Raw genomic sequence first — 53,219 nt, forward strand, 5'->3', positions numbered from 1 at the left:
GCGGTGGGCTTCACCGGCTCCCGCGGCGGCGGCACCGCGCTGATGAAGACCGCCCAGTCGCGTCCGCAGCCGATCCCGGTCTACGCCGAGATGAGCTCGATCAACCCGGTGTTCCTGCTGCCCGAGGCGCTGCGCGCCCGCGGCGCCCAGATCGCCGAGGGCTTCGTCGCCTCGCTCAACATGGGCGCCGGGCAGTTCTGCACCAACCCGGGCCTGGTCATCGCGGTCAAGGGCCCCGAGCTCGAGGCCTTCGTCGAGGCCGCGGCCGATGCCGTCAAACAGAGCGCCGCCCAGACCATGCTCACCCCGGGCATCCACGGCGCCTACCAGCAGGGCGTGCAGCGTCTGTCACAGAGCGGCAAGGTCAGGGAAGTCGCCCGCGGCCAGGTGGGCGAGTCGGCCCATCCGTGCCAGGCGGGGCTGTTCGTCACTGCGGCCCGGGATTTCCTCGATGACCCCGAGCTGCAGGAGGAAGTGTTCGGTTCCACCTCGCTGGTGATCGAGTGCCAGGACGAGCAAGAGAGGCGGCGCGTAGCCGGCGAGCTCGAAGGCCAGCTCACCGCCACGCTGCAGATGGACGACGGCGATTTGGACGCGGCGAAAGCCCTGCTGCCGATCCTCGAGCGCAAGGCGGGTCGCATTCTGGCCAACGGCTGGCCGACCGGGGTCGAGGTGTGCCACGCCATGGTGCACGGCGGGCCCTACCCGGCGACCTCCGACAGCCGCACCACCTCGGTAGGCAGCGCGGCGATCTTCCGCTTCCTGCGCCCGGTGTGCTACCAGGCGCTGCCGCAGGGGCTCCTACCCGAGCCGCTCAGGGACGGCAACCCCTGGGGCGTATCGCGCCTGGTCGACGGCAAGCGCGAGACTAATTAGCAGCCTTAGTAACGAAAGCTACAGCCTACTGATACCAAAAGACGGCCCTTGAGCCGTCTTTTGGTCATGCTGGTAGCGAGACAAACGCTTATGTGCCGTTCTGCAAGGACAGGCCAAGACGCTCCTGGTCGTTGATGCCGGCCATGCGGATCAGTGCCAGGGCCTCGTCGAGACTTTCTACCTCCTCAACCCGTACCAGCTCGCTGTCGAGACTAACCGACTTGCCGGTCTTGTCGAAAAGCAGCTGCTCCAGGGTGGCAATGTCCATGCCTTCCTCGAGCTGCAGGGTATCGACGCCGGCGCTGTCCTGGGTGCCGGGCAGATAGATGGTGCCGTTGGAGAAGTCCACGGCGTAGGCGATCACGCCCGGGACAATGAAGAACAGCAGGCCCACACCGTTGGCAATGGCCACTACCGGATCGATGCGGCCATTGATCTGGCCCTTGCGTTCCGGGTGGAAGACGGTACCGCAGCCCACCAGGGCAACCAGGAAAACACCAAGTACCAGACCGCTCAGGGCACGACGTAGTCGGATCCTCATGGACGGAATGCTCCGAAAGGAAAAGAGTTACCGGCATCGCGACGTTGCCGTCCGCGATACCGCCATGGAGAATTGGCGGCAGATTACCATAGCGTCGACTCATACGAACGTTTACATCTCTCACGGAGGAAACCATGAGCAAGGCATCAGCCATGAGCGAGACTGCTCTACATACCTGCCGAGGTCGCGCCATCGAACCGCGGCTGGAGGAGCTGGCCCGTCTACGCATCACCGTTTTCCGTGATTTCCCCTACCTCTACGACGGCGACTTCGAGTACGAGGCCAACTATCTGCGCCGCTATGCGGAGTGCCCCGAGAGCCTGTTCGTGCTGGCTGAGGATGGCGACTCCCTGGTGGGTGCGGCCACCGGCATGCCGCTGGCCGAGGATGTGGAGGAGTTCCGAGCTCCCTTCGAACAGGCCGGCTTCGATATCGGCAGCGTGTTCTACTATGGCGAATCGGTGCTGCTGCCGAGCTATCGCGGCCGCGGCATCGGCAAGGCGTTTCTCGCCGAGCGGGAACGCCACGCGGCCAGCTGCGGCTTTAGTACCGTGGCCTTCTGCGCCGTGGAGCGCCCCGACGACCATCCGCTGAAGCCGGAGGGCTACATACCGCTGCACGGCTTCTGGCGTTCCCAGGGCTACGAGCGTCACCCCGCGCTTGCCACCACCTTCCACTGGAAGGACATCGGCGAGCCCGAGGAGACCGACAAGCCGATGGTGTTCTGGTTGAAGTCCCTTAAGTAACACTGCAGAAACCAGCCAAGCCACGGACGGGGGCGCCGGGGACACGCCCCTTTTGCCGCCGTTCACGGTTGGCCGTACAATGCCCCAAACGCCGCCCGCCGCGGCACGCCTATCACGTAGGAAGGAATCGCCGGACCCATGCGCGCCACCCAACTGTTGATCGCCACCCTCAAGGAAACCCCCGCCGACGCCGAGATCGTCAGCCACCAGCTGATGCTGCGCGCCGGCATGATCCGCCGCCTCACCTCCGGCCTGTACACCTGGCTGCCGGTCGGCCTGCGCACCCTGCGCAAGGTGGAACGTATCGTGCGCGAAGAGATGGATCGCGCCGGGGCCCAGGAGGTACTGATGCCGGCGGTGCAGCCCGCCGAGCTGTGGCAGGAGTCCGGCCGCTGGGTACAGTACGGCCCGGAGCTACTGCGCCTGAAAGATCGACACGAGCGCGACTATTGCGTCGGCCCTACCCACGAAGAGGTGATCACCGACCTGATGCGCCGCGAGCTCTCCAGCTACAAGCAGTTGCCGGCAAATTTCTACCAGATCCAGACCAAGTTTCGCGACGAGATCCGCCCGCGCTTCGGCGTGATGCGCTCGCGCGAGTTCATCATGAAGGATGCTTACTCCTTCCACCTCGACCAGGCTTCCCTGCAGGAGACCTACCAGGCGATGTACGACGCCTATACGCGAATCTTCACGCGCTTGGGCCTCGAATTTCGTCCCGTGCTGGCGGACACCGGTGCCATTGGCGGCACTGACTCACACGAGTTTCACGTATTGGCCGACTCCGGCGAGGATGCCATCGTCTTCTCCACCGAGTCCGACTACGCCGCCAACATCGAGAAGGCCGAAGCACTGCCGGCACCGCCGGGAGGCCACCGTGAACGCGCCGCTCCCAGCGAAGAACTGCGCCTGGTCGATACGCCCGACGCGCGCACCATCGCCGCCCTGGTGGAGCAGCATGACCTGCCCATCGAGAAGACCATCAAGACGCTGATGGTCCGCGCCGCTGAGGGCGGCCTGATCGCCCTGCTGGTGCGCGGCGATCATGAGCTCAACGAAATCAAGGCCGAGAACTTGCCCGAGGTGGCCGAGCCGCTAACCATGGCCACGGAAGAGGAAATCCGCGCCGCGGTGGGCGCCGGCCCCGGCTCGCTGGGCCCGGTGAATCTCGACATGCCTATCATCGTCGACCGCAGCGTGGCGCTGATGAGCGACTTCGGCGCCGGCGCCAACATCGACGGCAAGCACTACTTCGGCATCAACTGGGAGCGCGACGTGGCGCTGCCCAAGGTGGCCGACATCCGCAACGTGGTCGAAGGCGACCCCTCCCCGGACGGCAAGGGCACGCTGGCGATCAAGCGCGGCATCGAGGTCGGCCATGTGTTCCAACTGGGCAAAAAGTACTCCGAGGCAATGAACGCCACGGTGCTCGACGACAACGGCAAGGCGGCACATCCTTGGATGGGCTGCTACGGCATTGGCGTGACCCGTGTGGTAGCCGCCGCCATCGAGCAGAACCACGACGCGGCCGGCATCATCTGGCCCAACGCCATCGCTCCCTTCCAGGTCGCTCTGGTCCCCATGAATGCCCACAAGTCGCAGCGTGTGAGAGAGGAGTCCGAGCGGCTCTACCAGGCGCTGACCGCGGCGGGCATCGACGTGCTGTTGGACGATCGGGATCTGCGCCCCGGGGTGAAGTTCGCCGATCAGGAATTGATCGGCATTCCCCATCGCCTAGTGGTCGGCGACCGCGGGCTGGACAACGGCGAACTGGAGTACAAGGGGCGGCGTGACAGTGAAGCGACCATGGTACCTGCCGAAAGCATCGTCGAGTTCCTGCGCGAGCGGATCGAGGCGTGATCGTCGACTGGCCGCGCTGCTGGTGGGCGCGGCCAGCCTACTCGCCCTACCCTCGGTAGGCGCCGATCCCGTGAACGGAGCATCCGACGCCCAGGAACCTCACTTCCTCGGTGTCCTGCCCGCCGGTTTCCAGCCGCCCTCTTCCCGACGGGTTCAGGTCGAACCCGACATACCGCCTACTCTGCGCCAGACGCTGGACTCCCAGCTAAGCCATCCGCTGTCGCCGGAGGCGATCTGGGCCGCCCGCCAATGGGTGAGCGCAATGGAGCCCCGCCTGACGCGCTTCGTGAACGATGATGTACTGCGCGGCGAGCTGCTTCAACGCATCTACCACGAGGCGCGACTAGCCGGATTGGCACCGGAAGTCGTGTTGGCGGTGATCCAGGTGGAGAGCGCCTTTCGCGCCGACGCCGTCTCCTCGGCCGGCGCGGTGGGTCTGATGCAGATCATGCCATTCTGGATTCGCGAACTGGGCCGCAGCGCCGACGACCTGATGGACCCCTGGCTCAACCTGCGCTACGGCTGCACCATACTGGCTCATTACCTGGCCGTTGAGCGCGGCGACCTTACCCGTGCCCTGGCACGCTACAACGGCAGCCTGGGCGAGACCTGGTACCCCGAACGGGTGATGCGCGCCCTGACGGAACAGTGGTGGGTCGATCGGTAAGGTCGCAGCCCTTCGAGGCGCAATCGAGCCTGGACGGAAAATAAAAATGCCGGCCCAATTGGGCCGGCTACTGGGGGGAAAATCCCCCCTCCCCTGACGACTTGCTGAACAGGTAGGCTCAGTGCTTGCGCTTGCGACGATGGTCGCGAATCACGAAGCCGACCCAACCTGCCATGAAAGCGACCATCATCGCGACGGTTACCAACCCGAAGATTACGGCATCATCCCAGTACATGTGGCTGCTCCCCGTCACTTGATGTGATGGGTTCACTCTAGCGTGGTCGTGCGGGGGGAAAGATGACCTGAATCAAATTTCGCTCCGGCAGCGAAACTAGGCGCGCAGGGATTTGATTCAGGTCAGTTTTTCGAGGAATGGAGCCGAACCGAGCTTATGGAACCTTGCGGTCCTCCACTTGGAAAGGCTCGACGTCGACGGGTAGGGGATGGCCCTTGGCCAGTTCGGCGCGGCCGGCCTCGCGCACGTCGAGTATCTCCACGTCGTAATGCAGCGACATCCCGGCCAGCGGATGGTTGGTGTCGATCCGAACCGAGTCACCGTTCACCTCAAGCACGGTGACGATCTGCGGCCCGTCGTCGCCCGGGGTCTGGAAGCGCATGCCGGGAACCAGCTCCACTTGCGGAAAGGCGCTGCGACTCACCTCCTGAACGAGCGCCTCATCGCGAACGCCATAGGCCTCGTCAGGGGCGAGCGTGATGCCCAGGGTTTCCTGCGTCACGCGCTCCGCCAGGGCAGCTTCCAATTCCGGCAATATATTGTTGTGACCGTGCAGGTACTCCAATGGCTGAGCACGCGCCCGGGAGTCATCAAGCACCTTGCCGCGCTCATCGCTGAGGACATAGTGCAGGGTCACGACCCGCTGCGGGGCGATCTTCATATAGGTCTCCTTGGTTGCGATCGGCTCAGGTACATCGCGAACAGCGTTCAGCGCTCGGGGCGCAGATGCTGCACGGGCATCTCCAGGTGCTGCTGACGATTGAGCAGATTGAGCAGAACGATGGCGCGCTCCTCGCCCTTGTGGCTGGCGAACACGGCTTGCAGATCCTTGAACGGACCTTCCGTGATCTCCACCTTCTCACCGGCGCGGAAGTAGACGTTGACGGAGCTTTCCCGATCTTCGGTGCCCTGCTCGCGCAGTGTCTCGATCAGCGCGTCGTCGACCGGCAGCGGCCGATTGCCGAAGGTGACGATACGCAGCACACCGCGAGTCGAGCGTATCGGTCGCCAGTTGCTGGCGACCCGATCCAGGCGGATGAACAGATAGTGGGGAAACAGCGGCTCGCTTACCCATACCAGCTTGCCACCACGCTTCTTCTGCACGTCGAGAATGGGATGGAAGAGCTCGTAACCCTGATTGCCGAGATGCTCGGCGGCACGAAAGGATTCGCCACCTTTGCATTGGATGACGTACCAGCGTGGCACGCTCTCGTCATCATCGATCGGCTGGGTTTCGCGTTCATTCATGAAGGGCTCCTGATCGGACTATCCTGCTGGCATCCCTGACGGTGCTTTGCCACAATCGGCCGGCCGGTCCCTGCCCCGACTGGCTGTCGCCCCGCCCAGCGGTGGCCATTCTATCATCGTTACCGGGCATCGGGCCGCCCTCTGGCCACCGATCTTCAAGGAGTTGTGCGACGCATGTCCATCCCCTCCGCTCAGCGCAGTTGGCGTGCCGCCCTGGCCGTCTACCTGCGAGCGCCCGTAATTACCATGCTGTTCCTGGGATTCTCGGCCGGGCTGCCGTTCCTGCTGGTATTTTCGACGCTGTCCGCCTGGCTGCGCAGCGCGGGCGTCGAGGTCGCCGCCATCGGCTTCTTCGCGTGGATCGGCATGCTCTATTCGATCAAATTCTTCTGGGCACCGGTGGTGGATCGCCTGGCCCTTCCCGTGCTGACCCGCACGTTCGGCCAACGACGCGGCTGGATGTTGCTGGCCCAGGCCATGATTGCCGGTGGCCTGGTCGGTCTGGCGAGCCTTGAGCCGCAGCAGAACCTGCCCTTGGTAGCCGCCTTCGCGCTGCTGGTGGCGTTCGGCTCGGCCACCCAGGATATCGCCATCGACGCTTTCCGCATCGAATCGGCACCCGACGACATTCAGGCGGCCATGGCTTCCACGTACATCATCGGCTACCGCGGCGGACTGCTGGCCGCCGGTGCCGGCGCGCTCTACGTCGCCTCGTGGCTATCGTGGCAAGCCGCCTACCTGAGCATGGCGCTGCTGGTCGGCATCGGAGCGATCACGGTACTGCTGCGCCCCGAGCCCGAGCGCCTGTCGCTCACCATCCAGTTGATTCACGAACCACGCGTGCGTGCCTTCATCCGTGCCAGCCGCGGCAAGCCGCGCCTGCTGCGCCGCCTGGGGGCCTGGCTCATCGGCGCAGTGGTCTGCCCCTTCACCGACTTCGTCTCGCGCCACCGACTCAAGGCGCTGTGGCTGCTGGTATTCGTGGCGGTCTTTCGCATCAGCGACCTGGCCATGGCTTCGATGGCCAACCCGCTCTATATCGACCTGGGCTTTTCGCTCTCCACGATCGCCAGCGTGACCAACATCTTCGGCATCGCTATGAGCATCGGCGGCGGCATACTCGGCGGCCTGCTGGTGGCACGCTACGGTATCGGTCCGATCCTGGTGCTCGGCGCGGCGGCGGCCACCCTCACCAACCTGCTGTTCGCCGCGCTGGCCCTTGCCGGCCAGAGCCTGCCGATGCTGGTGCTGGCCATCGTCGGCGACAATTTGGCCAATGGCCTCGCCAGCGCAGTCTTCATCGCCTTCATTTCCAGCCTGACCTCACGGGCCTACACCGCCACCCAGTACGCCCTGTTCTCGTCGCTGATGACCCTGCCGGGCAAGTTCCTGAGCGGCTTCGGCGGGCTGGTAGTGGCGACGCAGGGGTACGCCACCTTCTTCGTCATCGCCACGGCACTCGGGTTGCCCGCCATCTTCCTGGCCATCTGGATCAGCCGCGATCGCGAGCTGGTGCCCCGGCCCACGCCGCGTACCGCCTGAGCGGACGGGATAACGCTATCGTTGGTCCAGGTACGTTTGCACCCAGGCCAGCGCACCCGGCGTGGAACGCCACTGGTCACGCATCAGCGTGCGGTACTGCCATGCCTCGGCGCGAGTCCCTGGCTCGGCCACGCCATCAGGGCCCAGCGACACGGCCCGCGTCTGCTCGGCGCACAGCATGGGCAGGGCGTGAGGATTGTGCCGCTCGATCTCACGCAGCACCGCATCGGCTTCATCGACCCGTTCGAGACGGAACAGCGCCAGCGCCCGCCCCATCAGCATGCCCAGCACCGGCCCGTCGTCGCGTCGGGCCTCGGTCATCGCCAGAGCGTCGCGCTCACGCCCTTCGCGTAACAGTTGGTCGAGCACCAGTTCCTGCAGGCCGAGGCTATCCTGATCGTCCAGCGACAGCAGGCGCTCGGCCAGCTGCCGGGAACGCGCACGAGCGCCTCGCTCCATGCCGACCACCAATGCAAGCCCGGTGCGCAACAGTACGGCATTGTCGGCGCTGTCCCACAGGAACGGCCCCTCGCCTTCGCCACGCACACGCTCCAGCCACCGCTCCAGGCGATCGGCGAGCGGTTCGAACAGGCTCGGCGACATCCACGGCAGGCTGCCGAAACGACTGGTCAGGGCCAGGGCTAGCGACTGGACCACGCGTGGCGAGTCGAGCCATTCGGGATGCGCACAGAGTTCGCGCAGCCAGTCGCCGGCCTGCACCCAGGGATCGCCCTTGAGCCCCAGCGCACTCTCGTCGTCTACCTCGACCTCGAAATGCTGTTGCCATGCAGCGAAGAGCGTGTCCTCGCGCGCACTGCTGTGGTATTCCAGTTCGCCCTTCTCCGTGCGCCGCACGTCGAGTCCCGGCGCGGGGGGCAGCTCGGCGAGCAGCGCCTGCAACGCCGCCAGCGGCTCCGCCAGATCCTCCTCGGCATTGAGCAATTGGTCGGCCAGGGTCGCGCCGGGGTTCTCGGCCAGGTCGGCCAGGAATTGCAGTTGATCGGGTTCCAGCTCGCCCTGACGCGCCAGCCGACGGAACCAGAAGCGGGCGCGATCGGCGGCCTCCTGCTCATGCCCCTCGTGAAGTAGCAGCATGGCCTCGATATAGGCCAGGGTGGGCGAATCCGGTAACGCCTGCTGGGCACGCACGAAGGCGGCCCGAGCGCTGTCCAGGTCATCGTTGTCCAGATGCATCAGGCACAAGCGCTCGAGCGCCACGCCGCGCAGGAACATCGGGCCGCGATCGAGCACCTCGTCGAGCAGTTCGGCGCGCTTGCGCGTGAAGCCACGCTCCTGATAGAGGTCGATCAACAGTTCGAAGGCGGGTTCGGCCTGAGCCGGCAGCCGCGACCAGTCGGCGCGCTGGAACAACGATTCGAGAATCTGCTGGGCGCGACCGCGCTGGCCGGTTTCGGCGGCGATCAGCCCGGCCTCGAGCAGCGCCTGTGCCGGAGCATGGCCGCTCTCCAGAGCGGCTTTCAGCGTCGGCCCCTTCCAGTCGCGCAGCGATAACATCCACATCAGGTGATCGGGAACGTCGGCGGGCATGGAGACCGCTCCGCAGCAATGCTTGGTCTTGCGTCCCGAGTCGCACCAGCAAGGCTCGTTGCGCCCGGGTTGCGCCAACGGCTCGCAAGCGAAGCCGGCACGCTCCAGCGGGGTCTGTGACCAGAGCACGGGCGCCAACGCCTGGGCCATGGCCAGGTCGCCGCCCATCAGCTGGGCACCCTCTTCTCGCGCCCAGGCCATGAATTCTGGGTAGCGCTCGTCCTCACGGATGGCTGCCAGGGCTCCCGCGGCAAAGCCCAGCAGCTGTTCCACCCATACTGCCAGCATCGCACTCTCCGCCAGTGAAAAAGGCGAATATTCTAACAGGGAAGCGCGGCTCGATGTCGCCTGCAAGGCGTCATCGACCAGAACAGAAATTTCAGCGCCGCGCCCACGCCAGGAGCGGGCGCGTTCGTGCCTGCAGGTCCAGGCGAGCGCCGAGGCGCACCAGGTTCCAGTAATGTCCGTTCAGGGTACGTGACAACAGCAGGATATCCGCCGGCGGCTGTAGCCGATCCATGGCCGCCCAGACCTTGGGCGCGAGTTCGCGCAACCGACGATGCACCCGAACGTCGGCGAAGTCCTGGATGCCCGGTTCGAACAGCGGCGCCACGGCTTCGACAGCTTCGCGGTACAGCGCCAGCGGCGCGCCCTGCCCCTGGCGCCCCCCCAGCCGCCGCAGCGCATCGTCCATGGCCATGGCATCGCCCGCCAAGGTGGCATCGAGCAAATGCATCAAGGGGCGAAGATGCGCCTCCGGCACCGCAATCACCGACCCCAGGTCGTAGACGACCAGCCGGCCCTCGGCGTCGACGGCAAAATTGCCGGCATGAGGATCGGCGTGCAGCTCGCCATGGATGAAGAGTTCCTCGGTGAGCCAGTCGGCCAGCGTCGTGGCGACACGCTGCCGCAAGGCGTCGTCGGCGCCTTCCATGTCGCGCAGCGGGGTACCGGCCACGTAGCGCATGGCCAGTACTCGCGGCCCGGAGAGTTCGGGCATCGGCTCGGGTATCACCAGCCCGTCCAGATGGCCGTAACGCTGTCGATAGCGCGCCAGCGCTAGCGCTTCGGCATGGTAGTCGAGCTCGTGGCGAAGACTGGCGGCGAGCTCCTCGAATAGCGCATCCAGGCGCACCTGAGGAATCTTGAGCCAGCGCCCCAGACGCATGATGCGACGAAGCTGGGCCAGGTCGTCCTCCAGCACGTCGGCCAGGCCCGGATACTGTACCTTGAGCACCAGCTGCTCACCCTCATGACTCACCGCGCGATGCACCTGCCCCATGGAGGCGCTGGCGAAGGGTCGGCGTTCGATCTCGCGAAAGTGCCGCTCCGGGTCGCCGTAGCTCCCGACCAGCGTGCGACATATGTCGCCCCACGGCATGGGCTCGGCCTGGCGCTGGAGGCGCGCCAGCTCCTCGGCGAGATCCGGGGGCAGCAGGTCGTCCCACTGGGCCATGATCTGGGCCAGCTTCATCGCCGGCCCCTTCAGCTCGGAAAGTCCCTCGAATAACGCCTCGCCCAGCGTGCGCCAATCGGCCTGGCCGCCCAGTCGCGTACGCAGCACGGCGCCTCCGGTGCGGGCCCCGAGTCCCAGCAGACGCCGCGTTCTGCCCCGTTCGCGCATTCGATCACCTCGCCTTTAGCCCGCTCCGTTCCGTCCATCTGTCATGCCGCTTCATCTGACTGACCGTCCAACCGCCCGGCTGTTACCAGCCTCGTACGCTGCGATGAGCTCGCACTGGTGGTCATGGCGCCACGATACTGTAAGAATGTCCATAACGGATTACGGGAAGCGACCATGCGCCTCATCATCGCCGAAAAACCCAGCCTGGCCCGAGCCATCGCCGAAGCCCTTCCGGGCGGTGCCCGCCGCGAGGATGGCGCCCTTCACTCGGGTGATACCGTGGTGACCTGGTGCCTGGGCCATCTGCTGGAACAGGCCCCACCCGACGCCTACGACCCCGCCTTCAAGCAATGGCGGCTGGACCATCTGCCGATTCTGCCGGCGCGCTGGCAGCTTGCCCCGCGCCCCAAGGCCCGGGGGCAGCTTGCCATCATACGCAAGCTGCTCAAGCAGGCCCGTGCGGTGGTGCACGCCGGCGATCCGGACCGCGAGGGACAACTGCTGGTTCAGGAGGTCATCGAATACCTGGGCTGGAAGGGGCCGGTGTCGCGCCTGCTGATCAGCGACCTCAATCGGCCGGCGGTGCAGCGCGCCCTGATGCGGCTCGAAGACAACGCCCGCTACCAGCCGCTCTACCGTGCCGCCGAGTCCCGCTCGCGCGCCGATTGGCTGTACGGCATCAATCTGACCCGGGCCTGGACCCTGACCGGGCGTCAAGCCGGGCATGACGGTGTCCTCTCCGTCGGCCGGGTGCAGACACCCGTGCTCGGCCTGGTGGTGCGTCGCGATGACGAGATACGCGATTTCGTCCCTTATCCCTTCCATGTGTTGTGGAGCGACCTGGCGGTAGCCAACGGTCAGCTGCGCGCCTGGTGGCAACCCGGTGAGAACCATCGGCTCGACGACCAGGGCCGACTGCTCGATCCCGCCCCGGCCGTGGCTCTGGCCGAGCGGCTGCCCAATGCCGTGGGACATCTGACGTCGCTCGCCACGCGGCAGCGGCGCCAGACTGCACCGCTGCCCTACTCGCTCTCCGCGCTGCAGGTGGATGCCGCCCGGCGCTTCGGACTCTCGGCCCAGGCGGTGCTCGATATCTGCCAGCGGCTCTACGAGCGCCACAAGCTGATCACCTATCCGCGCTCGGACTGTCGCTACCTGCCGGAAGAGCATTTCGCCCAGGCGCGCGCCGCTCTCGAAAGCGCCTGTCGCAGCGACGAGACGCTGCGCGGCTGGCTGAGCGGCGCCAATTTCCGGCTGCGCTCGAAAGCATGGGACGACAAGAAGGTGGGTGCCCATCACGCGCTCGCGCCCACCGGCAAGCCGGCCGAGCTCGATCGCCTCGAGCGCGCCGAAGCCGACGTGTTTCGCCTGATTGCGCGCAACGTTCTCGCACAGTTCTATCCCCCGCTGGTAGTCAGCGAGGTGAAGGCGGAATTCACCATACTCGACGAGTGCTTTCGTGCCAGCGGCCAGGAAGTGCTCGGACCCGGCTGGAAACCGCTGTTCACCACCCGCGACGAGGCGCCGCCTCTGCCGCCGCTCGTCGAAGGGGAAACCTGCCGGGTCGAGGCCTGCGGTGTCGAGGACCGCGAGACCCGTCCTCCCGAGCCCTTCAGCGATGCCAGCCTGATCAAGGCGATGATGAACATCGCCCGCTACGTCGACGATGCCGACGTAAAGCGCACCCTGCGCGAGCACGATGGGCTGGGCACCGAGGCGACCCGCGCCGGGATCATCGAAACCCTCATCGAGCGTGGTTATCTGGTTCGTCAGAAAAAGACGCTGCGCGCCACCCGGCTCGGCAGCGGCTTGATTGCCTCGCTTCCCGACGCCGCCACGCGGCCCGAGCGTACCGCGCTGTGGGAACAACGCCTGGCGGCCATCGCCGAACGCAATGACGATCCAGCCCCTTTTCTCGCCTCGCTGATCGAGGATCTGCATGGCCTGCTGAGCTGTGCCGATACCGCCCGATTGCGCCAAGCCATGGCCACGGCCCAGGGAGAAAGCGCACCGACGACATCACGTCGCGGCAAGGCCGGCACCTCTCGGCGTCGCAGTGGCAAGGGCAAGCCAACTACGCGCCGCCGGCAGCGAAGCAGTGCCTGAGGCCGGGTTACCGCGCTGACCCGCCACGGGATTCCTGCTAGGTTGGGGCGTCTTCTACAGCCAGGCACCGCCATGCACTCCGAGACTCATCTTGTCGCTGGCCCTGGGGCTCTCGGCCGCTTGATCGCCCTGCATCTGGCAGACACGGTGCCGGTCGTGCTTGCCGGCCGCCGCCCCCTGCCTGCCGAGCAGACACTGACCACACCGGAAGGGGAGCGCCGAACGCGGCGTCTCGACACGGCAGACGTACACGCCCTGCCCGCTCTATCGCCATCGTTCGTCCACCTGACCACCAAGGCCTATGCCGCCGAAACGGCATACGCGAGCGTATTCGAACGGCTGCCTCCGACCACGCCGCTGGTGCTGTGGCAGAACGGTTACCAAGTGCAACCCCAGCTCGACCAACGCCACCCCGGGCCGGTGCTGTGCGCCTCCACGACGGAGGGCGCCTGGCTGGAGGGGGACGGAGGAGTGGTGCACGCCGGACACGGCATCACCTATGTCGGCGATCTCGGCCATCGTCATGCCGCGCTCGGCCAGCGGCTGGCCACGGTACTGGGCCGAGCCGGTCTCGACGCCCGGGCGGTCGACGATATCGCCTTGCGCCTATGGTACAAGCTGGCCGTCAACGCCGCCGTCAATCCGTTGACCGCACGCTTTCGCATCCGCAACGGTCAGCTCCGCGATCGCCCCTTTCGGCCGGTAGTCGAGCGTCTGATCGACGAGATCGCCCCGATCCTGGTCGCCGAAGGCATCGAACCGCCTGAGGCCGGCTGGCATGCGCTGGTATGGCGAGTGGTCGAAGGTACCGCTCACAATCGCTCCTCTATGCTGCAGGACGTTCTGGCGGGGCGCCCCCTGGAGCGAGAGGCGATCCTGCAACCGCTGTTAACGGCTGCCAAGCGGCATGACCTGGCCGCGCCCACCCTGGCGGAACTGGACGGATACCTGGCTCGAGCGGCATCGCGCTAGCGTTGAGATACCGCCTGGCGGGGCTCACATTGGCCTGCTAATATTTTTCATGTTGCGACCAGACGCCGAAGATGCGTCGAAACACGTTGCACAGGGAATGGGCAGGAAATGAAAGCGGGTATCGCAGGTGCCATTACCATGGCGGCCAGTCTTGCGCTGATGTCATCCTTGGCATGGGCGGAACAGGCGGTGCTCGATCACGGCGAAGCGCCCGCCTTTACCGAAGCCAATGGCGAACTGCTGGCCTCGCTGGCTCTGTCTCGCCTCGACGTTCCCTCCTTCACCGTTCGCGCCAGCGATCTGATGTATCTGGACAATGGTCTTGTTGTAGAGGGCGCCGACCTCGAAACTCCCGACGGCTATACGTCAGGCTTTCGCCTGACGGCCGGTTTCTCTCCGAAGAGCCTGCCGCAGGTCGATCTGGGCGCCGAGCTGACCTATCGCGAAAGCGACGAGGTTCCCGCTCGCCACGCCGATCAGGCGATGCTTCTCAACACCACCACGGTGGGCGGTAGTCTGCTGGCAGGCGTGCGCCTCGGCCAGTTCGGTGTCTACGCCAAATCCGGTTTCGTAGAATGGGAAGGCGATCCGGTCAACCAGAGCGAACCGCTTTACATGGCAACGGCCGGCACGTCACGCATCCAGGGCTTCGGCGCCCGGCTTCAGCATAAGCGGCTCGTCAGTCGGCTGGAGTTCGAAGAGATCGATGCACCGAGCATGGCGCATCTCAATCTTGTCACCGCCTCGCTGCACTATCCTTTCTAGCCCATCCTGTTGGCTCATTGCAGGGCGTCTCGACGTCTGACGTTACTATTTCAAGTCGCTTCACATATAACGAAATACCTGGAGATCATTTTTTTTCATACCCCTGCGTTCTTATGTGGAATGGCCTATAGTGATACGGTCGCCGACGCCGAGCGCGCGGCGGCTCTTTCTTGAACCTGCTCCTGGAGTCACGAAGATGAGTCTCAGAATCGGCGATACCGCGCCCGATTTCACGGCGCAAACCACCCAGGGTACGCTGAACTTTCACGAATGGATTGGCGATAGCTGGTGCATTCTCTTCTCGCATCCCAAGGACTTCACGCCGGTCTGCACCACCGAGCTGGGCTACATGGCCAGGCTCAAGCCCGAATTCGACAAGCGCAATACAAAGATCATCGGCCTGTCGGTCGACCCGGTCGACAACCATGCTGCCTGGGCCAAGGATATCGAAGAGACCCAGGGCACTGCTCCCAACTACCCGATGATCGGCGACGACAAACTCGAAGTGGCCAAGCTGTACGACATGCTGCCCGCCGAGGAGCCCGGCAGCGCCGAAGGCCGCACCCCGGCCGACAATGCCACGGTGCGTGCGGTGTTCGTGATCGGACCGGACAAGAAGATCAAGGCAATGTTGATCTATCCGATGACCTCGGGACGCGATTTCAACGAGGTGCTGCGCTTGCTCGACTCCGTGCAGCTGAGCGCCAAGCACACCGTGGCCACGCCGGTGAACTGGAAGCCCGGCGAGGACGTTATCATCCCCCCCTCGGTCAGCGACGAAGAGGCGAAGCAGAAGTACCCGGAAGGCTTCTCTACCCTCAAGCCCTACCTGCGTACGGTCAAGCAGCCCCAGTAAGCTTGGCTTGCGTTGCCACCACTCATGAATCGCCCCGGCCAAGCCGGGGCGTTCTTGTCTGGGGTAGCCACACGAGAAAAGTCTACGGGCTATGGCCAGACGAGGCGAGAAGCAGCAGTAACTTGTCAGCCCGTATTGCGCAGGCCCGCAGCGATACCGGCCATGGTCACCATCAGCGCCCGCGAGAGTTCACCGCTGATGGCCCCGTCGGCATCGCGGTTACGCTGCAGCAGTTCGGCCTGCAGCCCGTGCAACGGGTCGATGTAAGGATTACGGACCTCGATGGCTTGATAGATCAGCGGCGTCTGCTCCAGTAGCTGCGACTGATCGAGGAGGGTCAAAAGCACCGACTCCAGCCGGGTAAAGCGCTGACGCAATTGGGCGCCCAGTTCCTTGAGCGCCGGTTCGTCGACCAGGCGCTGCTCGTAGTAGGAAGCGATGCCCACGTCGGCCTTGGCCAGCAACATTTCCAGCATGTCGAGATAAGTGCCGAAGAAGGGCCAACGGTCGCGCATCTCGCGCAGCACTTCCAATCCTCCCTCCTCCTCGATGCGAGTCGAGAAGGCCTCGCCGCTGCCCAGCCATGCCGGCAGCATCAGGCGTATCTGGGTCCAGGCGAAGATCCACGGAATCGCCCGCAGCGTTTCCACCCCGCCGTCCTGACGGCGCTTGGTGGGCCGCGAGCCGAGCGGCAGGTGCCCCAGCACGCCTTCGGGCGTCACTGCGCGGAAATAGGGCACGAAATCGGGATCCTCTCGGACCACACCCACGTAGCTGCGGTGAGCGATCTCGGCCAGGCGGTCCATCTCCTCGCGCCAGTGGGGTTCGGGCGAGGGAGGCGGCAGCAGCGTCGCCTCGAGGACCGCGCAGGCATAGATCTCCATCGAGCGCAGCGCGATATCGGGCTGACCGAACTTGAAGCGAATCATCTCGCCCTGTTCGGTAACGCGCAGGCTACCGTTCACCGAGCCGGGCGGCTGCGACAGGATAGCGGCATAGGCCGGGCCACCACCGCGACCAACCGCCCCGCCGCGACCGTGGAACAGGGTCAGGGACACACCGTGATGGCGACACACCTCCACCAGGCGCTCCTGGGCCCGATACTGGGCCCAGGCGGCCGCCAGTTGGCCGGCGTCCTTGGCCGAATCCGAGTAACCGATCATCACTTCCTGCCGCTCGCCGGCCAGCGCCCGATAGCCGGGTAGTGCCAACAAGCGGTCGATGACGTCGCCCGCCCGGTTGAGGTCGTCGAGGGTCTCGAACAACGGCGCGATGGGCAGCGTCACGGCGCCCCCCACCTCTTTCATCAGCAGGGCCACGGTCAGCACGTCGGAGGGTTGTCCCGCCATGGAGATGATGTAAGTGCCAAGCGCCTCGGATTGCTCGTTGGCTATGACCAGGAAGGTATCGAGCACCTCACGGGTTTCGGCCGAACAATCCCAGCGCCGTGGGATCAGCGGGCGACGCGACTCGAGTTCGGAAAGCAGGAATGCCTGTCGCTGCTCCTCGCTCCAGTCGCGGTAGTGGCCGAGACCGAGCGCATCGGTCAGCTCCTCCATGACCAGCGCATGACGGCTCGCCTCCTGGCGGATATCGAGCTTGGTCAGGGTCACGCCGAAGACCGCCACACGGCGCAGCGTGTCGAGCAGCGCGCCGTTGGCGATGGTATCGAGACCGACGTCGCACAGCGAGCGATAACAGGTCAGCAGCGGCGCGTAGAGCTGGTCGCTGTTCTCGATGATCGGGCCGCCTTCGAAGCTGCGACCGTCGAGCTGGGCCTTGGCCCAATCACGCGTCGCCTCGACCCGCTGCACCAAGCGCTTGAGCAATTCACGATAGGGCTCTGCCACGTTGCCCACCTCGGCACGCAGCGCGCTGTTGCATTTCCACATGGAGAGCTCGGCCTTGAGCTGCTCCAGGTCGCGCAAGTAAAGATCCGCCGCCATCCAGCGCCCCAATAGCAGTACCTCACGGGTAACGCGGGAAGTAACGTTGGGGTTGCCGTCACGGTCGCCGCCCATCCACGAGGCGAAGACGATCGGTGCCGCGTCGAGCGGCAGGCGCTCACCGGCGGATTCCAGCAGCAGGCTGTCGAGGTCGCGATGGAACGCCGGCACCGCCTGCCACAGCGAGTTCTCTATCACAGCGAAGCCCCACTTCGCCTCGTCCACCGGCGTGGGCCGCTCGTGGCGAATCTCATCGGTGTGCCAGGCTTGGCTGATCAACTCCTCGAGACGCCCGCGCGCGCGGCTGGCCCGCTCGGGATAGTCGAGCGAGGATTCGATCACCGTCAGGCATTCGTCGATGGCATCGTACTTCTGGATCAGGGTACGCCGGATGACTTCCGTGGGATGCGCGGTCAGGACCAGCTCGACGCGCATGCTCGCCAGGCTCTCGACCAGCTTGCGCGGCGCATGACCGGCCTCGCGGGCGCGCGCCAGCAGGTCGGAGAGTACCGGCTGCGAACCGGGCTTGTAGTCCTCGACACGGCGAAAGCGCGCCCGATAATGCTGCTCGGCGATATTGGCCAGGTTAAGGAACTGGTTGAAGGCACGCGTCACCGGCAGCAGGTCGCGGTCGGGCAGCTTGCGCAGGTACTCGATCAGCTCGCGACTGCTTTGCCCATCCCCCTGTCGGCCACTCTTGGCCAGTCCGCGAATGGTCTCGATGCGATCGACGAAGCCTTGCCCCAGGTCATCGGCAATGGTGCGGCCCAGGCTGTCGCCAAGGATGCGTACGTTGTCGCGCAGGGATTCATGTAGATCGCCGCTCATGGCCGCTCTCCTCCAGAAGACGATTCGGTAAATGGAATCTCGAGGCGCTTGGCTTCCTGCCAGTGGCGCTCCATGGTGTCCAGGTCGACGTCACCGGGCGTCATGCCGCGCTTGGCCAGCGCTGTCTCGACATAGCGAAAGCGGCGTTCGAACTTGGCGTTGGTAGCGCGCAGGCACTGTTCGGGGTCGGCCTTGAGGGTACGCGCCAGGTTGGTCACCGCGAACAGCAGGTCACCCACTTCCTCGCTGGCATGCGCCCGGTCGCCCTCCTCCAGGGCCTGCTCGACTTCGTCGAGCTCCTCGCGAATCTTGGCGATCACCCCGCGTGCATCGGGCCAGTCGAAGCCGACCCGGGCCGCACGCTTGGAAAGCTTGGCGGCGCGTGACAGCGCCGGAAGCGTGCGCGGCACGTCGTCGAGTACCGAGACGGCCCTCGCACCCTCGATGCGCTCGGCACGCTCCTCGGCCTTGAGCGACTCCCAGCGACTGCTTACGTTTTCAAGTTCAGCCTGGCGGGTCTCGACCTGCTCGGCACTCACGCCGGGCGGACGGCGTGATGCCAGGGTGCCGTCGGGGAAGACGTGCGGATGGCGACGCACCATCTTGGCGGTCAAGGTATGGACTACGTCGCCAAAGTCGAAGCGCCCTTCTTCCTGCGCGAACTGGCTGTAGTAGACCACCTGGAACAGCAGGTCACCCAGCTCGCCCGGTAGCTCGTCGAAGGCGCGACGTTCAATGGCGTCCGCCACCTCGTAGGCTTCCTCGAGGGTATGCGGCACGATGCTATCCCAGTCCTGCTTGAGGTCCCACGGGCAACCCTGGTCGGAATCGCGCAGTACGGCCATCAGCGTGAGCAGGTCGTCGATGTCGTGGCGAATCGTGTCGTGGCGTATCTCGCTCATGTGCCGCTCCCCTTGCGCTTCATGCCCTTGGCGCCAGTGCGCAGTCGCTGGACCTCGATCACGTTGGACAGTTGCTGAATGCGCGAGAAGAGCCTGCCCAGCGTCTCCAGCCCATCGACCTCCACGGTAATGCGCATGCGAGCGATACCGTCACGCGTATCGGTGAGCGTGTTCACCGACAATACGTTGACCTTTTCGTTGCTGAGAATGCCTGTGACATCGCGCAGCAGACCGGAGCGATCCCAGGCCTGGATCTCGATATCCACCGGATACTGGGTGCGGGCTCGCTGGCCCCATTCCACCTCGATCACTCGCTGGGGCTCATCGACGCGCAGCTGCAGGATGTTGGGACAATCCTGGCGATGCACGGTGACCCCCCGGCCCTGGGTGATGAAACCGACGATGGGCTCCCCAGGGACCGGGTGGCAGCAGTTGGCCATGCTGGTCTTAAGGTTGCCGACGCCAAGCACGGTGATATCGCTGGTGCCGCCCTTGCCCTGGTCGCGCCGGGGCTTGGCGAGCAGACGATCTAGCTGCTCCTGATCGTCGGTTTCGCCGAACAGCTGCTGGGCCTGGTGCAGCACCTGGCCAATACGCAGGTCGCCGGCCCCCAGGGCGGCGTACATGTCGTCGGGGGTTTGATAGTTGACCTTGTGCGCCAAGGTGTCGAGGTCCATGTCCTCGACGTCCAGGCGTCTCATCTCGCGTTCGAACAGCGCCTTGCCCTCTTCCAGATTCTGTTCGCGCGCCTGATGCTTGAACCACGACTGAATCTTCGCCCGCGCCCGTGAGGTGCGTACGTAACCGAGGCTGGGATTGAGCCAGTCACGACTGGGGCCGCCCTTGCTGGCCGTCAGGATCTCTACCTGCTGCCCGGTCTTGAGCTTGTACGTGAGCGGCACGATACGGCCGTCGACCTTGGCCCCGCGACAGCGGTGACCCACCTCGGTGTGCACGCGGTAGGCGAAATCGATCGGCGTGGCGATGCGCGGAAGGTCGATGACGTGGCCATCCGGGGTGAACACATAGATGCGATCCGGCGCCACGTCGCTGGAGAGTCCCTCGCGCAGGTCGCCGAACTCACCGACCTCCTCCTGCCATTCGAGCACCTGACGCAGCCAGGCGATCTTCTCCTCGTAGCTGCTGCTCTTGCTGCTGGTATCGTGGCCCTTGTAGCGCCAATGGGCACAGACCCCAAGCTCCGCCTCGTCGTGCATGGCGAAGGTGCGAATCTGGATTTCCAGCACCTTGCTCTCGGGCCCAAGCACCGCCGTATGCAGCGACTGGTACCCATTCTTCTTGGGGTTGGCGATGTAATCGTCGAATTCGTTGGGCACGTGGTGCCAGCGCGAATGCACCAGCCCCAGCACCGTGTAGCAGTCGGCGACCTCGGGGACCAGGATGCGCACCGCGCGCACGTCGTTGACCTGGGAGAAGTCGATGCGCTTGCGCCTCATCTTGCGCCAGATCGAATAGATATGCTTCGCCCGCCCGTTGACCTCGTAGCGGACGATTCCCTGCGACTCGAGCATTCCCTTGAGGGTCGCGACCACGTCGTGGATGTAGCGGTCGCGATCCATACGCTTCTCGGCCAACTGGCGAGCGATCGTCTTGTAGTCGTTCTCATGCAGGTAGCGGAAGGAGAGGTCCTCGAGCTCCCACTTGACCTGACCGATGCCCAACCGGTGTGCCAGCGGCGCGTAGATGTCGAACACTTCGCGGGCCACCTGCAGGCGTTTTTCGCGCGGGGCATCCTTCACCTGGCGCAGCGCGCAGGTGCGCTCGGCAATCTTGATCAAGGCGACGCGCACGTCGTCGATCATGTTGACCAGCATCTTGCGCAGGTTGTCTTGCTGGTCGTGCTGGACCAGGCCCTGACTGGGAATCTGGGCGTTGCTGATGGCGGCCATCTGCAGCACGCCCGCGATCAGCTTCGCCACCTCGCTGCCGAAGCGCTTGGCGATGACCTCGATGTCGATTAGCCCCTCGCGCACGGAGCGGTAGAGCACCGCGGCCTCCAGTGCCGGCTGGTCGAGCTTGAGCTGACCGAGGATGTCGGTCATCTCGAGCCCCATGCGGAAACTCGCATCCTGAGGCAGCCAAGCCTTGTGGGGGCGCTCGACCGCCTGGGAGAGACGCTTGGCCAGTTCGCAGGCGTCGCGCATCTCGACGGGCTCGCGCAACTTGACGTCCTCCTGCAGACGCTCGAGCCAATGTCCGATGTCGACGTCGCCATTGTCCGTCAATGGCTGGTCGTCGCGCACTTTCACCATCTTTCTAGGCTCCTTGCGATGGCGGCTGCCATGCATCATGTTCGAGCAGCAGAATGGATTCCAGGTGTGAGGTGTGCACGAACATGTCGGCTACCGCCACCCGGGTGATGCGATAGCCACCATGCACGAGTCGTGCCGCATCGCGGGCCAGCGTGGCTGGGTCACAGGCGATGTAGACCAGGCGCGACACGGGACGTTCGATCAACGCCCGACAGACCGCATCGGCTCCGTCGCGAGGCGGATCGAGCATCACCGCACCGGGGGCCAACCTCTCCAGCAACGCGCTGATTTGGGCTTCGTCGTTGAGATCGGCTTGCACACCCTCGGCGGATAGCTCGTTGCGTCTCGCATTGCTCGCCAACCGCGCCACCATGTCGGGGTTGCCCTCCACCGCCGTGACGCGAGCGCCATCGGCCGCCAGCGGCAGGCTGAAGTTGCCGATGCCCGCGAACAGGTCGAGCACCCGCTCCCCTGGGAGTGGAGCCAGCCATTCCCGCACCACGGCGACCAGTTGACGATTCACCGTTTCGTTGACCTGCAGGAAATCGCCCGGGGCGAACGCCAGTTCGAGATTGCCCTCCCTGCCGGGCAAGCGGCAGGTCAGTGCTGGCGTCTCTCCCAACCATTCGAGCGTGGGCGATTCTCGTCCCACCCGCCAGGCCACGGCGACATCATGGGTCTCCCCGAAGGTCAGCCAGCGTCGTCGATCGGCCGCATTAGCGCGCAGTTGCCGCACAACCACCACGCTGGCCGTGTCTGACGCCACCAGTTCCAGATGACCGATCAGACGCGGCGCTTCCAGCTGCGCCAAGAGATTGCGCAGCGGCCCGAGCAGCGCGGAGAGCGCCGGCACCAGTATCGGACAGGTGTCGATGTCGATCAGGCGACTGGCATGCCGGGCACGGAAACCGATATGCACTCCCCCTTCGGCATCCACTTTCACCCCCAGCCGGGCGCGGCGCCGATAGCCGAGCGGCTCGCCTGCCAACAGCTCGGGCTCGGCGTCGAGTTCGACGCCCTCACGCGCCAGCAGATCGACCAGCACCGCCCGCTTATGCTCGCGCTGGGCGACGACGGACAGATGCTGCAGGTCACAACCACCGCACTGCCCGTAGTGACCACAGGGAGGATCGGCCCGCTCAGCGGCCGGCTCGAGCAGCGTGCGGATGTGAGCCTCGTCGAAGCGCTTGCGGGTACGGTGGACGGCGACTTCGATCCGTTCGCCGGGCAGCGCCCCTTCGACGAATAGCGTCTTGCCGTTCCAGGAGCGCGCCACGCCACGGCCGTCGTGAGCCAAGCGTTCGATCGTTGCCTCGGCCTCATCGTGGTCCGTGCGAGACTGGCTGCGCGGCGCCTCCGAGTGCTTTTTCTGAAGGCCGGAGGTACCGGAACGCGGGCGCGCCGGGCGACGTTTGCCAAGCATTGCCACCTCAGGCCTCCGGGGCGAACAGCCCGGTGGAGAGATAGCGGTCGCCACGGTCGCAGACGATGAAGACGATGACCGCGTTCTCGACTTCCTCGGCCACTCGCAGCGCGCCGGCCAGGGCGCCACCGGACGACACGCCGGCGAGGATACCCTCTTCGCGGGCCAGACGGCGCATGTGCTCCTCGGCTTCGCGCTGGCCGATATCGAGCACTCGGTCGATCCGACTGGCATCGAAGATGCTCGGCAAGTACTCCTTCGGCCAGCGACGAATGCCGGCGATACTGGCCCCATCCTCCGGCTGCAGCCCGACGATCTGCACCTCGGGGTTGCGCTCCTTGAGATACGCCGACACGCCCATGATGGTGCCCGTAGTACCCATGGAGCTGATGAAGTGCGTGACGCGGCCTTCCGTCTGCTGCCATATCTCGGGACCCGTGCCCCGAAAATGGGCCAACGGGTTGTCGGGATTGGCGAACTGGTCGAGCCGCTTGCCTTCACCGCGTGCGATCATCGTCTCGGCGAGATCGCGCGCTTCCTCCATGCCGCCTTCCTTGCTCACGGTAACCAGCTTCGCCCCATAGGCCGCCATGGCCTGCTTGCGCTCGCTGGAGGCGTTCTCCGGCATGATCAGTACCAGGTGATAGCCCTTGATGGTCGCGGCCATGGCCAGGGCGATCCCGGTGTTGCCCGACGTGGCCTCGATCAAGGTGTCGCCGGGTCGAATATCGCCACGCGCCTCGGCCTGCTCCAGCATGGATAGCGCCGGACGATCCTTGACCGAGCCAGCCGGATTGTTCCCTTCGAGCTTGGCGAGCAAGGTGTTGTTGCGCCCGGCCGCGATACGCTTGAGCCTGATCAGCGGCGTATTGCCGATGATGTCCTCGATGGTGGGGAAGTGCATGTAACCGTCCTTAGGCTAAGGTCTTTTACGCATTATATCCGTGCCGCCATCCACTGGACAGGCATCACGCCCGGGTGTGGCATACTGGCAGGCAAACGACTTGGATCAAGGGACAGCCGATGTCACTCGGAAACCGCCTGACACTCTGGATATTGTGTCTCCCCCTGCTAGTGCTGCTGGTCGTGGCGGTATTCGTGCTGCATCAGGATACCGAATGGCGCAGGTCAGCACTGAGCGAACGACTCCTCACCGCCGCCGAGCTGCAGGCGCCGGAACTCGCCCGCGCGGTGCTCGACGACGATCGCACCCGCCTCGATGCCGAGGCGCGGCGGCTACTGGAGATCGAGGAGACACGCGGCGTCGGGCTGTACACCGATACCGGCGCCACCGTCCTCGAACTGGGACGCACCCGCGCGCAGGTGGCCGCCACTCCCCCGCTGGAAATCCAACTGGACACCAGCGGCGATCTTTGGCGGCTACTGGTGCCGCTGGCACCGCGTGAGGCCGATGGCATGGTGGCACAACGAGCCTGGCTCGAGCTCGACATCGATAGTCGCGCCCTTACGCTCGACTTCTATCGCCGCCTCGCCACTGCCGGACTGGGCTTGTTGATCATCGGCCTGCTGCTGTTCGTTCTTGCATCCACGCTCGGCCGACGACTGGATGCAAGCCTGAATGACGCCGCCGAGACACTGCGCCGACTGCGCGGTGGCGATCTGCACGCACGGCTACCCGAAACCGGCGCGCCGGAGCTGCGCCGCCTGGCCCGACACGTCAATGCGCTGGGCGACGAGCTGGAGCAGTCGCACGAAAACATGCAGCGTCAGATCGAGCAGACCACCGCGGACCTGCAGGAGTCGATGGAAACCATCGAGATCAAGAACATAGAACTCGACCTCGCGCATCGGCGCGCGCTGGAGGCGAACCGGGTCAAGTCGGAATTCCTCGCCAGCATGAGCCATGAGATCCGCACTCCACTTAACGGCATCGTCGGATTCTGTCGCTTGCTGGGTCGTTCGCGCCTGGACCCACGCCAGCGCGAATGGCTCGATCAGGTACATATCGCCTGTGACAACCTGCTCGCTCTGGTTAACGACGTGCTCGATTTTTCACGCATCGAGGCCGGCAGGCTCGAACTCGACCGGGCCGAGCTGGATATGGTCGCACTGGTCGACGAGGCCCTGGGGTTGCAGGCCCCGCTGGCGCACCAGAAGGGCTTGCACCTGCTGGGTCTGGTCTACGACGACGTTCCGGCGCCACTGCGCGGCGATCCGCTGCGTATACGCCAGGTGCTGACCAACCTGGTACACAACGCCCTGAAGTTCACCGAACAGGGCGAGGTTATCGTGCGGGTAATGGTCGAGGAGCACTGTGGCCAAGGACGGGTGCTGCTGCGCATCAGCGTCAGCGATACCGGCATCGGCCTCACCCCGCAGGAACAGCACGACCTGTTTCAGGCCTTCCGCCAGGCCAGCGCTGGTCACTCGCGCCATTATGGCGGCTCCGGACTGGGCCTGGCGATCAGTCGCCAACTGGTCGAGCAGATGGGCGGACAGATCGCTGTGGAGAGCGAACCCTCTCAGGGCTCGACGTTCGCCTTTACGCTTCCCCTGGATATGGCCGGCACTAGCGAAGCACTACCCGAGCGCATCCTCGACGGCGACCGCGTGGTGCTCTTTGAACCGCACGCCCCGACCCGTCGCGCGCTGGGCCATCTGCTGGAGCGCTGGGGAGCCCATGTCGAGAAGGCAGCGGCGCCGGAAATCAACGGAACGCCGCCTGCCCTAATGATCGCCGCGCTCCCCATGGAGCTGAACGAAACTGTGCTGGCGGAGTGGCAGACCCGGCTCGACCTGAGTCCCTGCCCCTTGCTGTTGCTGGCCAACGTCACTCCGCTGGAACTACCCGATCTCAAGCTGCCGGTCGCCTGCGAGATACTGTGCAAGCCGGTATCCCGCCAGGCGCTGACCGATGCCCTGCGCCGACAGCGAATGGCGCTGGGACAACCGCGTACGCTACCGCTCGGTCGGTCGCGCCTGCTGGTGGTCGACGACAATTCCATCAATCGTCGCCTACTGCGTGAATTGCTCGACAGGCCCGGGCTCGAGATCGTCGAAGCCGGCAGCGGCGAAGAGGCCCTGGCGCTGGCCGAGAGCGAGATCTTCCAACTGGTTCTGATGGATATCCGCATGCCCGGCATGGATGGGGTAGAGACGACGCGAGCCCTGCGCAGCCTGGGTGGTAGCTGGCTGAACTGTCCGATCATTGCCGTCACAGCACATGCTCTCGACAATGAACGCCAGTCGCTGCTCGATGCAGGCCTTCAGGAAGTACTGATCAAGCCTGTGGACTCCCACCAGCTGGAAACCATCCTGCAGCGCCACCTGCCCTTGGCGACACCGCCAGCGAGGCCGACTCTGGCGACCTCTTCCGTACCGCCCGAGCCCATGATCCCGCCGCCTCCGGAACTCGAACACACCACCGAACTCGCCGTGGTGGACATGCAGCTCGGTACCCGGCTGGCGAACGGCAACGAGAGCCTGGCACGCGAACTGCTCGGCGAACTCGTCGCCTCGCTACCGACCAGCATGGCCGAGCTTCAAGCTGCGCTGGCAACGGAGGATGTCGAAGCGCTCCTCGACGCCGTGCATGCGCTCAATGGGGCCTGCCGCTACTGCGGCGCACCGCAGTTGGCCCTGGTGGCGGAAACGCTGGAGACGCGCCTGCGTTCACGGGGCATGGAAGATGTCGATACGCTCATCGACGACCTGTTTCAGGCCATCGAGCGACTCATCGATTGGCAAGTCGAAGCTCAGGAGGCACCTTCCAGCACCACCATGGCAAGCGCCAGTTCGGCCTCGTCGCTCAAGGACAAGTGAATGGCGCGCACACCGGCCACATCGGCGAGTTCGTGGGCGCGCCCGCTGAGCATCAACGAGGGACGCCCGAGGGCATCGCTGACCACCTGGATCTCGGCCCAGCGCATGCCGTGACGCAAGCCGACGCCCAACGCCTTGACGAAAGCTTCCTTGGCGGCAAAACGCTTGGCCAGGAAAGCCGCCTTGTCGTGGCGCTTATCCAGCCCTTCGCGTTCGATCGATCCCAGCACCCGTTCGGCGAAGCGCTCGCCATGGCGCGCCATGGCCGCCTCGAATCGCGCCACTTTGGCAATATCGGTGCCTACGCCGATGATCATGCGTGGTCGTCGCCATCCTCGTGGTGGTGATGTTCATGCTCTTCCAGCGAAGCGATGAAACCGGCTTCCTGGCCGGCGATCATCAGACGCTTCATTTCCGCCACCGCCTCCTTGAGGCCGACGAATAGCGCCCGCGCGATGATGGCATGACCGATGTTCAGTTCGTGAAGACCGGGAATCGCGGCGATCGACTCAACGTTATGATAGTGCAGGCCATGGCCGGCGTTGACCGTCAACCCGAGCTCGAGCGCCATCTCCGCCGCCGCCGACAGGCGCGCAAACTCCCGCCGGGCTTGCGCACCGCCACATTCGGCATAGGCGCCGGTGTGCAGCTCTATCACCGGCGCGCCTGCGCGCTTGGCCGCCTCGATCTGACTCGGCTCCGGATCGATGAACAGCGATACCGCGCAGCCGGCGGCCGCCAGACGTTGGCAGGCAGCGGCGATAACATCGAAACCGCCGACCACATCCAACCCCCCTTCGGTGGTCAGCTCCTCGCGCTTCTCCGGCACCAGGCAGACGTGTGCCGGACGCAGCTCCTCAGCCAGGGCCAGCATCTCCTCGGTAACGGCCATTTCGAGGTTCATGCGCGTGTTGAGCACCTCGGCAAGAATGCGCACGTCGCGCTCCTGGATATGGCGACGATCCTCTCGCAGATGCACGGTAATGCCGTCGGCGCCCGCCTCCTCGGCCAGCAGCGCCGCCTGGACGGGGTCCGGATAGCGCGTACCGCGGGCCTGTCGCAGCGTAGCGATATGATCGATATTGACACCGAGCAGAATGCGCGGGGGATGCATGGCTTTCTCCAGCAGCAGGTCGATGGGAAACGCTTTCAGTGTGAGGGGGAACGGCGCCGCTCGGCAAGTTGGCGCATCAGCTCGCGTGAGCGCAACGGGCGCGTACCGAGCAGTGGTGCCAGTGCCGCTCGAGCAATCGCCTTGGCCGGGCCGGTGAGGCCCGGCACCTCCCAGTCGCCGCCGGCCAGCAGCCGCAGGGTACGTCCGTCGAGCCCGGGCTCGCCGGGCACGAAGGCCCGCGACGCGGCATCGAAGCGATAGCGACCCTGGGGGTCGAGCTCACCGCCATCGGGCGTGGTGTAACGCGGTGCAGCGTCCAGCGCATCGAGCAGGGCGAATTCCAGCCGCCGCAGCGCCACGGCCCGCCCCTCGGGACGCGGCAGCGCTTCCAGCAATGCCGTGTAATAGGCGAACACCTCGGCCGCGGGCAACTCCACCGGCAGGGTGCGCGTCAGCAGTTCATTGGCATAGAGTCCGCACAGCAATCCCTCGCCGGCGAGCAGTGCTGCCGCGCCATGGCTTTCCATCAGGCGCAGACGCTTGAGTTCGCCCTCTCCCACCCAGGTCACGTGCAGCGGGGCGAAGGGTTGCAGCCGCCCGCGCGAGCGTGAGCCGGGGCGCTGTACGCCCTGAGCCACCGCTCGCACTCGGCCGTGCTCAAGGGTGAGCAGCTCCACCAGTGCGCTGGTCTCGCGATAGGGACGCTTATGCAGGAGAAAGGCCGGCTGCGGCTGCATGGGGGTCAATCCAGGTCGTAACCTAGGCTCTTGAGCGCCCTCTCATCGTCCGACCAGCCACGCTTCACCTTGACCCACAGGTTGAGCATGACCTTGGTGTCCAGGGCGCGCTCCATGTCGATGCGCGCCTCGCGACCGATGCTCTTGATCCGCTCGCCCTTGTCGCCGATGAGGATCTTCTTCTGGCCGGAGCGCTCCACCAGGATCAGCGCGCTGATGTGCACGATCTTGCCCTCGTCGCGGAACTCCTCGATCTCCACCGTGACCTGATAGGGCAGCTCATCGCCGAGCTGGCGCATGATTTTCTCGCGCACCAGCTCCGCCGCCAGGAAGCGCTGGCTCCTGTCGGTGACCTGATCGTCGGGGAAGTGATGCATGCCTTCGGGAAGGTGCTTGGCCACCTCCCCCTCGAGCTCCGACACGTTGGTGCCATGCTTGGCCGAAACGGGAATAATGGCGGCGAACTCACGCCGCGCCCCGACATCGGCGAGCCAGGGCAGCAGCGTGCTCTTGTCCTCGATCCGATCGACCTTGTTGACCGCCAGAATCACCGGCGCCTCGACGTGCTCGAGGCGCTGCAGCACCACCTGATCCTCTTCGGTCCAGCGGGTACGGTCGACGATGAAGACGACACAATCGACGTCGCGCAGCGCCTGGGTAGCCGCCTGGTTCATGAAGCGGTTGATCGCCTTGTTGCGATCGCGCCCCAGGATATGGATGCCGGGCGTATCCACATAGATGAACTGCGCTTCGCCTTCGGTCTTGATGCCCATGACCTGGTGTCGCGTGGTCTGGGGCCGGCGAGACGTAATCGATATCTTCTGACCCAGGATGCGGTTCATCAGGGTCGATTTGCCCACGTTGGGCCGCCCCACGATTGCCACGAAGCCACAGGTTTCGTTCATGAGTTGCCTCCTCCGCGGATCTCGAGCCGCGCTAGCGCCAGCTCGGCGGCCTGCTGCTCGGCATGTCGACGACTGGACCCGGTGCCCAGGGTATGCGAATCGAGCAGTTCGACGTGACACTCCACGGTGAAGGTCTGGTCGTGTGCCTCCCCTTCCACCGTCACCACTTCGTAGCGCGGTAGCGGCGACTGACGCGACTGCAGGAACTCCTGCAGGCGGGTCTTGGGATCCTTCTGTGTGTCCTGCAGGTCGATGGATTCCAGCCGTTCGGCGTACCAGGCCAGCACGCGGGCCCGAGCCACATTCATGCCGGCATCCAGGTAGATCGCCCCGAGCACGGCCTCGACGGCATCGGCCAGGATTGAATCGCGACGATGACCACCGCTCTTCATCTCGCCGGAGCCCAGCCGCAGGCATTCGCCGAAGGCCATCTCGCGGGCCAACTCGGCCAACGTCTGGCCGCGCACCAGGCGGGCACGCAGGCGCGAAAGCTGCCCCTCGCGCGCCTGGGGAAAGCGCTCGTAGAGCGCCTCGGCGATGACGAAATTGACGATGGAATCGCCCAGGAACTCCAGGCGTTCGTTGTTCTGGCCCCCGTAGCTGCGATGGGTCATGGCCAGTTCCAGCAAGGCATTATCGTGGAAGGTGTGGCCGATGCGACGACTGAAGGCGGTAAGGGATTTGCTCACGAAATTCCTGTTGATTCTGGTCCATCAATGGATGCGACGGATCTGGGTGAAGCTCGGCAGGCCGCCATCCCAGTGCATCCACACGGCAAACGCTCGGCCGACGACGTTCTCCTCCGGCACGAAGCCCCAGTAGCGGCTGTCGTTGGAGTGGTCACGATTGTCGCCCATGGTGAAGTAGTGCCCTTCGGGAACGACGACTTCACGGACCCGAGGGCCGGGATCCCGGGGATTATTGTAGATTCGATGGCTGGACTCGCCCAGTTGCTCCTCGAGCAGCCACTCGCCGGGAGCCGTAGCGGGCGTCTCGTCGAGCAGGCGTTTGGGCACCGGCTCGCCATTGATATACAGCTGCTTGTCTTCGTAGCGCAGCGTATCGCCCGGCAGGCCCACCACACGCTTGATGAAGTTCACAGAGGGCTCGCTGGGGAAGCGAAACACCATGACGTCGCCTCGCTGCGGCTCGCCCACTTCGATGATGCGATCGTGCGTAACCGGCAGACGCAGGCCATAGGCATACTTGTTGACCAGAATGAAGTCGCCGACTTCAAGCGTGGGACGCATCGAGCCCGAAGGAATCTGGAACGGCTCCACCAGGAAGCTACGCAGCAACAGCACGACCAGCAGCACCGGGAAGAAGGAACGCGCATAGTCGACCGGCCAGGGCTCCTTGAGCGCCCGCTCGCGAGCGCTCTCCTCGAGACCTTCGGTGGTACCCGCCTCCACCTCGGCCAGCTTACGATGGCGCGCGGGACGCCACCAGACGATATCGAGCAGCCAGATCAGGCCGGTGAGGGCTACCGCCACCACCAACAGAAGTGAGAAATCCATAGTGTCGCCGGTCCTAGTCGTTCACCTTGAGCACGGCCAGGAAGGCGTCTTGGGGAATTTCCACCCGACCGACCTGTTTCATGCGTTTCTTGCCCGCTTTCTGCTTCTCGAGCAGCTTCTTCTTGCGCGTCACGTCACCGCCATAGCACTTCGCGGTGACGTTCTTGCGCAGCGCCTTGACCGTGGAGCGCGCCACTACCTGGCCGCCGATGGCCGCCTGTATCGCCACGTCGAACATCTGGCGCGGAATCAGCTCCTTCATCTTTTCGACCAGCACTCGGCCGCGCGAGTGAGCGTGATCGCGATGAATGATCACCGCCAATGCGTCGACCCGGTCGCCGTTGATCAGCACGTCCAGACGCACCAGTTTGGCCGCCTCGAAGCGCTCGAAATTGTAATCCAAGGAGGCATAACCCTTGGAAATGGACTTGAGCCGATCGAAGAAATCCATCACCACTTCGGACATGGGCAGCTCGTAGGTGAGCTGGATCTGGCTGCCGAGGAACTGCATGTCGAGCTGGTTGCCGCGACGGTTCTCGCACTCCATGATCACGTTGCCGACGAACTCCTGCGGCACCAGGATGCTGGCACGCACGATCGGCTCGCGCATCTCTTCCACATCGGCCATGTCGGGCAGCTTGGACGGGTTGGAGACGTAGCGGATATCGCCGTTTTTCATTGCCAACTCATAGACCACGGTAGGTGCCGTGGTGAGCAGGTCCAGATCGTACTCACGCTCGAGACGCTCCTGGATGATCTCCATGTGCAGCGTGCCGAGGAAGCCGACGCGGAAACCGAAACCGAGGGCGTCGGAGTTCTCGGGCTCGTATTCCAGCGAGGCGTCGTTGAGCGCCAGCTTCTCCAGCGCGTCGCGGAAATCCTCATAGTCGTCGGCGCTGACCGGGAACATGCCGGCGTAAACCTGCGGCTTGACCTTCTGGAAGCCGGGCAGGCGCGGCACGTCGGGGGTCTTGGCGTGGGTGATGGTATCCCCCACCGGAGCACCCTGGATATCCTTGATCCCCGCCACCACGAAGCCCACTTCGCCGGCGCGCAGGATGTTGGTCTCCTTGCGCAGCGGCGTGAAGATCCCCACTTCGTTGGCCTGCCAATCGCGCCCCGTGGATTTGATGCGAATTTTCTCGCCCTTCTTCAGCGTGCCATCGAAGATGCGCACCAGCGAGACGACACCGAGATAGTTGTCGAACCAGGAGTCGATGATCAGCGCCTGCAATGGCGATCCGGGGTCACCCTTGGGTGGCGGAATGTCGCGCACCAGACGTTCGAGTAGCGCATCGATGCCGAGCCCGCTCTTGGCCGACACCTGGCAGGCATCGGTGGCATCGAGACCGATGATCTCCTCGATCTCATGGGATACCTTGTCGGGATCGGCCTGGGGCAGGTCCATCTTGTTGAGCACCGGCAGCACCTCGAGCCCCTGCTCGATGGCGGTGTAGCAGTTCGCTACCGATTGCGCCTCGACGCCTTGAGCGGCGTCCACGACCAGCAAGGCTCCTTCGCAGGCATAGAGAGAGCGCGAAACCTCGTAGGAAAAGTCCACGTGCCCCGGGGTATCGATGAAATTAAGCTGGTAGGTTTTGCCATCCTGAGCATGGTAATCCAGCGTCACCGACTGCGCCTTGATGGTAATGCCGCGCTCACGCTCGAGGTCCATCGAGTCGAGCACCTGCTCCTTCAGCTCGCGCTCGGTCAGCCCGCCGCAACTCTGGATCAGACGATCGGCAAGCGTGGATTTGCCGTGGTCGATATGCGCAATGATCGAGAAGTTTCTTATGTGACTGAGTTTGCTGCTTTTTTCTGCTTCAGACATGAGGAGATCCGGTTCGTGCACACGCCCGGGCCATGTTTGGAGAAGCAAACAGCAGACGGGCATGCAAGAAGATGGCGGTATTGTACCGGCATGACAGAGGGTTGGACAGCGCAGCCGCACGACACGAATACGACGACGCCTCCCGCCATGGCGGGAGGCGTCGAAAGGGAATGCTCGAACCGGTCAGCCGCGTCCGAGCCTCAGCGCCACGAACAGCGAGCGCCCCTCACGATAGAGCCGTACCGGCACCGCGCGATCGGTCGGCATCGATTCGATCAGTTCGCGTAGCTGCTCACCGCTCTCCACGGCACGATGATCGACACTGACGATGACGTCACCCGGCACAATACCCGCTTCGGCTGCGGCACCGCCTGGATCAACTTCGCGCACCAGCACGCCGGTGTCGAGCCCCAGGCGCTGGAGTTCGGTCTCGTCGAGCTCGGCTACGGCGATACCCAATCGCGCCTGGGCGTTGCCACCACTCTTCTCCGCCACCTCGGACTCGCTATCGGGCCAGTCACCGATGGTCACGTCCAGTGTCTGGCGCTCGCCGTCGCGCAGAATGGTCAGCTCGGCCTCCTCGCCCGGTGTCACTCTGCCAATCAAGCGCGGCAGGTTGCGCGAACGCTCGACCTCTTCCCCGTCGACCTCGAGCACGATGTCGCCCGCCTCAAGACCGGCACGAGCCGCCGGGCCCTCCGGATCGAGATCGGCGATCAAAGCACCGCTGGGGCTATCCATGCCGAACGACTCGGCCAGGTCGCGCGAGACAGGCTGGATCATCACGCCCAGCCAGCCGCGATGCACGCGTCCATCTTCGCGCAGCTGGTTGGCGACATCCATGGCCACGTTAATGGGTATGGCGAACGACAGCCCCATGAACCCACCGCTACGGGTGAATATCTGGGAGTTGATCCCCACCACTTCGCCATCCAGATTGAACAGCGGCCCTCCGGAATTGCCCGGGTTGATAGCCACGTCGGTCTGGATGAACGGCACGTAAGCGTCGCGTGGCAGCGTGCGATTGATGGCACTGATGATACCGGCGGTCACGGAGTGCTCGAAGCCGAACGGTGAGCCGATGGCGGCCACCCACTCGCCTACCTGCAGCGCGTCGGAATCCCCCATCCGCAGGGTGGGCAACCCCTCGGCCTCGACCTTGAGCAGCGCCACGTCGGTCTGGGTATCGGCCCCCACCAGCTCGGCCGCCAGCTCGCGGCGATCGTTGAGGCGTACGAGGATCTCATCGGCGCCCTCGACCACGTGGGCATTGGTCAGCACATAGCCGTCTTCGCTGATAATGAAGCCGGAGCCCAGGGACTGCCGCTCCTGACCTTGATCTTGGCCGGGCCCTCCTCCCGGAGGCATGGGAAGGCGATCACCAAAGAAATGACGAAATATCTCTGGAATCTCCTGGCCACCGAACCCATGGAAGGCCTGATCTCTTCCCGGCACGACGCGCGTGGAGGAGATATTGACCACCCCCGGGGCGGCCTCCTTCACCAACCCCGTGAAGTCGGGTAGCTCCTGAGCGAGTGCCGCTTGGCTGGAAACGAACAGGGCCAAGAGAAACGCCCAGAGGGAAACGTGTCGCATCATTGGCTTCATATGAGCTCCTGCATCAGCGTACTTCCAAATGAATCTCGACGATGTACTTGATTCGCGTTTCGAACGATACCTGTGGCACACCCATGTTGCTTTCAAGCCCAGCCCTGGAGAACCCCGAAAGGACAGCGTCTCCTAGCCTTCGTCCTCGCCTGCCGACATGCCGTTCCATACGATATTGTCGGCCACTTGGACCAACACTCGCGGCGGCAGCTCTCCCATGACCACGACCTGCATGGCCCGGTCCTCGGACGCCACATGACGCACCACGGCTAGCGAAATGCCCAAACGATGAAGGCCGGGAATCAGGCGCTCCCGCCCCTCCTCGATGGGTTCGACGAACAGACTGAGCGTAGAGAGGCCGTCGCTGTAGATGCGATGCGCAACCGTCTCGTCGTGCTGCTCGACATCGGTATCCACCGGCTGGTCGATGAAGCCCTCCGGCAACCAGCCGGGGCGCCACGCCTGACGAGGCGGCGCTCGCCGAGCGTCGAGCACCACGCCGCCCTCATGCAATTGTGGCGGCTGCAGCTCGGTGAGCTGAAAAGTCTCGACCACGCGTCCGCGCTCGTCGATCAGTTCGCGCTTGAGCGGCAGCGCCGTGTCGGCGTCGAGCCAAAGACGCTGACCGAAGCGCATGCCATCCAGCGGTTCGATATCCAGGCGCACCGCACTGCGATTGGCAATGCGCTCGTCATTGCCCATGGTCAGGCGGTAGTAGCGATCGATATGACGGGAGATGCCCGCTGGCGATGCGGGGGCATCGTCGTCGCTGTCGGCCCAGGTCATGCGCCCGATACGACCATGACGCTCGAAGAAGACGGACGGTCCGTCAAGGAATCTCGCCACCTCCCGCTCGATGCCGTTACGAATGTCATGGGATAGCGCCAATGTGCGGACGCCATCGATACCGATGCGCACCGCACGCGCCTGGAAGACATGACAATGGCTTGCCCAGAGGCTGCGCTCGAACCACTCCAGCGCCGATCCAGGCGTATCCCATTCGGCCAATTGACGACAGTCGAACCGCTCGGGGTTCGACTCCGAAGAGACTGCCGGCTCGGCGCCGGCGGGCAACTGGTACGCCAGGAATGCGAGACCACTCAGCACGGCCAGGCGTGTTGCGCTACGCCTGCCCGACATCAGCGCTGCCCCAGCGTCTCGCTACCGGAGGCACGCAGCAGCGGCATCCATGCATCGCCACTGCGATAGGTGGTGCCCTCGGCGTGACGATCGAGATAAGACTGCAGCAGACGTGCCTGCTCCTGGTCCTGCTCGGCATGCGACTGGCGTGGATTCGGCGTCAGGAAAAGCGGACTGTCGGAGCCCACGCCAACGGGCATGACCCCGGATTGAGCGCCAGAGGAAGTCGCTGGCGAGAAGAGGGGCATGCCGACCGGTGAACCTTGAACGCCGACGCGTGAGGCCAGACTGGGCTGCGACGGCCCTACGGGCGCCTGCGACTCGCTTTCGGCAAGCTCCGTGCCGCTGCCACCACTGCGGGTGAAGTCACTACCGCTGTAAAACTGCACGCCGGTGATCACCATCAGGGTAACGGCGGCAGCGATGCCGGCGCTGCGGGCAAAGGGTTGGGTGCGCCGCGATGCGTGAGGCGTATCTTCCCGGAGCGGAACCGGCTCCTGCTCCAGCCGAGCCATGATGCCGGCCGAGAGATCCGTGCTGACATCGATGTCATGATCCCGCCGCATCAGGCTGCGCACCAAGTGATAGCGCCGCCATGCGTCGGCTGCATCCGGCTCGTCTTCGAGAGACTTGAGCGCACGACGCAACTCGAGATCATCACCTTCGCTGTCCATCAGGGCAGAAAGCGACTCCCGTGCATTCTGACTCATTCCTCACACCCCCACATTGTCAAGGCACCCCGCCTTGCAACCAATGATTTCGGTATTTTCGATTGCATTCATCCAAAATACCGACAGCCCATATAGCCGTCGCCAGGCGACGGTCAATGCTTCAGACGCCATCGACGCGAGACAGTTCAGCGAAGAGGCGAAAAGCCTTGAAAAAATCACTCAGTCACCGACTCCCGCGTTCTGGCGGTGGTCACCAGCGGTTGAATGTGCTGATCGACTGCCTCCCGGGCACGGAAGATACGCGAACGCACCGTACCCACGGGACACTGCATGATATTGGCAATATCCTCGTACGAGAGCCCGTCGAGTTCACGTAGCGTGATAGCCGTACGCAGGTCATCGGGCAGGTTCTCGATCGCCTCGAATACCGCCGCCTCGAGTTGGTCGCGCGCCAGCGAGGACTCCGGCGTCTCGATATCGGCGAGCCGACCGCTGTGATCAAGGATCTCGGCATCGACGATATCGAGATCGCTGCCCGGCGGCCTGCGCCCCTTCGATACCAGATGATTTTTCGCGGTATTGATGGCGATCCGATACATCCAGGTATAGAAGGCGCTCTCGGAACGAAAGTTACCCAGCGCCCGGTAGGCCTTGATGAAGGCCTCCTGGGCCACGTCCTGTACCTCGGCGTGATCCTGAATATAGCGACCGATCAGCCCGATGATCTTGTGCTGGTATTTCTTAACCAGCAGATCGAAGGCTCGTGTATCGCCTTTCTGCGCGCGTTCGACGAGCTGTTGATCGGTTTCCCGGTTGCCCATTCACTTGCCCCCTGGCCGGGAGCTGCCCTGACAGGACGGGCTGAGCGAAAGCGTGGTAACGGAATCTGCATGCATGGTATCAACCTGGAGCCAGTTGGCCGCTGAAAGTCCCTGGACGAATTCGTCCTTCGTTGAAGCAAGTGTTCCTGTTTCTTGGCCGCGCATCAAGCCGACCGCCATGCGCCGGCGCTGTGACAAGCGTACAGGCGTCGGGTTCCGTTGCGATTGCGGTTTTCTTCCTCGGCGGGTGTATAGTAGATCACCCACATGCCTTCAACGCATCACGACACAGGTAGCAACATGTCAGATCAGCAGGTCAGCAACCTCAACGTTCTGTCCCAGGACGTCCTGATCACGCCCGAAGCCCTCAAGAATGAGATCCCCTTGACCGAAGCCGCCGAAAGGACGGTGATTGAAGGCCGCCGGACGATCCAGAACATTCTCGACGGAAGCGACCCGCGTCTGCTGGTGGTGGTTGGCCCCTGTTCGATCCACGACGTGGATGCCGCCCTCGATTACGCCCGTCGTCTGCGCCGCCTGGCCGACCAGGTTGAGGAAAGCCTTTACATCGTAATGCGCGTCTATTTCGAGAAGCCCCGCACCACCGTGGGATGGAAAGGCTTGATCAACGATCCGCACCTGAACGGCTCGTTCGAGATCGAGGAGGGCCTCCACATAGCGCGGCGACTGCTGGTGGACCTGTCGGAACTCGGCCTGCCGCTGGCCACCGAAGCCCTCGACCCCATCTCTCCACAATACCTGCAGGACTGCATCAGCTGGTCGGCGATAGGTGCACGCACCACCGAGTCCCAGACCCATCGCGAGATGTCTTCCGGCCTGTCCAGCCCCGTCGGCTTCAAAAACGGCACCGACGGCAGCCTGGATGTGGCGATCAATGCCCTGCAGTCGGTCTCGCATCCGCACAATTTCCTGGGCATCAACCAGAGCGGCCAGGTGGCGATCATTCGAACCCGCGGCAACGCCTATGCCCACGTGGTACTACGGGGCGGTAACGGCAAGCCCAATTACGACAGCGTCAGTGTGGCACTGGCCGAGCAGGAACTGCGCAAGGCGGGAGTGAAGCCCAACATCATGATCGACTGCTCGCACGCCAATTCCAACAAGGACCCGGCGCTGCAGCCGCTGGTGATGGAGAACGTCACCAACCAGATTCTCGAGGGCAACCGCTCGATCATGGGGTTGATGGTCGAATCCAATCTCGGCTGGGGCAGCCAGAAAATTCTCGACGATCACAGCCAGATGCAGTACGGCGTCTCGGTTACCGATGCCTGCATCGACTGGCCCACGACCGAAGAGGTGATGACGCGCATGGCCCGTAAGCTCATACCGGTACTCGCGCAGCGTCAGGTGGATTGATTCAGCGCATTCCCTCGCGAAAGGCCCGCCAGAGCGGGCCTTTCGCGTTTTCGCCCGGTCAGGTGGTTTCGAAACCGTCGATCTCGCGCCGGAACGGAGGCAGCGCCTCGAGCAGTGCGCGGCCGTAGCGGCGTGTGAGCACGCGGCGATCGAGCAGCGTGATGCGCCCCTGATCGGCCTCCTTGCGGATCAGCCGGCCGCAGGCTTGGACCAGTTTGATCGAGGCGTCCGGCACGCTGATGCGCATGAAAGGATTGCCGCCCTGGCTCTCGATCCATTCCGCCAGTGTCGCACCGACCGGGTCGTCGGGCACGGCGAACGGCAGTCGGGTGATCACCACGTGCGTGAGGTATTCCCCGGGCAGGTCGATACCCTCGGCGAAACTCGCCAAGCCGAAGATGACGCTGCCCTCCCCCGCGTCCACGCGGGCACGATGACGCTCGATCAGCTCACGCTTGGGCAGCTTGTCCTGGGCCAGCACCCTCTCGCGCCAGGCCGCCGGCAGCGCCTTCTCCACGGCTCGCAGCTGAGCGCGAGAAGAGAATAGCATCAGCACCGCCTCGCGCTCGCCCAGTTCGCTGACGAAGTCGATGATGGCCCGTTCGTGAGCATCGCGATCGCCGGGATCCACCGCTTGGCGCGGCACGCTGAGTACCGCTCGCGAATAATCAAAGGGGCTCGGCAGGCGCTGATAACGGTAGCGGTTGGCGAGCCCGGCCCGCTCCTGCAGGCGTTCGAAGCGGCCAAGCGCCGTGAGCGTAGCCGAGGTCACCACGGCACCGAAGCAGCTCCCCCAAAGAGTCCGAGCCAGGGTCGGCGCCGCCGATACGGGGCTCGCCGAGAAGGTCAGCTCCGGGTCGGCACCAAAGCGCTCGAGCGTCAGCCAGCGCGCGCGCGGCGGCTCGCCTTGGGTGTCGGGCTCGGCGTAGGCCTCCCATAGGCCGTGCGCCTCCAGCGCCCGGCCATGCAATAGCGCCAGCAAAGGCAACCACGCTTCGGCCTGCTCGCGCTCGAGCCCGGTGTGCTTATCGGGGTCGAGACTCTCGCGCAGGATACCGGTCATGGTTTCGAGCGTGCGCGAGAGTTCGGCGACGCCCACCAGTAGCGCGCCGGCATGTTCGCGCAGGGCGTCGGGCACCCGGCCCATGGGAAAGCGAAACTGGTGGTTCTCCTCCCCCTCCTCCAACCCATGCAGGCGGCCGGCCAGTTGATGCCCCAACGAGAAGGCCTCGCCCAGGCGCGGCTCGAGTGCCGCAATGATTCCCGGCAGGGCAGCCAGCAACCGCGCCAGGGTGGGCTGTACCGCCAGCGCCTGGTTGAGCTCGGTCAACGATTTTTTCAGGTTGCCCAGCCAGCGCAACATGCCATTGACGCCCACACGATGAGCGAAATGGGTCAGCGCCTTGTCCGGCAGATGGTGGCCTTCGTCGAAGACGTAGATACAGTCGCCGGGAGGCGGCAACACGACCCCGCCACCCAATGAGAGATCGGCGAGCACCAGATCGTGGTTGGCGACGATGATGTCGGCGGTTTCAAGGTCGCGACGCGCACGGAAGAAGGCGCAAGCGGCAAAATGGCCGCAGCGGCGATTGGTGCACTGGCGATGATCGATGGTCAGGCGACGCCAGTCCGTGTCGTCGATGGATACCGGCCAGCTTTCACGATCCCCTTCCCAGCGGCCGCTGCCGTAGGCATCGGCCATCTCCTGAGCCAAGGCCTGGAAATGATCACCACCGCTTTGCGCCAAGCTCTGCTCGAACAACGACAAGGTGGGATTGCCTTCGACCCCGTCAAGCGCCTGCTCCAGACGCGTCAGGCAGAGGTAGCGCCCGCGCCCCTTGGCCAAGGCATAGCTGAAATCGAGACCGCTGTGCGCCTTCAGCGTCGGCAGGTCCTGGTGCAGCACCTGCTCTTGCAGCGCCACGGTCGCGGTCGCCACCACTAGCCGCTTTCCTCGCGCCTTGGCCACCGGCAGCCCCGCCAGCAGATAGGCCAGGGTCTTGCCGGTGCCGGTGCCCGCCTCGAGCACACAGACATGCTCGTCGGAGAGCCGCTTGCCGTCGTCATCGACCTCGATGGCGCTCAGCGTGCGGGCGATCTCGGCGATCATCAGGCGCTGGCCGTAGCGTGGCGTCAGCCCCTGGGCCTCCAGCACGCGGCGGTAGGCGGCCTGTATCTCGCCCTTGAGGGCCTCGTCCAGCATGGCCGTTACAGCAGTCCTTCGGGCGGATGCTCGCAGGGAAGCTTGTCTTGAATGTAGCGCTCGATCTCAGGCAGAGAGAAGGCATCCTCCTCACCGACGAAACTGATCGACACCCCGGTGGCCCCGGCACGACCGGTGCGACCGATACGATGGACGTAGTCCTCGGGATCCTCGGGCAAGGTGTAGTTGACCACGTGGCTGACATCCTCGATGTGAATGCCGCGGCCGGCCACGTCTGTGGCTACCAGCACCTGCACTTCGCCCTCGCGGAAACGCTCCAATGTCTTGATGCGCTGATTTTGCGGCACATCGCCGGAAAGCAGGGCGACGTTGATGCCGGCCTTCTGGAGCAGCCCCTCGAGCTTGCGCACCAGGTCGCGGCGGTTGCCGAACACCATTACCCGATCGAAGCTCTCCTGCTTGAGTAGATTGATCAGTAGGCGCTGCTTGTCCTCGTCGCTGACCAGGTAGACGCGCTGGTCGATGTTGGCCTTGTTCTCCACCGTGACTTCAATCTCGACGTGGGCCGGCTGGTGGGTCCATTGGCTGGCCAGGTTGAGAATGTCATGGGAGAAAGTGGCCGAGAACAGGAAGGTCTGGCGCTCCTCCTTCTTCGGCGTGTGCCGGATGATACGCTTGACATCGGGTATGAAGCCCATCGACAACATGCGATCGGCTTCGTCGAGCACCAGCACTTCGACCTGAGTGAGATCGACGTCGCGCTTCTCGTGGAAATCGAGCAATCGACCGGGCGTGGCCACCAGAATGTCGAGCTTCTTGCCCAGGTGCTCGCGCTGCTTCTGGTAGTCCATGCCGCCGACGACACTGGCTACGTTGAGATCGGTGAAGCGCGCCAGCGCCTTGGCATCCTTCTCGATCTGCAGGGCCAGTTCGCGGGTCGGGGCCACGATCAGAGCGCGCGGCGCACCGGGCTTCTGGCCCTCAGGCGTCTCTTCTTCGAGGAAGTAGGCCATTATCGAGATCAGGAAGGCAGCGGTCTTGCCCGTGCCGGTCTGGGCCTTGCCGACCACGTCGCCACCGAGCAGCGTGTGAGTCAGCGCCTCGGCCTGTATCGGAGTGCAGTACTCGAAGCCCAGGGCGTGGATGGCGCGCATCAGCGGCAAGGGCAGATCGAAGTCGTGAAAGCGCCACTTGCCCGCCACGGCAGGCACCTGAAACTGGCGCAGATCCCAGCTCGACTGGCGGCGACGCGGCTTGCGACGACGACGCTTGGGCTTGCGGTTCTCGGCCGGGGCTGTGGTCTGTTCCGACTCGCTCATAGGCTGTGTGTCTTGTCCGTAGCAATAATGGGTTAGAACTTTCAGCCGCATATTGTACCAGCCTATGGCGTCGAGGGCGCGTCTCTTGCATCGGACTGTTAGAATGGCTCCTTCATGCTGCCTTTCGACACTCATGGAGCCAGGCCTGATGACACGCCGCAAGAAGACACGCTCGCTGGCCGACAAGGTGACCATCCGCACCGGCAAGCGCAAGGACTACAAGAAGTGGCGCCACGAGAACCCCGACCAGGTGACCTCTTCGCGGCGCTTCACTCAGAAGAAACGCCAGCAGCGCAAGCTGCAGGCGGCACGCAAGCTGGCACGTCAGGAACAGGGGGTGAGCCTCCCTATTCATCCCGGTAGCGACGAAAAGAACGAAAAGAACAGCGAGGAGCACGAAGAGTGATACGTCTGGTGTCGTTCAATATCAATGGCGTGCGCGCACGGCTGCATCAGCTCGAAGCGCTGGTTGCGGCGCATCGCCCGCTAGTGATCGGGCTGCAGGAAACCAAGGTTCACGACAGTGAGTTCCCCTGCGAAGCGGTGCGGGCAATGGGGTATCACGTGCACTTCCACGGCCAGAAGGGACACTACGGCGTCGCCCTGATGTGTCACGAGACGCTCTGTCCCGAGGGGCCCGAGGAGGTTTTCTTCGGACTTCCCGGCGACGGAGAAGCGTCTCAGCGCCGCTTGATCGGCGCACGCCTGCGTACGGCAGACGGACAGCCGCTGACGGTATGGAACGGCTACTTCCCGCAAGGCGAGAACATCGATCATCCAACCAAGTTCCCCAACAAGCGCGACTTCTATGCGCGCCTGACCCAGCTTCTCGAGGAGCGGCATCGCCCCGAGGAGCGGCTGGTGGTGATGGGCGACTTCAATATCTCGCCTGAAGATATCGACATCGGGATCGGCGAGGCCAATCGCAAGCGATGGCTGCGCGAAGGCAAGACCAGTTTTCAGCCGATCGAGCGGGAGTGGCTCGGCACGCTCAAGGCATGGGGCCTGACCGACAGCCATCGGGTTCGCTACCCCGAGAACGACGACCGCTTCAGCTGGTTCGACTATCGCTCGCGCGGCTTCGAGCGGGAACCCAGGCGGGGATTGCGCATCGACCATATCCTTGTCACTGCACCGTTGGCCGAGCGCGTGCGGGATGCCGGTATCGACTACGAGGTGCGCGCCATGGAGCGCCCCTCGGACCACGCCCCGGTCTGGACCGAATTAGAACTCTGAAATTGGGTTCTTGCGACCCGCCGGGCCACGCGAGTCCTAGCGGGTCGTAAACCAGCGCTCGTCCACATCGACCCCTCGGACTTGAGCCTGCTGCATCGCCTCTTGGGCCAGCTCCAGCCTCCCCCAGGCGCTGGCCAGCAAGCCCAGGCGCTGCCAATCATCGCCCTCACCGCTGCGTTCGGCAACCGTACGCCAGGCCTCTAGCGCACGCTCTCGGGCGCGGGCTTCCTCCCAGGCCCGAGCCAGCAGGCGCCGGTTTGCCAGGGTATCGGGCAGTGCCTCCTCGGTCAGGGCCACTTCCAGTAGCTCCGCCGCGCGCGCCGGCGTTCCGGCGGCCAGATGCAGTTCGATTCGCTGCTCGAGGTCTCCCTCGCCAGCCAGCACGCCGAGCCGCCAGCCCGCTTCCCACAGCGCCGCCGCTCGCACCGGATCGCCGAGCCCTTGGGCCAATGCCGCCGCCCGACGCCAGTCGGCCGCCTCGGATGATGCATTGAGTTCGGCTTCGAGTGCCGCCAAGGCTTCAGCTCCCTTGCCGGCGCGCTGAAGGACGATGTTGGCGAGACGCTGCTGCCGAGCATCGGGCGCCTCGCCCATCGCCAAGGCACGCTCGGCCCAGCGCGCAGCCTCTTCCCAGCGTTCGAGCTCGGCCAGAGTGCGCGCCAGACGCCAGTAGTCGGCGGGCCCACCCTCATGCCGCTGCAGCCAATCGCTCAGTAGTTCCGCACCCCGCTCCCGCTGACCCGCGGCAATCCTCATCCTCGCTTCTTCTCGCAACCAACGATCGCGCTGCTCTTGTGGCGCTTCCTGTGTCTGGCGAGCCTGATGCAGTGCTTCGGCCGCCGCCTCATAACGCCCCGCCTGGGTCTCAGCCCCGGCCAGCAGCTGGAGGTACAGGGCACTGGCCCAGCGATCGGCGGCATTGCCACCCTCGAGCCGCCGGGCCTGGGTCCGGGCCCGCTCCCCCGCCGCCTCGTCAGCGCCTTGCTGCAGCTGCTGCTGAAGCCGCTCCAGGTCGGCAATGACATCGCCCGGCAGAGCCGGCGGAGCAGCCGTCACGGCTGGCACGGTAGCCAACCAGACGCAGGTGGTCAGCAACAGCAGAGTAGCGGGAGCGATTCTCATGGCGTCTACCTCAACTGGAACTCGAGGCGCTGGCGCGCCCGGCGTACACCATCGGCAGGCTCGAACTGCCAGCGGGCCACGGCCTGCTCGGCGGCCGAGTCGAAGACGTTGCGCGGCTGCGATTCGACCACACGAATCGACGAGCGGTCGACGCTACCGTCGGGGCGAATCAGGAACTGCAGCTCCACATGTCCCTCCAGGCCACGCCGCTGGGCTCGTGACGGATACTCCGGCGGTACGCGGCTGGTCGGCGCGATTTCGCCGACGTCCACCGGTCCTTGCTCGGCGGGTGTGGCTTGCTCGGCCTGGGGGCCTTGCGCCGCCGCCTCGCTCGGTGCGCTCTGCTCGGAGGCCGGCGCCGGCTCGGGGGGCGGTTCAGGCGCCGGCTCAGGCTCGGGGGTCGGCTCAGGCGCCGGTTCGGGTTCAGGCTGGACCTCGCTGAGCTCGGGCAGACGGGTATCGAGTTCCACCGGCTCAACCGGCTCGGGTGGCAGCTCAGGCTCCGGCAGACTGATTCGACTCTCCAATGGCGGTAACGGCTCCGGCTGAGGCGGCGCGGTTTCCGTCACAGGCGGCGGTTCGGCACTGGGTTCGAGCGCTTCTTCCTGCTCATTTTGTGCTGGGGGCTCGGGTGCGTCGACCATGTTCATGGTCATGCTCGTATCGAGCACGTCGAACTCTTCCTCCGGGGGCGTCACCAGCAATGCCAGCAGCCAGAACAACAAGAGCGCCAGGGCCACACCCCCCAACGAGGAGAGGGGTATCCGGGTCATGGCCGGCTCCGGCTAGCGGCCACCGCCACCTGCTCCACGCCGGCCTCGCGAATGCGATCCATCACCTCGATCAGCAGGCCGGTCGTCGACTCGCGATCGGCCTGAATCACTACCGAGCCGTCATCGCTCACCAGCTCGGCCACTTCGCCACCAACGCGATGCAGGTCAACGGGTTGGCCATCGACCCAAACCGCTCCCTCGGGAGTGATCGCCACCATCACCTGGGCATCGGGCTGAGGGCTGGCTTCGCTGGATTCGGGGCGCTGGATCTCCACTCCGCTCTCCTTGATAAAGCTGGTGGTGACGATGAAGAAGATCAGCATGATGAAAACCACGTCCAGCATCGGGGTCAGATTGACCTCGCTGGTCTCGCTGTCGTCGGCGACAAGGCGACGTCTACGCATCGGACTCCTCCACGGCGCGAGCCAGACGGTCGTGCAGGCGCTGGTCCTCGCGTCGAATGATATGCTCGAGGCGACTGGTGAAAAGCAGCCCCACCACCGCCACTGCCATGCCCGCCAGCGTCGGCAGGGTGGCTCGTGCCACGCCGTCGGCCATGGCGCGCGCCTGGCTGGTATCGCTGAGGGCCAGACTGTCGAACACGGCGATCATGCCGGTCACGGTGCCCAGCAGGCCCAACAATGGGCACAATGCCACCAGTAGTCGAAGCCACGGCAGCGGCCGGCGCAGCCGACCGATCAATTCCCGGGCCCACACTTCGCGCAGGGTCAGAGCGCTCCAGCTCAGGTGGTCACGGCGGGCCGCCCAGCGACGGATGAGCGCCCGCCGCGCACGGCGATAGGTGATGCGGAAATACCACACGCGTTCGAGGGCCAGGCTGAACAGCAACATGGCCACCAGCACGATCACCACCAGGACCGAGCCGCCCGCCTCGACCAGGCGTTCCAACGGTTCAAACCAGGGCGGCATCGCGTCGCGCGCTCCCGGTGGTGGCGTCCGGCCCGCTCGGGCGGCGTTCGAGATGCTCGGCCAGGGCGGCACTGGCCTGCCCCTCCACCAGTCCCGCCAGGTGGCGGCTGCGACCGGCCAAAGCGGTATGCGCGAACAATAGCGGCACGGCGGTGATCAGGCCCAGCACCGTCGTGACCAGCGCCTGGCTGATGCCGCCGGCCATCAACTGTGGATCGCCGGTACCGAACACGGTGATCGCCTGGAAGGTCACGATCATCCCGGTCACGGTCCCGAGCAAGCCCAGCAAGGGCGCCACCGCAGCGAGCAGCTTGACCAACGGCTGGCCACGCTCGAGACGCGGCAACTCGGCGAGCACGGCCTCATCGAGGCGCGCCTCCAGTGCTTCCGGAATGGGGTCGTCCGCCAGGGCGCGGAATCGCAACAGCACACGTCCCAGCGGATTGTCATCGTGCAGGGTACTCAAATCGCGCAACTGACGCCGCATGGCCAGGCTGACGCGCAGCAGGTAGAGGTATTGCAAGAGGGCCACCAGCAGACCGATGGCGCCCAACCCCACGACGACATAACCTACCGCTCCCCCCTGATGAAAACGCTCCACCAGACTCGGGCGCTGCGCCAGGGCGGACAGCACTTCCCCCCGGGTCGGATCGAGCGCCAGGGAGCGTGACTCGCCGGCATGAAAATCGGCGAGACGAGAGGCAACCTCACGCGGGGTACGCTCCACCACCGACAATGCCTCGTCATCCGCACCGCGGCGCAGCAGATGTGCCTCGGTAAAGGCGGCGAAATCGCCCAAGCGTACGACCTGACGCGGCGCGATCTCCCCGCTGGCGGCTGCGACCGGCGCCTCGAAGCGAACCACCCGCCCCGTATCGGCGGTGAGGTCGATCAGACGATCGGCGAATGCCTCCAGATGATCGAGCTCGAGCACCTCGGCATCGTCGAGGCGTGGCGGAAGCTCACCTCCCACCACGACCAGCCAGCTGTCGGCCAGGCTGTCGCGCAGCTCGCCGCTGTGGCGGGCCAGCGAGGACAGGATGGCTTCCAGGTCGTCGCCCTGCTCTTGCTGCCTGGCATCCAGCTCGGCCTGGCGTTCATCAAGCGCCTGCGCCTCAGCCTGCAGCTCGGCGTTGCGGGCTTCGGCCGCCTCATGTGCAGCGCGTGCCTCCTCGAGGGCGGACTCGAGTGCTTCGCGATCCTCGAGCAGTTCAGCCAAGCGCGCCCGATCGCGGGCTTCGGCGGCCTCGCGTTCGGCACGCAGGGTATTCAACGGCTCGGATTGAGCCTGGGCCATAACCGGAACGGCCAAGAGGCCGGCTATCAGCAGACCGATAACGTAGTGTGGCGTTCTCATGCGTCGCCCTCCCGAGTGCTTTCGAGCGGCTGCGAGATCGGCAGCGTCAGCAGCTCGGGGGCCCGGCGATCGCGTGCGATGCGCAGCCCGTTACGCACCTCGCGGCGCTGGGCTTCGCCGAGCGCCGCCCAGCGCTCGGACTCCGCCTCCCAGACACCCCCCTCGCGGCCATCGGGCGTCAGGTAATACAGGCCGATGCGCCCCAGGCGCAGATAGTCGACTTCACGCCGTGCCCCCTCGCTTTCCAGGTAACCGCGCCAGGCATCGAATTCACGCCCGTACTCCAGCTCGGTTCGCCATGCCCCGACGATGCGTTCCCAACGCGCGGCGGAAGATGGCTCGGCCTCCATGGACTGCAGGCTTGCCACGCGAGCACGGCGCTCGTCACGCAGGAAGGGCATGTCGTCGTCGACCCACTGCTCCAGGCGCTCGACGAGTCGTGCCTGTAGCGCCGGAAGGGCTTCCCGCGTCTCCTCCAGGGTGTCCAGAGCGGCTTCGCGCCGCTCCAGTGCGTCGGTACGCTGCTCCAGGCGTGGTGCGAGCTCGGCATTCTCACGTTCGAGACGGCGGCCTGCTCTTTCCAGCTCGCGCAGTTCGGCGAGCATGGCTCGTGATTCGTCATCGGCCTCGTCGATACGTGCCTGCAGTTCGGCCTGGCTGTGCTGGGCCCGTGCGGCCTCCTCGCGCACATCAGGATCGGCGATGGCCGCCGTAACAAGCCCCAGCCAGAGCAGGCTCACGAGACAGGGGTAGCGAAACGATCTCACTGGTGTAACTCCCGAGACGGTAACGGCGAACGGTAGCCTTGGATGGGCGGCGTAGGATGATGCCATTAATGATAATAGTTATCAATCCTCGGTATGTCTCGCCGACCACCCCTCATGCGCTCGGAGAGCTTCTCGGCCACCATAGTTAGCTTAGGAATTGCGTAAAGAAATGTACGCTTTTCGTTCCAAAGCGAAACGGAGCGAAGCGCTATATTCGCGTTGTTCTGCCCGATAGATGAATCCAGGGACGGCGATGGGCAACTGACTGCCCGGCCATGCAATCCGAGCCTCGTTCTGGCTCGCATGCGCTCTTCTTCTGCCGCAGCCGACACCCTGCCCGCCCCGGCGGTCTGTTTACCTATCAATGGCGGTAGTTACATGCGTCCCTTCATCGATGCCTCTCTCGGCAGCCAGTGGAATGGCGGCTTCGTGATGGAAATCTTCATCACCAACCAGGGAACCCAACCGATCGTCGACTATCGGGTCGAATTCACGCTCGACGGCACCATCACCGATATCTGGGATGGCGTGGTCGCCGGACACAGCGATAACCGTTACTCCATCATCGACGATGACACCGACAACGATATCGCCCCGGGCGAGACTGTAAGGTTCAAGTTCAAGGTCCTCAGCGAGAGCGGCAAGCTGCCCGACGCCCTGACGGTCAATGGCGTCAGTCCCGAGTATTCGCCCGAAGCGCAAGCGCTGCTGGCCTCCGAGGCCATTGAGACTACCGAAGCCACCGAGGTCGTCGAGACCGTCGAGACCGTCGAGACGACTCTCGTAGAATCCAGTTCATCCGTCGAGGGTGAAATCCCCATCGGCCCGGCGATCACCGCCGCCGAACTGCAGGCACTGATCGACAGCGCGCCGGAAGGCAGCATCCTGCGTCTGGCAGCGGGAGAGTACCGCTTCGATCACATGATCACGATCGCCCGCTCGGATATCACCATCGTCGGCGCGGGACGTGGTGAGACCCGCATTACCTTCACCGATGAATCACTTGCCGCTGGCGATTCGCACGGTTTCCTGGTGGAGAGCACGGCAACGCGATTTGCCGGCTACCTGAACCAGGATGCCGCCAAGGGGGACAGTATCCTGTCGCTCAAGACGAATCATGGCTTGCAGGTGGGCGATACCGTACGCATCTGGCAGGACAACACCCAGGAATACTTCGATGAGATCGGCGATACCTCCTGGCAGAAATTGAATGCCCCGCTGCGGACCAGCATGGCCAAGGTGGTCTCGGTCGATGGCGGCACGGTGGTACTCGACCGAGGCGTGCACTTCGACTTCGACGGCGGCGCGACCAAGATTCAGCGCTTCGACGCGCTGGAGAACGTGACCCTGCAGGGCTTCACGGTAGAGTACGATCTGGGCACCCCCGACAAGGGCGTGTTCAGCAATACGCTGAACCAATTGACCGGCTATCAGGCGATCAAGCTCAACGGCACCGTGGGGGCTCGGGTCGAAGACATAGAAGTGATCGACGGCCCTTCCACGGCTTTCGAATTCGCGCTCAGCCTCGACCTGGCCGCTGACTCTCTCGGTGCCCACGGAGCCTTCAACAAGGGCAGCGGTGGCAATGGCTACGCTTTTGAACTGCGTGAGAGCTACGACGGCAACCTGACCAATCTCGAGGATTCGGGCATGCGCCACAGCGTGCTGTTCGCCTCGTGGCGCTCCTCGGTGGGCAATGACATACACGTGCTCTCCACAGACCGCGACATCAATTTCCATGGTGGCCAGGATCACGACAACACCGTGCACGTAGAGCGTTCGATTCGGGATGCCGATGCCGACGGAATGTCGACCGTGGTGTGGTACAACAGCGGCGGCGAGACCTTCGGCGCCATCACCGAGGCCGGCGCCAACCAGATCACCTTCGATTACGTGGTCGGCTCGCGCCGCGATGACGTCATCCAGGGTACCGACAACGGCGTCTATCTCGACGGGGCCCTGGGCCACGACACGCTCATTGGCGGTACCGGCGACGACATTCTACGTGGCGGCCTGGGCAGCGACGTTCTCGACGGCGGTGCCGGCTTCGATATTGCTCACCTTGAGCAGGACTATAGCGCCTACAAGATCCGTTTTAATGACGACGGCAGCGTCTCCCTCGATGGCAACAGCGACGACAATACGCTAATCGATATCGAGCGTGCGCTGTTCGCCGATGGCACCGTCCTCGACATTGCCACTCGCACGATCTCGCAAGGCGGCTCTGCTGCAGTCCCAACCCCCGAAGAGATTCTGGCTCCTCTCGAGCCGGAAACCATCGGCGACGAACCCGTTGCCGAGGAAGAGACCGTTACAGAAGAGCCTGTCGAATCGATGCCGGAATCGAGCACGATCGAACCGATCACGACGACCGAGCCCAGCAATGCGGATGGCACCGTCGACGCCCCGGCACCCGACGTCCCCGAGGCACTCGATGCCAGTGAGCTAGACGTCGGGCTGGCCGTGGTCAATCGTTGGGCGGGTGGCTACGTGATGCGAGTGGAGATCACCAACCACTCTGCCACCGATATTGCAGATCCCGAGATCGCCTTTACGCTGCCGGCGGAAATCACCACCTTCTATGGTGCGACGCTGCTGGCACGCTCCGGCGATACTTATCAGGTCGCTTACGAAGGCAGCGACGTATTGAAGGCAGGCGGCGTCATGCGCTTCTCCTTCAAGGCGTATGCTTCCACCAGCGAACTGCCGACGTCGCTAGCCCTGAACGGCACCGAGCTGACGCTCGACCCGGGCGCTCTGGTGGCTGGCGAACTCGCCGATGCCGCGCTGGTCGATGCGCTCGACCCCGCCCCCACGGCGTCGGACTTCCTTGAAGTCAGCAGCAACATCACCAAGACCTGGTCGAGCGGCTACATGACGGAGGTGTTCGTGACCAATAGCTCGGACGTGACCATCAACCAGCCAGCGGTGAGCTTCAGCCTGCCCGGCACGATCACGGACCTGTGGAACGGCTCGTTCACAGTCAGCGACTCGGGCTATATCGTGGATGCGGCCAATAGCGGCACGGTGCTGGAGCCCGGCGAGACGTGGCGCTTCTCCTACAAGGTTCAAGGCAGCGAGCACGCCTTGCCCGGCGACATCGCCGCCACGGGTGAGCTGGCGAGCGAACCGGCCCGTGACGACACGGGCCTGATCGGCACCGAGGCCAACGAGATCATCGTCGGCACGACGGATGCCGAGTCGCTTTACGGTGGCCTGGGCAGCGACAGCCTGACCGGTGGCGCAGGAGGCGATCGCTTCGTCTACCTCTCGACTCTAGAGTCCACGGCGTTTGACAGCGACATCATCGTCGACTTCGATCGCAACGAAGGCGACCTGATCGATCTCTCCCACATCGATGCCGACCTGGCCAGCGAGGGCGATCAGGCCTTCGCCTGGGTTGGCAACGCCGCCTTCAGCGGCACGGCAGGTGAACTGCGCAGCGAAGGCGACCTGGTACAGGGCGATGTGAACGGCGACGGCGTCGTCGATCTGCAGATCTCGGTGCTCGGCATCGATACCCTGCGCGCCGACGACCTCATGCTCTAGGCATAGGTCCGCAAGATTGCGCCCGGCCATGCGCCGGGCGTTTTCGCTCAGCCTGCATGCCGGCAACGTCACTCCACTCAGCCATGCCAGCGCTATCAATTAATGCCAATCAATCTCATTGATATTCACTCGACTCCTGCTATGCTGGGCGCTGCCATAACGTTCCGTCACTTCACGACTGACCGCGCCGGGGCATAGCCACGACACGTCCCGGTATATTCCGGTCGGTTGCCCACTGAGGCGCGTCTCGAATGCCCCGGCTAGCCGTAGTGGACGAACCCTTGCCCTATGTCTTGCCCCAGCTCTACGTCGGGCCGCTGGAGAATCTGGCGCCGGCTCGCCTGGGACACGACGCGACGACAGCCGGCGTGGCGGGCTCGGACCTGCTCGATCCACCCTACCTCGACGAGCTGATGACACGCTTCGGTCGTCGCCATGGCCATGGCGATCGTCGCGCCGTAGCGTCGCTGTGGTCGAAATGGCACTTCAGTTGCTTGCTGGCGACCGGGCTGGCCGCCAATCTGGTGCTGGGGCGCGACTTGCCCCTGGACCTCGACCGCCTGCGCCTGGCGCAGGATCGGGACGGCCAGACGACGGGACTGATCCTGCGCCACGAAGGGCAACCACTGGACACGCGAGAATCCCCGCAACGCTTCGCCACTCTGCTCGACGGCCACCTGGCCCCGCTGATCGAGACGCTGGCCAAGCTCAGCAGCGCCTCGCCCAAGGTGTTCTGGAGCAACGCCGGCAACTACTTCGAGTATTTCGCTCATGCGCTCGCGCACCACCCCTTGGCGCCACCGGACGCCAATGCACCGGCGCTTGCCTTCCTGGAAGCGGCCATTCTCCCCGATGGCCAGCGCAACCCCCTCTACCGCCCCGTGCGCTATCGGACCGCCGATGGCGACGAACCCCAGCGGGTACGCCGCCTCTGCTGCATCCGCTATCTGATCGACGAACTCGGCTACTGCGAGAACTGTCCTCTAACCTGCCGTGCCCGCCAATCGAAGCGCGGGGTGGCCTCATGATTCAGCCTGCCCAAGCGACATGTCATCACACGCCACGTGATCTGCGGACCTACGGCGAACGCTATGGCATTGACTACCGCTTCCCCACGCTTGCGGCGGGTGCGGCGCACCGAGCCCCGGTAATACGGGGCCGTATTCGAGAACTCGCCCCCGCGCGGGGCATGCAAGTCGTCGCCTCCGATATCGAAGTGCTGCAGCGCTACGACTCGCGTTCACGCCGCCCCACCCCACTGTCCATCATCGTCATGCTAGAAGGGCAAGCCGAAGTGAGACTGGGCCAGCAGCGCCTGGGGTTGACCGGTGGCATGGCGCTAAGCGTGACGCTCGACGCGCAGCAGGGACTGCAAGCCACACAGCCGCCCGGCCAGCGGATACGCGCCCTGACGCTGGCCCTCGATGCACCTCGCCTGGCCGAGCTCGGTGCCGCGCTGCCCTTCCGAGGGTCGAGCATGCATGCATGGACGCTCCCTCCGTTACTGCAACAGGCTCTGGAACAGGCCTTGTCCTCCCCC

45 protein-coding genes and 1 pseudogene are annotated in these 53,219 nt (G+C 64.6%); 16 read left to right on the plus strand and 30 right to left on the minus strand.

The window, feature by feature from the left end; translation table 11 throughout:
• Window positions 1-876: aldehyde dehydrogenase family protein (locus tag CYJ07_RS17635; RefSeq protein WP_156085521.1), on the plus strand; the 876-nt coding region annotated here is incomplete at its 5' end.
• Between the two features lie 88 nt (window positions 877-964).
• On the opposite strand, the gene CYJ07_RS17640 is transcribed toward CYJ07_RS17635, so the two are convergent.
• On the minus strand, window positions 965-1,417 hold the full coding sequence (locus CYJ07_RS17640) for a hypothetical protein (RefSeq protein ID WP_104205034.1): 453 nt from the start codon (window positions 1,415-1,417) through the stop codon (window positions 965-967).
• A gap of 152 nt (window positions 1,418-1,569) precedes the next feature.
• On the opposite strand from CYJ07_RS17640, the gene CYJ07_RS17645 reads away from it, so the two are divergent.
• The 3 genes from CYJ07_RS17645 (at window position 1,570) to CYJ07_RS17655 (ending at window position 4,690) form a co-directional block, all read left to right on the plus strand.
• A complete protein-coding gene (locus CYJ07_RS17645) occupies window positions 1,570-2,163 on the plus strand; it encodes a GNAT family N-acetyltransferase (RefSeq protein WP_104205072.1) in 594 nt (197 codons plus the stop codon).
• Window positions 2,164-2,301: 138 nt separating this feature from the next.
• Entirely contained in the window at window positions 2,302-4,023 is a 1,722-nt protein-coding gene (locus tag CYJ07_RS17650) for a proline--tRNA ligase (protein WP_104205035.1), read from the plus strand.
• A gap of 70 nt (window positions 4,024-4,093) precedes the next feature.
• Entirely contained in the window at window positions 4,094-4,690 is a 597-nt protein-coding gene (locus CYJ07_RS17655; RefSeq protein WP_422666977.1) for a lytic transglycosylase domain-containing protein, read from the plus strand.
• Window positions 4,691-4,808: 118 nt separating this feature from the next.
• Here the strand turns inward: CYJ07_RS17655 and ccoM are convergent, their stop codons facing one another.
• From ccoM to rfaH, 3 genes are all read right to left on the minus strand, one after another.
• A complete protein-coding gene (ccoM, locus tag CYJ07_RS20850; protein ID WP_331280938.1) occupies window positions 4,809-4,925 on the minus strand; it encodes a cytochrome c oxidase subunit CcoM in 117 nt (38 codons plus the stop codon).
• Window positions 4,926-5,079: 154 nt separating this feature from the next.
• On the minus strand, window positions 5,080-5,586 hold the full coding sequence (locus CYJ07_RS17660; RefSeq protein ID WP_104205036.1) for an FKBP-type peptidyl-prolyl cis-trans isomerase: 507 nt from the start codon (window positions 5,584-5,586) through the stop codon (window positions 5,080-5,082).
• Between the two features lie 47 nt (window positions 5,587-5,633).
• A complete protein-coding gene (gene rfaH, locus CYJ07_RS17665; protein ID WP_104205037.1) occupies window positions 5,634-6,173 on the minus strand; it encodes a transcription/translation regulatory transformer protein RfaH in 540 nt (179 codons plus the stop codon).
• A gap of 174 nt (window positions 6,174-6,347) precedes the next feature.
• On the opposite strand from rfaH, the gene CYJ07_RS17670 reads away from it, so the two are divergent.
• Window positions 6,348-7,715 carry an AmpG family muropeptide MFS transporter gene (locus CYJ07_RS17670; protein WP_104205038.1) on the plus strand — a complete coding sequence of 456 codons (1,368 nt, stop codon included), beginning with the start codon at window positions 6,348-6,350 and terminating at the stop codon, window positions 7,713-7,715.
• A 15-nt stretch (window positions 7,716-7,730) separates the two neighbouring features.
• On the opposite strand, the gene CYJ07_RS17675 is transcribed toward CYJ07_RS17670, so the two are convergent.
• On the minus strand, window positions 7,731-9,551 hold the full coding sequence (locus tag CYJ07_RS17675) for an SEC-C domain-containing protein (RefSeq protein ID WP_104205039.1): 1,821 nt from the start codon (window positions 9,549-9,551) through the stop codon (window positions 7,731-7,733).
• Between the two features lie 91 nt (window positions 9,552-9,642).
• On the minus strand, window positions 9,643-10,887 hold the full coding sequence (locus tag CYJ07_RS17680) for an ABC1 kinase family protein (RefSeq protein WP_104205040.1): 1,245 nt from the start codon (window positions 10,885-10,887) through the stop codon (window positions 9,643-9,645).
• Window positions 10,888-11,061: 174 nt separating this feature from the next.
• On the opposite strand from CYJ07_RS17680, the gene CYJ07_RS17685 reads away from it, so the two are divergent.
• From CYJ07_RS17685 to CYJ07_RS17700, 4 genes are all read left to right on the plus strand, one after another.
• Entirely contained in the window at window positions 11,062-12,993 is a 1,932-nt protein-coding gene (locus tag CYJ07_RS17685; protein ID WP_104205041.1) for a DNA topoisomerase III, read from the plus strand.
• 72 nt (window positions 12,994-13,065) lie between these two features.
• The gene (locus CYJ07_RS17690; protein ID WP_104205042.1) at window positions 13,066-13,965 is read left to right on the plus strand and encodes a ketopantoate reductase family protein; all 900 of its coding nucleotides are present in this window, start codon (window positions 13,066-13,068) and stop codon (window positions 13,963-13,965) included.
• A 108-nt stretch (window positions 13,966-14,073) separates the two neighbouring features.
• Window positions 14,074-14,730, plus strand: coding sequence for a hypothetical protein (locus CYJ07_RS17695; protein ID WP_104205043.1), 657 nt, complete (start codon window positions 14,074-14,076; stop codon window positions 14,728-14,730).
• A 196-nt stretch (window positions 14,731-14,926) separates the two neighbouring features.
• Window positions 14,927-15,586, plus strand: coding sequence for a peroxiredoxin (locus CYJ07_RS17700; RefSeq protein ID WP_104205044.1), 660 nt, complete (start codon window positions 14,927-14,929; stop codon window positions 15,584-15,586).
• Between the two features lie 125 nt (window positions 15,587-15,711).
• Here the strand turns inward: CYJ07_RS17700 and ppc are convergent, their stop codons facing one another.
• The 5 genes from ppc to cysM are packed head-to-tail and all read right to left on the minus strand — an operon-like array spanning window position 15,712 to window position 23,862.
• Window positions 15,712-18,360, minus strand: a complete 2,649-nt coding sequence (gene ppc, locus CYJ07_RS17705; RefSeq protein WP_104205045.1) for a phosphoenolpyruvate carboxylase — start codon at window positions 18,358-18,360, stop codon at window positions 15,712-15,714.
• A complete protein-coding gene (gene mazG / locus CYJ07_RS17710) occupies window positions 18,357-19,262 on the minus strand; it encodes a nucleoside triphosphate pyrophosphohydrolase (protein WP_422666979.1) in 906 nt (301 codons plus the stop codon). Before mazG ends, ppc begins: the two co-directional genes overlap by 4 nt.
• Window positions 19,259-21,535, minus strand: a complete 2,277-nt coding sequence (gene relA / locus CYJ07_RS17715) for a GTP diphosphokinase (RefSeq protein ID WP_104205046.1) — start codon at window positions 21,533-21,535, stop codon at window positions 19,259-19,261. Before relA ends, mazG begins: the two co-directional genes overlap by 4 nt.
• A gap of 4 nt (window positions 21,536-21,539) precedes the next feature.
• On the minus strand, window positions 21,540-22,964 hold the full coding sequence (gene rlmD / locus CYJ07_RS17720; protein WP_104205047.1) for a 23S rRNA (uracil(1939)-C(5))-methyltransferase RlmD: 1,425 nt from the start codon (window positions 22,962-22,964) through the stop codon (window positions 21,540-21,542).
• 1 nt (window position 22,965) lies between these two features.
• Entirely contained in the window at window positions 22,966-23,862 is an 897-nt protein-coding gene (gene cysM / locus CYJ07_RS17725; protein WP_104205048.1) for a cysteine synthase CysM, read from the minus strand.
• Between the two features lie 119 nt (window positions 23,863-23,981).
• Here cysM and CYJ07_RS17730 point away from each other — a divergent pair, with 119 nt between their 5' ends.
• Window positions 23,982-26,741, plus strand: coding sequence for an ATP-binding protein (locus tag CYJ07_RS17730; RefSeq protein ID WP_104205049.1), 2,760 nt, complete (start codon window positions 23,982-23,984; stop codon window positions 26,739-26,741).
• Here CYJ07_RS17730 and acpS read toward each other — a convergent pair.
• The 11 genes from acpS to rpoE all read right to left on the minus strand — a co-directional run bounded on the left by acpS (window position 26,675) and on the right by rpoE (window position 37,085).
• The gene (acpS, locus tag CYJ07_RS17735) at window positions 26,675-27,058 is read right to left on the minus strand and encodes a holo-ACP synthase (RefSeq protein ID WP_104205050.1); all 384 of its coding nucleotides are present in this window, start codon (window positions 27,056-27,058) and stop codon (window positions 26,675-26,677) included. The two genes, CYJ07_RS17730 and acpS, sit on opposite strands and share 67 nt — an antisense overlap.
• Window positions 27,055-27,855 carry a pyridoxine 5'-phosphate synthase gene (pdxJ, locus tag CYJ07_RS17740; protein ID WP_104205051.1) on the minus strand — a complete coding sequence of 267 codons (801 nt, stop codon included), beginning with the start codon at window positions 27,853-27,855 and terminating at the stop codon, window positions 27,055-27,057. Before pdxJ ends, acpS begins: the two co-directional genes overlap by 4 nt.
• 35 nt (window positions 27,856-27,890) lie before the next feature.
• Window positions 27,891-28,592 carry a DNA repair protein RecO gene (recO, locus tag CYJ07_RS17745; protein WP_104205052.1) on the minus strand — a complete coding sequence of 234 codons (702 nt, stop codon included), beginning with the start codon at window positions 28,590-28,592 and terminating at the stop codon, window positions 27,891-27,893.
• A gap of 5 nt (window positions 28,593-28,597) precedes the next feature.
• On the minus strand, window positions 28,598-29,497 hold the full coding sequence (gene era / locus CYJ07_RS17750) for a GTPase Era (protein ID WP_104205053.1): 900 nt from the start codon (window positions 29,495-29,497) through the stop codon (window positions 28,598-28,600).
• Entirely contained in the window at window positions 29,494-30,186 is a 693-nt protein-coding gene (rnc, locus tag CYJ07_RS17755; RefSeq protein WP_104205054.1) for a ribonuclease III, read from the minus strand. Before rnc ends, era begins: the two co-directional genes overlap by 4 nt.
• Window positions 30,187-30,210: 24 nt before the next feature.
• Window positions 30,211-31,014, minus strand: coding sequence for a signal peptidase I (gene lepB / locus CYJ07_RS17760; protein WP_104205055.1), 804 nt, complete (start codon window positions 31,012-31,014; stop codon window positions 30,211-30,213).
• A 13-nt stretch (window positions 31,015-31,027) separates the two neighbouring features.
• Window positions 31,028-32,845 carry a translation elongation factor 4 gene (gene lepA, locus CYJ07_RS17765; RefSeq protein WP_104205056.1) on the minus strand — a complete coding sequence of 606 codons (1,818 nt, stop codon included), beginning with the start codon at window positions 32,843-32,845 and terminating at the stop codon, window positions 31,028-31,030.
• Window positions 32,846-33,028: 183 nt separating this feature from the next.
• Window positions 33,029-34,453: a DegQ family serine endoprotease gene (locus tag CYJ07_RS17770; protein ID WP_104205057.1), complete on the minus strand. Its 1,425-nt coding sequence runs from the start codon at window positions 34,451-34,453 to the stop codon at window positions 33,029-33,031.
• Between the two features lie 132 nt (window positions 34,454-34,585).
• A complete protein-coding gene (locus CYJ07_RS17775) occupies window positions 34,586-35,593 on the minus strand; it encodes a MucB/RseB C-terminal domain-containing protein (RefSeq protein ID WP_104205058.1) in 1,008 nt (335 codons plus the stop codon).
• Window positions 35,593-36,303, minus strand: coding sequence for a sigma-E factor negative regulatory protein (locus CYJ07_RS17780; protein ID WP_104205059.1), 711 nt, complete (start codon window positions 36,301-36,303; stop codon window positions 35,593-35,595). Before CYJ07_RS17780 ends, CYJ07_RS17775 begins: the two co-directional genes overlap by 1 nt.
• Before the next feature lie 176 nt (window positions 36,304-36,479).
• Entirely contained in the window at window positions 36,480-37,085 is a 606-nt protein-coding gene (rpoE, locus tag CYJ07_RS17785) for an RNA polymerase sigma factor RpoE (protein ID WP_104205060.1), read from the minus strand.
• A 300-nt stretch (window positions 37,086-37,385) separates the two neighbouring features.
• On the opposite strand from rpoE, the gene CYJ07_RS17790 reads away from it, so the two are divergent.
• Window positions 37,386-38,462, plus strand: a complete 1,077-nt coding sequence (locus tag CYJ07_RS17790) for a 3-deoxy-7-phosphoheptulonate synthase (protein ID WP_104205061.1) — start codon at window positions 37,386-37,388, stop codon at window positions 38,460-38,462.
• A 58-nt stretch (window positions 38,463-38,520) separates the two neighbouring features.
• Here CYJ07_RS17790 and dinG read toward each other — a convergent pair whose 3' ends face one another.
• Window positions 38,521-40,665 (minus strand): ATP-dependent DNA helicase DinG, encoded by a 2,145-nt coding sequence (dinG, locus tag CYJ07_RS17795; RefSeq protein ID WP_104205062.1) that lies wholly within the window; start codon window positions 40,663-40,665, stop codon window positions 38,521-38,523.
• Between the two features lie 5 nt (window positions 40,666-40,670).
• Complete coding sequence (gene rhlB, locus CYJ07_RS17800; RefSeq protein ID WP_104205063.1) at window positions 40,671-41,945, minus strand: ATP-dependent RNA helicase RhlB; 1,275 nt, start codon at window positions 41,943-41,945, stop codon at window positions 40,671-40,673.
• A 148-nt stretch (window positions 41,946-42,093) separates the two neighbouring features.
• On the opposite strand from rhlB, the gene CYJ07_RS17805 reads away from it, so the two are divergent.
• Both CYJ07_RS17805 and xthA read left to right on the plus strand, forming a co-directional pair.
• Window positions 42,094-42,351 (plus strand): hypothetical protein, encoded by a 258-nt coding sequence (locus CYJ07_RS17805; RefSeq protein WP_104205064.1) that lies wholly within the window; start codon window positions 42,094-42,096, stop codon window positions 42,349-42,351.
• Window positions 42,351-43,181: an exodeoxyribonuclease III gene (gene xthA / locus CYJ07_RS17810; protein WP_104205075.1), complete on the plus strand. Its 831-nt coding sequence runs from the start codon at window positions 42,351-42,353 to the stop codon at window positions 43,179-43,181. The genes CYJ07_RS17805 and xthA overlap by 1 nt, the downstream gene beginning before the upstream one ends.
• Before the next feature lie 36 nt (window positions 43,182-43,217).
• Here the strand turns inward: xthA and CYJ07_RS17815 are convergent, their stop codons facing one another.
• Genes CYJ07_RS17815 through CYJ07_RS17840 form a run of 6 tightly spaced genes read right to left on the minus strand, consistent with a single transcriptional unit; the run spans window position 43,218 to window position 48,130 of the window.
• A complete protein-coding gene (locus CYJ07_RS17815) occupies window positions 43,218-44,303 on the minus strand; it encodes a tetratricopeptide repeat protein (RefSeq protein ID WP_197038421.1) in 1,086 nt (361 codons plus the stop codon).
• A gap of 5 nt (window positions 44,304-44,308) precedes the next feature.
• Window positions 44,309-45,076: an energy transducer TonB gene (locus tag CYJ07_RS17820; RefSeq protein WP_104205065.1), complete on the minus strand. Its 768-nt coding sequence runs from the start codon at window positions 45,074-45,076 to the stop codon at window positions 44,309-44,311.
• Window positions 45,073-45,480 (minus strand): ExbD/TolR family protein, encoded by a 408-nt coding sequence (locus CYJ07_RS17825; protein ID WP_104205066.1) that lies wholly within the window; start codon window positions 45,478-45,480, stop codon window positions 45,073-45,075. The genes CYJ07_RS17820 and CYJ07_RS17825 overlap by 4 nt, the downstream gene beginning before the upstream one ends.
• Window positions 45,473-46,006 (minus strand): MotA/TolQ/ExbB proton channel family protein, encoded by a 534-nt coding sequence (locus CYJ07_RS17830; protein ID WP_104205067.1) that lies wholly within the window; start codon window positions 46,004-46,006, stop codon window positions 45,473-45,475. The genes CYJ07_RS17825 and CYJ07_RS17830 overlap by 8 nt, the downstream gene beginning before the upstream one ends.
• Entirely contained in the window at window positions 45,990-47,363 is a 1,374-nt protein-coding gene (locus tag CYJ07_RS17835) for a MotA/TolQ/ExbB proton channel family protein (RefSeq protein WP_104205068.1), read from the minus strand. The genes CYJ07_RS17830 and CYJ07_RS17835 overlap by 17 nt, the downstream gene beginning before the upstream one ends.
• On the minus strand, window positions 47,360-48,130 hold the full coding sequence (locus CYJ07_RS17840) for a DUF3450 domain-containing protein (RefSeq protein WP_231489680.1): 771 nt from the start codon (window positions 48,128-48,130) through the stop codon (window positions 47,360-47,362). Before CYJ07_RS17840 ends, CYJ07_RS17835 begins: the two co-directional genes overlap by 4 nt.
• Before the next feature lie 378 nt (window positions 48,131-48,508).
• Between CYJ07_RS17840 and CYJ07_RS20795 the strand changes: the two genes are divergently transcribed.
• The 3 genes and pseudogenes from CYJ07_RS20795 to CYJ07_RS17855 form a co-directional block, all read left to right on the plus strand.
• A complete protein-coding gene (locus tag CYJ07_RS20795) occupies window positions 48,509-51,679 on the plus strand; it encodes a cellulose binding domain-containing protein (protein WP_104205070.1) in 3,171 nt (1,056 codons plus the stop codon).
• Between the two features lie 251 nt (window positions 51,680-51,930).
• Window positions 51,931-52,707 (plus strand): siderophore-iron reductase FhuF, encoded by a 777-nt coding sequence (fhuF, locus tag CYJ07_RS17850; RefSeq protein ID WP_104205071.1) that lies wholly within the window; start codon window positions 51,931-51,933, stop codon window positions 52,705-52,707.
• A gap of 161 nt (window positions 52,708-52,868) precedes the next feature.
• Window positions 52,869-53,219, plus strand: a pseudogene (locus CYJ07_RS17855) (AraC family transcriptional regulator); the annotation flags it as partial.

This window comes from Billgrantia saliphila (assembly GCF_002930105.1).
In the GTDB taxonomy this organism is placed as follows: Bacteria; Pseudomonadota; Gammaproteobacteria; order Pseudomonadales; family Halomonadaceae; genus Halomonas; species Halomonas saliphila.

Bases quoted from the DNA above. Each gene is read 5' to 3' on its own strand.
- lepB (WP_104205055.1), bottom strand. From the start codon at position 31,014: ATGGATTTCTCACTTCTGTTGGTGGTGGCGGTAGCCCTCACCGGCCTG.
- CYJ07_RS17675 (WP_104205039.1), bottom strand. From the start codon at position 9,551: ATGCTGGCAGTATGGGTGGAACAGCTGCTGGGCTTTGCCGCGGGAGCC.
- CYJ07_RS17730 (WP_104205049.1), top strand. From the start codon at position 23,982: ATGTCACTCGGAAACCGCCTGACACTCTGGATATTGTGTCTCCCCCTG.
- CYJ07_RS17680 (WP_104205040.1), bottom strand. From the start codon at position 10,887: ATGCGCGAACGGGGCAGAACGCGGCGTCTGCTGGGACTCGGGGCCCGC.
- lepA (WP_104205056.1), bottom strand. From the start codon at position 32,845: ATGTCTGAAGCAGAAAAAAGCAGCAAACTCAGTCACATAAGAAACTTC.
- mazG (WP_422666979.1), bottom strand. From the start codon at position 19,262: ATGAGCGAGATACGCCACGACACGATTCGCCACGACATCGACGACCTG.
- CYJ07_RS17815 (WP_197038421.1), bottom strand. From the start codon at position 44,303: ATGAGAATCGCTCCCGCTACTCTGCTGTTGCTGACCACCTGCGTCTGG.
- CYJ07_RS17690 (WP_104205042.1), top strand. From the start codon at position 13,066: ATGCACTCCGAGACTCATCTTGTCGCTGGCCCTGGGGCTCTCGGCCGC.
- ccoM (WP_331280938.1), bottom strand. From the start codon at position 4,925: ATGTACTGGGATGATGCCGTAATCTTCGGGTTGGTAACCGTCGCGATG.
- CYJ07_RS17650 (WP_104205035.1), top strand. From the start codon at position 2,302: ATGCGCGCCACCCAACTGTTGATCGCCACCCTCAAGGAAACCCCCGCC.
- recO (WP_104205052.1), bottom strand. From the start codon at position 28,592: ATGCAGCCGCAGCCGGCCTTTCTCCTGCATAAGCGTCCCTATCGCGAG.
- pdxJ (WP_104205051.1), bottom strand. From the start codon at position 27,855: ATGCATCCCCCGCGCATTCTGCTCGGTGTCAATATCGATCATATCGCT.
- rpoE (WP_104205060.1), bottom strand. From the start codon at position 37,085: ATGGGCAACCGGGAAACCGATCAACAGCTCGTCGAACGCGCGCAGAAA.
- acpS (WP_104205050.1), bottom strand. From the start codon at position 27,058: ATGATCATCGGCGTAGGCACCGATATTGCCAAAGTGGCGCGATTCGAG.
- relA (WP_104205046.1), bottom strand. From the start codon at position 21,535: ATGGTGAAAGTGCGCGACGACCAGCCATTGACGGACAATGGCGACGTC.
- CYJ07_RS17835 (WP_104205068.1), bottom strand. From the start codon at position 47,363: ATGAGAACGCCACACTACGTTATCGGTCTGCTGATAGCCGGCCTCTTG.
- CYJ07_RS17685 (WP_104205041.1), top strand. From the start codon at position 11,062: ATGCGCCTCATCATCGCCGAAAAACCCAGCCTGGCCCGAGCCATCGCC.
- CYJ07_RS17820 (WP_104205065.1), bottom strand. From the start codon at position 45,076: ATGACCCGGATACCCCTCTCCTCGTTGGGGGGTGTGGCCCTGGCGCTC.
- rhlB (WP_104205063.1), bottom strand. From the start codon at position 41,945: ATGAGCGAGTCGGAACAGACCACAGCCCCGGCCGAGAACCGCAAGCCC.
- cysM (WP_104205048.1), bottom strand. From the start codon at position 23,862: ATGCACTTCCCCACCATCGAGGACATCATCGGCAATACGCCGCTGATC.
- rfaH (WP_104205037.1), bottom strand. From the start codon at position 6,173: ATGAATGAACGCGAAACCCAGCCGATCGATGATGACGAGAGCGTGCCA.
- dinG (WP_104205062.1), bottom strand. From the start codon at position 40,665: ATGCTGGACGAGGCCCTCAAGGGCGAGATACAGGCCGCCTACCGCCGC.
- CYJ07_RS17780 (WP_104205059.1), bottom strand. From the start codon at position 36,303: ATGAGTCAGAATGCACGGGAGTCGCTTTCTGCCCTGATGGACAGCGAA.
- era (WP_104205053.1), bottom strand. From the start codon at position 29,497: ATGAACGAAACCTGTGGCTTCGTGGCAATCGTGGGGCGGCCCAACGTG.
- CYJ07_RS17805 (WP_104205064.1), top strand. From the start codon at position 42,094: ATGACACGCCGCAAGAAGACACGCTCGCTGGCCGACAAGGTGACCATC.
- CYJ07_RS17660 (WP_104205036.1), bottom strand. From the start codon at position 5,586: ATGAAGATCGCCCCGCAGCGGGTCGTGACCCTGCACTATGTCCTCAGC.
- fhuF (WP_104205071.1), top strand. From the start codon at position 51,931: ATGCCCCGGCTAGCCGTAGTGGACGAACCCTTGCCCTATGTCTTGCCC.
- CYJ07_RS17670 (WP_104205038.1), top strand. From the start codon at position 6,348: ATGTCCATCCCCTCCGCTCAGCGCAGTTGGCGTGCCGCCCTGGCCGTC.
- CYJ07_RS17790 (WP_104205061.1), top strand. From the start codon at position 37,386: ATGTCAGATCAGCAGGTCAGCAACCTCAACGTTCTGTCCCAGGACGTC.
- CYJ07_RS17700 (WP_104205044.1), top strand. From the start codon at position 14,927: ATGAGTCTCAGAATCGGCGATACCGCGCCCGATTTCACGGCGCAAACC.
- CYJ07_RS17695 (WP_104205043.1), top strand. From the start codon at position 14,074: ATGAAAGCGGGTATCGCAGGTGCCATTACCATGGCGGCCAGTCTTGCG.
- ppc (WP_104205045.1), bottom strand. From the start codon at position 18,360: ATGAGCGGCGATCTACATGAATCCCTGCGCGACAACGTACGCATCCTT.
- CYJ07_RS17640 (WP_104205034.1), bottom strand. From the start codon at position 1,417: ATGAGGATCCGACTACGTCGTGCCCTGAGCGGTCTGGTACTTGGTGTT.
- CYJ07_RS17825 (WP_104205066.1), bottom strand. From the start codon at position 45,480: ATGCGTAGACGTCGCCTTGTCGCCGACGACAGCGAGACCAGCGAGGTC.
- CYJ07_RS17830 (WP_104205067.1), bottom strand. From the start codon at position 46,006: ATGCCGCCCTGGTTTGAACCGTTGGAACGCCTGGTCGAGGCGGGCGGC.
- CYJ07_RS17770 (WP_104205057.1), bottom strand. From the start codon at position 34,453: ATGAAGCCAATGATGCGACACGTTTCCCTCTGGGCGTTTCTCTTGGCC.
- CYJ07_RS17775 (WP_104205058.1), bottom strand. From the start codon at position 35,593: ATGTCGGGCAGGCGTAGCGCAACACGCCTGGCCGTGCTGAGTGGTCTC.
- CYJ07_RS17645 (WP_104205072.1), top strand. From the start codon at position 1,570: ATGAGCGAGACTGCTCTACATACCTGCCGAGGTCGCGCCATCGAACCG.
- CYJ07_RS20795 (WP_104205070.1), top strand. From the start codon at position 48,509: ATGCGTCCCTTCATCGATGCCTCTCTCGGCAGCCAGTGGAATGGCGGC.